This window comes from Massilia sp. 05N420, from assembly GCF_056397205.1.
The window spans coordinates 1-57,671 of the sequence record NZ_JBFTMX010000022.1 but is presented as its reverse complement, the minus strand read 5'-3'; the positions used below and the strand labels follow the sequence as shown (position 1 = coordinate 57,671).

The 57,671-nt window shown below is 65.3% G+C and carries 37 protein-coding genes (1 of these 37 running past the window's edge); 17 read left to right on the top strand and 20 right to left on the bottom strand.

Going from position 1 to position 57,671, the window contains the following annotated elements:
• Positions 1–3,847: the 5' portion of a YhdP family protein gene (locus AC1DIX_RS16025; RefSeq protein ID WP_477325649.1), read on the bottom strand. It extends 491 nt beyond the left edge of the window; 3,847 of the gene's 4,338 nt are visible here — the first part of the coding sequence; the start codon lies at positions 3,845–3,847; the stop codon falls past the left edge of the window.
• A 156-nt stretch (positions 3,848–4,003) separates the two neighbouring features.
• On the opposite strand from AC1DIX_RS16025, the gene glnE reads away from it, so the two are divergent.
• The 3 genes from glnE (at position 4,004) to map (ending at position 11,087) form a co-directional block, all read left to right on the top strand.
• Complete coding sequence (gene glnE / locus AC1DIX_RS16020) at positions 4,004–6,748, top strand: bifunctional [glutamate--ammonia ligase]-adenylyl-L-tyrosine phosphorylase/[glutamate--ammonia-ligase] adenylyltransferase (protein ID WP_477325647.1); 2,745 nt, start codon at positions 4,004–4,006, stop codon at positions 6,746–6,748.
• Between the two features lie 566 nt (positions 6,749–7,314).
• Positions 7,315–10,212 (top strand): TonB-dependent receptor plug domain-containing protein, encoded by a 2,898-nt coding sequence (locus AC1DIX_RS16015; protein WP_477325645.1) that lies wholly within the window; start codon positions 7,315–7,317, stop codon positions 10,210–10,212.
• 110 nt (positions 10,213–10,322) lie between these two features.
• Positions 10,323–11,087, top strand: coding sequence for a type I methionyl aminopeptidase (gene map, locus AC1DIX_RS16010; RefSeq protein WP_477325643.1), 765 nt, complete (start codon positions 10,323–10,325; stop codon positions 11,085–11,087).
• A 90-nt stretch (positions 11,088–11,177) separates the two neighbouring features.
• On the opposite strand, the gene AC1DIX_RS16005 is transcribed toward map, so the two are convergent.
• From AC1DIX_RS16005 to tkt, 3 genes are all read right to left on the bottom strand, one after another.
• Positions 11,178–14,054, bottom strand: coding sequence for a TonB-dependent receptor plug domain-containing protein (locus AC1DIX_RS16005; RefSeq protein ID WP_477325641.1), 2,877 nt, complete (start codon positions 14,052–14,054; stop codon positions 11,178–11,180).
• Between the two features lie 250 nt (positions 14,055–14,304).
• On the bottom strand, positions 14,305–15,315 hold the full coding sequence (gene gap / locus AC1DIX_RS16000; RefSeq protein ID WP_442122697.1) for a type I glyceraldehyde-3-phosphate dehydrogenase: 1,011 nt from the start codon (positions 15,313–15,315) through the stop codon (positions 14,305–14,307).
• A gap of 98 nt (positions 15,316–15,413) precedes the next feature.
• Positions 15,414–17,408 carry a transketolase gene (gene tkt / locus AC1DIX_RS15995; protein WP_477325639.1) on the bottom strand — a complete coding sequence of 665 codons (1,995 nt, stop codon included), beginning with the start codon at positions 17,406–17,408 and terminating at the stop codon, positions 15,414–15,416.
• A 136-nt stretch (positions 17,409–17,544) separates the two neighbouring features.
• Here tkt and AC1DIX_RS15990 point away from each other — a divergent pair, with 136 nt between their 5' ends.
• Positions 17,545–18,273 carry a 16S rRNA (uracil(1498)-N(3))-methyltransferase gene (locus tag AC1DIX_RS15990; RefSeq protein ID WP_477325637.1) on the top strand — a complete coding sequence of 243 codons (729 nt, stop codon included), beginning with the start codon at positions 17,545–17,547 and terminating at the stop codon, positions 18,271–18,273.
• A gap of 63 nt (positions 18,274–18,336) precedes the next feature.
• On the opposite strand, the gene AC1DIX_RS15985 is transcribed toward AC1DIX_RS15990, so the two are convergent.
• Together AC1DIX_RS15985 and AC1DIX_RS15980 are read right to left on the bottom strand one after the other, a co-directional pair.
• Positions 18,337–21,300: a TonB-dependent receptor gene (locus AC1DIX_RS15985; RefSeq protein WP_442122694.1), complete on the bottom strand. Its 2,964-nt coding sequence runs from the start codon at positions 21,298–21,300 to the stop codon at positions 18,337–18,339.
• Positions 21,301–21,935: 635 nt separating this feature from the next.
• Positions 21,936–24,983, bottom strand: a complete 3,048-nt coding sequence (locus AC1DIX_RS15980; RefSeq protein WP_477325635.1) for a TonB-dependent receptor — start codon at positions 24,981–24,983, stop codon at positions 21,936–21,938.
• A 636-nt stretch (positions 24,984–25,619) separates the two neighbouring features.
• Between AC1DIX_RS15980 and AC1DIX_RS15975 the strand changes: the two genes are divergently transcribed.
• From AC1DIX_RS15975 to AC1DIX_RS15965, 3 genes are read left to right on the top strand one after another with little or no spacing between them, the layout of a single operon-like run.
• The gene (locus AC1DIX_RS15975; protein WP_477325633.1) at positions 25,620–27,236 is read left to right on the top strand and encodes an NAD(P)/FAD-dependent oxidoreductase; all 1,617 of its coding nucleotides are present in this window, start codon (positions 25,620–25,622) and stop codon (positions 27,234–27,236) included.
• Between the two features lie 2 nt (positions 27,237–27,238).
• On the top strand, positions 27,239–28,093 hold the full coding sequence (locus AC1DIX_RS15970; protein ID WP_477249852.1) for an EamA family transporter: 855 nt from the start codon (positions 27,239–27,241) through the stop codon (positions 28,091–28,093).
• Between the two features lie 57 nt (positions 28,094–28,150).
• The gene (locus AC1DIX_RS15965) at positions 28,151–29,164 is read left to right on the top strand and encodes an acetamidase/formamidase family protein (protein WP_477325631.1); all 1,014 of its coding nucleotides are present in this window, start codon (positions 28,151–28,153) and stop codon (positions 29,162–29,164) included.
• A 76-nt stretch (positions 29,165–29,240) separates the two neighbouring features.
• Here AC1DIX_RS15965 and AC1DIX_RS15960 read toward each other — a convergent pair whose 3' ends face one another.
• From AC1DIX_RS15960 to glnA, 6 genes are all read right to left on the bottom strand, one after another.
• On the bottom strand, positions 29,241–32,000 hold the full coding sequence (locus AC1DIX_RS15960; protein ID WP_477325629.1) for a TonB-dependent receptor: 2,760 nt from the start codon (positions 31,998–32,000) through the stop codon (positions 29,241–29,243).
• 275 nt (positions 32,001–32,275) lie between these two features.
• Entirely contained in the window at positions 32,276–33,241 is a 966-nt protein-coding gene (corA, locus tag AC1DIX_RS15955; protein ID WP_442122687.1) for a magnesium/cobalt transporter CorA, read from the bottom strand.
• A gap of 76 nt (positions 33,242–33,317) precedes the next feature.
• Complete coding sequence (ntrC, locus tag AC1DIX_RS15950) at positions 33,318–34,829, bottom strand: nitrogen regulation protein NR(I) (RefSeq protein ID WP_477325627.1); 1,512 nt, start codon at positions 34,827–34,829, stop codon at positions 33,318–33,320.
• Between the two features lie 62 nt (positions 34,830–34,891).
• A complete protein-coding gene (gene glnL, locus AC1DIX_RS15945; protein ID WP_442122685.1) occupies positions 34,892–35,950 on the bottom strand; it encodes a nitrogen regulation protein NR(II) in 1,059 nt (352 codons plus the stop codon).
• Between the two features lie 31 nt (positions 35,951–35,981).
• Positions 35,982–36,515 carry a DUF4124 domain-containing protein gene (locus AC1DIX_RS15940; RefSeq protein WP_442122684.1) on the bottom strand — a complete coding sequence of 178 codons (534 nt, stop codon included), beginning with the start codon at positions 36,513–36,515 and terminating at the stop codon, positions 35,982–35,984.
• 133 nt (positions 36,516–36,648) lie between these two features.
• Positions 36,649–38,064: a type I glutamate--ammonia ligase gene (gene glnA / locus AC1DIX_RS15935; RefSeq protein WP_442122683.1), complete on the bottom strand. Its 1,416-nt coding sequence runs from the start codon at positions 38,062–38,064 to the stop codon at positions 36,649–36,651.
• A gap of 295 nt (positions 38,065–38,359) precedes the next feature.
• On the opposite strand from glnA, the gene AC1DIX_RS15930 reads away from it, so the two are divergent.
• On the top strand, positions 38,360–38,818 hold the full coding sequence (locus AC1DIX_RS15930; protein ID WP_477325625.1) for a rhodanese-like domain-containing protein: 459 nt from the start codon (positions 38,360–38,362) through the stop codon (positions 38,816–38,818).
• A 93-nt stretch (positions 38,819–38,911) separates the two neighbouring features.
• Positions 38,912–39,955 carry an NHL repeat-containing protein gene (locus AC1DIX_RS15925; protein ID WP_477325623.1) on the top strand — a complete coding sequence of 348 codons (1,044 nt, stop codon included), beginning with the start codon at positions 38,912–38,914 and terminating at the stop codon, positions 39,953–39,955.
• On the opposite strand, the gene AC1DIX_RS15920 is transcribed toward AC1DIX_RS15925, so the two are convergent.
• The 3 genes from AC1DIX_RS15920 to AC1DIX_RS15910 form a co-directional block, all read right to left on the bottom strand.
• Positions 39,942–41,297, bottom strand: a complete 1,356-nt coding sequence (locus tag AC1DIX_RS15920) for a TAXI family TRAP transporter solute-binding subunit (protein WP_442122680.1) — start codon at positions 41,295–41,297, stop codon at positions 39,942–39,944. The two genes, AC1DIX_RS15925 and AC1DIX_RS15920, sit on opposite strands and share 14 nt — an antisense overlap.
• Before the next feature lie 25 nt (positions 41,298–41,322).
• Positions 41,323–44,796: a transglycosylase domain-containing protein gene (locus AC1DIX_RS15915; protein ID WP_477325671.1), complete on the bottom strand. Its 3,474-nt coding sequence runs from the start codon at positions 44,794–44,796 to the stop codon at positions 41,323–41,325.
• Positions 44,797–45,332: 536 nt separating this feature from the next.
• Positions 45,333–46,136: a competence/damage-inducible protein A gene (locus AC1DIX_RS15910; RefSeq protein ID WP_477325621.1), complete on the bottom strand. Its 804-nt coding sequence runs from the start codon at positions 46,134–46,136 to the stop codon at positions 45,333–45,335.
• Between the two features lie 172 nt (positions 46,137–46,308).
• Between AC1DIX_RS15910 and AC1DIX_RS15905 the strand changes: the two genes are divergently transcribed.
• The gene (locus AC1DIX_RS15905; protein ID WP_477325619.1) at positions 46,309–47,526 is read left to right on the top strand and encodes a beta propeller repeat protein; all 1,218 of its coding nucleotides are present in this window, start codon (positions 46,309–46,311) and stop codon (positions 47,524–47,526) included.
• Here AC1DIX_RS15905 and AC1DIX_RS15900 read toward each other — a convergent pair.
• From AC1DIX_RS15900 to AC1DIX_RS15885, 4 genes are read right to left on the bottom strand one after another with little or no spacing between them, the layout of a single operon-like run.
• A complete protein-coding gene (locus AC1DIX_RS15900) occupies positions 47,510–48,334 on the bottom strand; it encodes an EI24 domain-containing protein (RefSeq protein ID WP_477325617.1) in 825 nt (274 codons plus the stop codon). The genes AC1DIX_RS15905 and AC1DIX_RS15900 overlap by 17 nt on opposite strands.
• Entirely contained in the window at positions 48,335–49,336 is a 1,002-nt protein-coding gene (locus AC1DIX_RS15895; protein ID WP_477325615.1) for a sterol desaturase family protein, read from the bottom strand. It abuts the gene before it with no gap.
• Complete coding sequence (locus AC1DIX_RS15890; protein WP_477325613.1) at positions 49,333–50,151, bottom strand: polysaccharide deacetylase family protein; 819 nt, start codon at positions 50,149–50,151, stop codon at positions 49,333–49,335. Before AC1DIX_RS15890 ends, AC1DIX_RS15895 begins: the two co-directional genes overlap by 4 nt.
• A complete protein-coding gene (locus AC1DIX_RS15885) occupies positions 50,151–51,122 on the bottom strand; it encodes a YncE family protein (protein ID WP_442122674.1) in 972 nt (323 codons plus the stop codon). Before AC1DIX_RS15885 ends, AC1DIX_RS15890 begins: the two co-directional genes overlap by 1 nt.
• A gap of 199 nt (positions 51,123–51,321) precedes the next feature.
• Between AC1DIX_RS15885 and AC1DIX_RS15880 the strand changes: the two genes are divergently transcribed.
• Together AC1DIX_RS15880 and AC1DIX_RS15875 are read left to right on the top strand one after the other, a co-directional pair.
• Positions 51,322–51,678, top strand: coding sequence for an FKBP-type peptidyl-prolyl cis-trans isomerase (locus AC1DIX_RS15880; RefSeq protein ID WP_442122673.1), 357 nt, complete (start codon positions 51,322–51,324; stop codon positions 51,676–51,678).
• A 198-nt stretch (positions 51,679–51,876) separates the two neighbouring features.
• A complete protein-coding gene (locus tag AC1DIX_RS15875; protein ID WP_442122672.1) occupies positions 51,877–52,134 on the top strand; it encodes an acyl-CoA-binding protein in 258 nt (85 codons plus the stop codon).
• 9 nt (positions 52,135–52,143) lie between these two features.
• On the opposite strand, the gene AC1DIX_RS15870 is transcribed toward AC1DIX_RS15875, so the two are convergent.
• Positions 52,144–52,419, bottom strand: a complete 276-nt coding sequence (locus tag AC1DIX_RS15870) for a polyhydroxyalkanoic acid system family protein (RefSeq protein WP_477325611.1) — start codon at positions 52,417–52,419, stop codon at positions 52,144–52,146.
• Positions 52,420–52,578: 159 nt separating this feature from the next.
• Between AC1DIX_RS15870 and AC1DIX_RS15865 the strand changes: the two genes are divergently transcribed.
• The 5 genes from AC1DIX_RS15865 to AC1DIX_RS15845 all read left to right on the top strand — a co-directional run bounded on the left by AC1DIX_RS15865 (position 52,579) and on the right by AC1DIX_RS15845 (position 57,474).
• Positions 52,579–54,105 (top strand): hypothetical protein, encoded by a 1,527-nt coding sequence (locus AC1DIX_RS15865; RefSeq protein ID WP_477325609.1) that lies wholly within the window; start codon positions 52,579–52,581, stop codon positions 54,103–54,105.
• A gap of 1 nt (position 54,106) precedes the next feature.
• Positions 54,107–54,385: a protealysin inhibitor emfourin gene (locus tag AC1DIX_RS15860; RefSeq protein ID WP_477325607.1), complete on the top strand. Its 279-nt coding sequence runs from the start codon at positions 54,107–54,109 to the stop codon at positions 54,383–54,385.
• A gap of 163 nt (positions 54,386–54,548) precedes the next feature.
• Positions 54,549–54,872 (top strand): ferredoxin FdxA, encoded by a 324-nt coding sequence (fdxA, locus tag AC1DIX_RS15855; protein WP_430894621.1) that lies wholly within the window; start codon positions 54,549–54,551, stop codon positions 54,870–54,872.
• A 36-nt stretch (positions 54,873–54,908) separates the two neighbouring features.
• The gene (locus AC1DIX_RS15850) at positions 54,909–56,006 is read left to right on the top strand and encodes an NAD(P)/FAD-dependent oxidoreductase (RefSeq protein ID WP_442122668.1); all 1,098 of its coding nucleotides are present in this window, start codon (positions 54,909–54,911) and stop codon (positions 56,004–56,006) included.
• A 232-nt stretch (positions 56,007–56,238) separates the two neighbouring features.
• Positions 56,239–57,474 carry a polyhydroxyalkanoate depolymerase gene (locus AC1DIX_RS15845; protein ID WP_442122667.1) on the top strand — a complete coding sequence of 412 codons (1,236 nt, stop codon included), beginning with the start codon at positions 56,239–56,241 and terminating at the stop codon, positions 57,472–57,474.
• Positions 57,475–57,671 lie beyond the last annotated feature (197 nt).

Genomic DNA, 57,671 nt, shown 5'->3' with positions numbered 1-57,671 from the left:
CGCCCGGGTCCTTCTTGAGGAACTGGCCGTCCTCGACGTTCATCTGCAGCTGGCCCGAGAGGCTCGGGATGTCGAGCGAATACGGCAGCCCGGCCCAGGAGATGTCGCCCGACAGCGAGCCCTTGCCGCGGCGCAGGGTGCCGGGGAAGCCGAGGCGGTCGAGCAGGCGGCCGGCATCGCTGATGTCGAGATTGAAGTTGAGCGCGGTATTGCTCTTGCCGTCGCGCGTCAGCCAGCGTCCGTTGGCCTTCAGCTGGCCGTCCGGATTGGTGATGGCCAGCCGCTCGATGCGCCATTCGCGCCCGGCCAGGGCCTGGGCATTGCTGGCCACCAGCTCCAGGCGGCCGAACTGCTTGTCGAACAACTCGAAGCGCTCGGCCACGATGTCCAGGCCCGGGATGTTGGCGCCCGGGTCCTTGCCCGCTTCCAGCAGATCCTTGACTTCCCTGGCCGAGGATTCCGGGATGTCCAGCGAGGCCAGGCGCGCCGTCACCTTGCCCGACAGTTGGCCGTTCCGGGCTTCATCCCAGGTGACCCAGCCGGTGATCTGGCGCGAATCGACGCTCGCCTGCCACACGCCCGGCTGGTGCGACACGCCCAGCACCACGTCGTGCAGCGAGCGCTCGCCGATCACCAGTTCGCCGGCGCGCGCGCCGATCAGGTCCGGCACCACGTACTGGGCCATGCCGCCGCCGGCATCAAGCGAAGCCGCGCCCTGGCCGGATGCCTCGGCAGATCCGGCGATGCTCGATGCCGCCGCCAGCCAGCGGTCGACGTTCACCGATTTCATGTCGACGTTGATCATCATGCCGCTGTCCGGCTCCGGCGCCGGCACGTTCACGCCGATGCCGCCGCGTTTGACGATCCAGGGACCGTGGGGCTGGCGCTCGCGCACGTAGCGCGCCGCCATCGTGCTGCCGAGGGCGACGCGGATCTCGTCGTGGGCCACGCCGTTTTCCCCAGTCGGCTGGCCGGTGAGGGTGAAGTGCAGCGGCAGCGCGTCGGCGGCCGGCTTGTTCAGCGGGGCCGGCAATTCGACGCCGAGGCCGGCCAGGTTCGAGTCGAGCACGATCTGGGCCTGGCGGTCCCTGACCGTCACCGAGCCGCCGAAGCGGGCGCCGCCGGACAGCTTGCCGGCCAGGCGCTGCAGGGCCGGCAGCGAGCTCGTCGCGCGCATGCCATCGGCGGTGGCGGTGCCGGCCATGCGGATCACGATGGCGCCGTCGCGCTGGGTGCCGCCGGACAGCTGCAGCGGCCCGCCCAGGAAGCTGGCGCCGATGCCGTTCAGGTTCACGCCGTGTTCGGTGAATTCGACCTTGCCGAGCGCGGCCTGGACCGGCGGCAGTTCCGGGAACAGGGTGATGTCGTTGTTCTGCAGCTGCAGCGCGCCTTGCACCTTGGTCTCGTGCAGGTCCGCCAGCGGCAGGTGCAGTTTCAGGCCCAGGCGCGCGCCGCCGGTGCCCTTGGTGTTTTCCGTGAAGTGGCCGATCCATTCCAGCACCGGGCTGCTCGCCACGTAGCGCAGGAATTCCTGCAGCTGGCCGGCGGCGGTGCCGTCGATGTCGAGCATCGACGCGTGGGCGCCCAGTTCGGGGATCACGGCGCGCACATTGCTCAGGTTCAGGCCGAGGGTGCGGGCGGTCTCGGCACGGATTTCCATGCGCGCGCGGTCGAACACGATGGAGCCGTTGATGTTCTCGGCCAGAGGCCACAGCGGGGTCTTGCCGTCGGCCGCGCGGTGGGTCGGCGCGTACTCGAGCTTGCCGTTGTCGATGCGGCCGCTGACGCGGAATTCGCCGCGCGCGCGCTCGGCCGCGGTGTCGCCGTGGAAGGGGAAGTGGGCGAGTTCGCCGCGCAGGCGCACCCTGGCGTCGCGCAGGGTGCCGCCCTGCAGCGCGCCGGTCAGCCAATCGCGCAGGCCTTCGTGGGTCACCAGCGGCAGCCAGCGGCCGATGGTGGCGATGTCGAAGCCGTCCACGGTGCCGGAAAAGTCGGCGCTGCCCGGGCCCTTGACGCCGTCGCGGTGTTCGTTCAGCGGCAGCAGGTGGCGGCCCGACAGCGAGCCCTTCAGGCTGCCCCGGGTGAAATTGAAGCCGTCGACTTCGACCAGCAATTGATCGTCCTGCGGGTAGGACCAGCGCGCGCGCAGGCCCAGATCGTCGAACGGCAGGTCGGCTTCCGCGAACCAGGCCGGCAGCGCCAGCGCCATCTTTTCGGAGGCGATGTTCAGGCTGCCGCCGCGGTCGCTGGCGTCGATGCTGCCGCTCAGGTTACGTACGCCCGGCACCGCCGCGCGCGCCGGGCGGGCCGGGTTGGCGCCCTCGGCCGGCTGGGCCGGACGCGCCGCCAGCGGCTCGATGCCGAAACCGTCGACCTGGCCGCGCAGGCGCCAGGCGGCCGGCCGCGGCAGGCTGCCATCCCATTCGGCGTCGACGTCGGTCAGGCGGCCGCGCGGCGCCAGCGCGGTCAGCAGTTCGCGCAGCTGCGGCGCCAGCGGCATCTGGGCCGCCAAGGTGGCCAGGGCGCCAAGGTCGACCTGGTCGGCACGCACCTCGAAGCGCTCCGGCTTGCCGTGCGCCGCCGGACGCCAGGTCTCGCTCAGCGTGGCCGGGGGCAGCACCACGCCGTCGCGGGTGACGACCGCGAAATTCTCGACCCCGATGCTGTGGCCGAGCGCGCCGAAGGTCGGCTTGCCTTCCTGGACGCCGGGCTTGATCTCTTCGCGCGCCGACAGCCGTCCGGAGACCCGCGCCAGCTGCAGCGGCGGCGCATCGGCCGCCAGGCGGGCACTGACCCCGGCCAGCGCGAGGTCGGCGGTAAAGCCGGCCAGGCGGGCCTGGTCGAAATTGATCCAGGCGCGCACCGAGCCGCGGCCGGCATCGACGTTGAAGGGATAGCTGATGTACTGCTTCCAGCTGGCCAGGTCGGTATTGCGCAGGTCGGCGTACAGCTCGCCCTTCCAGCGGCTGGCGTCGGAGGCCTTGGCGCCGAAGGCCGGATGAGTGAAGCGGACGCGCACGTCGAGCGGATCGGAGACCCCGGCCGGCGGCGTGGCACGCAGGGCCAAACGGTGCGCCTTCCAGCGGTTTTCCAGCACCATGGTGAGGTTCGACAACTGCAGCACGGGTGCGCCGCGCAGCTCGTCGGTCCAGGACAGGCGGCCCTCGCGCACCACGATCTCGTGCTGGCGCAGCAGCCAGTCGGCGCCGCCGCCGCCCTCCTCCTTCTTCTGCTTCGGGTCGATGCGCACGCCGGCCACCCAGAACACGCCGTCCGCAGTGCGGCGCACGTCGAGCTCGGGACGGTTGATTTCCAGGCTCTCGAAGCGCGGCTCGGCGGCCACCACCGACCACCAGGACAGGGTCGCCGATACCGAGGGCAGCGCCAGCAGCTGGCGCCCTTCGCGGTCGCGCAGGTGGACGTCGCCGAGGAAGAGGCTGGGATGCAGTCCGCGCCAGGAGGCGTAGACGCGGGCGATCGTGACCTGGTTGCCGAGCACGCGGCTGGCGGCGCGCTCGATGTCGGGCTTGTACAGGTCGATGTTCGGCAGCACCGCCCAGCGCAGCGCCAGGAACAGCAGCATGAAGGTGAAATAGGCGAGCAGGACCGCCTTCACCGTGAAGCCGAGCACATGGTGCGAAGCCAGGTTGGCATAGCGGTAGGCGGCCTGCAGGCGGTGCCAGCGCTCGGACAGCGGCAGGTGGGCGTGGGCCGCAGGCGAATCGGACGCGGGGCCGGATGCGGATTCGGAAGGCGCAGGCGCATCCGCGACACGGGCGTCTGCCGCGTGCCGGTCCTCGTCCTCTCGTCCGCCCTGCTGTTCCGGGTTGTGCATCAGGATGCTCAAATAAAGGCTTCGCCGTAAATTATTTCATCAATAAGAGAAGCGCTTGCAACAATCGCGGCGTCTACCTTACCATCACGCTGACCCAGGGCAGCATGGCGGGCAATTTTACCGCATAGCACGCCTCCCGGAACGTAGAAACTCGCCTGGATCCGCCCTATGAATTCCCCCGCAAGCGCATCACGCTTCTTTCAACGCTGGCTCGGCGCCGATGCCACACGGGCCGAACGGCTTGCGGCCCTGGCCGAATTATCGCTGTCCTCCCTCGATTTCGGCGCAGCACTGGAGCGTGAAGCCAGCGCCGGCCCGAATGGCGCGAGGCTGCCGCTGGGCCGGGCGATGCGCCGCCTGCGCAATCTTTTGATCTGCGCCATTATCGAGCGCGACCTCGACGGCAGGGCCGACCTCGACGAAGTCGTCACCGCCATGAGCCGCTTCGCCGACTTCGCCGTGCAATCCCACCTGGCCGAGCTGATGGATGAGATGACCGCCATCCACGGCATCCCGGTCGGGGCCGAATCCGGGCGTCCCCAGCAGATGATGGTGCTGGCGATGGGCAAGCACGGCGGCGGCGAGCTCAATGTCTCGTCCGACATCGACCTGATCTTCGTCTACCCGGAAGACGGCGACACCCAGGCCGGGCCGGGCCAGCGCTCGCTGTCGAACCACGAGTTCTTCATCCGCCTCGGCAAGAAGCTGATCGCCGCGCTGTCGGAAATCACGGAAGACGGTTTCACCTTCCGGGTCGACATGGCGCTGCGCCCGAACGGCAAGTCGGGGCCGCTGGCGGCCAGCCTGAACATGGTCGAGGACTACCTGATCGTCCAGGGCCGCGAGTGGGAGCGCTACGCCTGGGTCAAGGCGCGCGCCGTCAGCGGCGACCCGCTGGATATCGAGCTGCTTACCGCCATCGTCCGCCCCTTCGTGTTCCGGCGCTATCTCGACTTCGGCGTGATCGATGCGATCCGCACCATGCACGCCCAGATCCGCGCCGAGGTCAACCGCCAGGAGCGCCTGCACCCTGAACGCAGCGACAACGTCAAGCTGGGCCGCGGCGGCATCCGCGAGATCGAATTCCTGGCCCAGGTGTTCCAGCTGATCCGCGGCGGGCGCGACCCGGCGCTGCGCGAACGTTCGACCCGCAAGACCCTGCGCCTGCTGGCCGAGCGCGAGCTGCTGCCGCCGGAGACGGTCGAGCGCCTGCTGGAGGCCTATACCTTCCTGCGCAACCTCGAACACCGCCTGCAATACCTGGAAGATGCCCAGACCCATACCCTGCCGGTCTCGCCCGACGACCGGCTGACGGTGGCGCGCATGATGGGCCTGCCGGACGAAGCCACTCTGCTGGCGCGCCTGAACGAGCAGCGCGCCTATGTGGCGGCCCAGTTCGACGCCATCTTCGCCGACAAGGCCGCGGGCGCCGAGCCGGCCGACCCGGCGGCCTCCTTCGGCCCCGCCATGAGCGACCCGGAAAACGGCGAGGCGATCGCCCAGCAGCTGGCCGCCCTCGGCTTCGACCGGCCGGAAGAAGCGGCCGCCCGCCTGGTCGCGACCTGGCACGCGCCGCGCCTGCAGACCCTGCCGGAAGCCAGCCGCAACAAGCTGGCGGCGCTGGTCAACACGGCCCTGCCGCAGATCGCCGCCGTGGTGCGCGAAGCCGGCCTGGGCAGCCATGCCGCCACCCTCGGCCGCCTGCTCGACTTCTTCGAGGCGATCGCGCGCCGCGCGGCCTACCTGTCGTTGCTGATCGAGTATCCGCACACGCTGGACCGCGTGATCCGCATGATCAACGCCAGCGGCTGGGCCGCGACCTTCCTGACCCAGCACCCGATCCTGCTCGACGAGCTGCTGGACGACCGCGGCACGACCACCGACTGGACCGGGGAACTCACCGCCCTCGCCGCCAGCCTGGCCGGCCAGCTCGACGCCGCCGCGGGCGACACCGAGCGCCAGCTCGACATCCTGCGCGAAGCCCACCATGCCCAGCTGTTCCGCCTGCTGGCGCTGGACCTGGCCGGCGAGCTCTCGGTCGAGCGCCTGGCCGACCACTTGTCGGCGCTGGCCGACCTGATCGTGCTTGAAGTCGTCAAGCGCGCCTGGCTCACCCTGCCCCGCCGCCACCGCGAGGTGCCGCGCTTCGCCGTGATCGCCTACGGCAAGCTGGGCGGCAAGGAGCTCGGCTATGTGTCCGATCTCGACGTGATCTTCCTGTTCGACGACGACGACCAGGACGCGCCCGGCAACTATGCCAAGCTGGCCCAGCGCTTCATCACCTGGATGACGACGCACACCCCGGCCGGCATCCTGTTCGATATCGACACCGCCCTGCGCCCGGACGGCGCCAGCGGCATGCTGGTCTCGACCGTTTCCGCCTTCGAGCGCTACCAGCGCAGCTCGGCCTGGATCTGGGAGCACCAGGCCCTCACCCGGGCCAGGTTCTGCGCCGGCGACGCCGACATCGGCGCCCGTTTCGAAGCCATCCGCGAGGAAGTGCTGCGCCAGGACCGCGGCACGCGCGAGGCCGAGCTGCGCGACGAGGTGGTCAGGATGCGCAAGCGCATGCACGACGCCCACCCCAGCCACAGCGACCATTTCGACCTGAAGCAGGACGATGGCGGCATGATCGACATCGAATTCATCGTCCAGTACCTGGTCCTGCGCCATTCCCACGCCCATCCCCAGCTCACGGCCAACAAGGGCAATATCGCCCTGCTGCGCATGTGCGGCGAACTCGGCCTCATCGATCCCTCCCTGGCACAGGGCGCCGCCGACGCCTACCGCGTCATGCGCCGGCTCCAGCACCAGGTGCGCCTGCAGGGCCAGGAGCAGGCCCGTGTCGACCCCGCCCTCGTGGCAGCCCACGCCGATGTGGTTTTACGCCTGTGGCGCGCCTGTTTCGGCTGAGATCCCGCGAAATTCCGACTCGTTTATGCACGCAGCATAAACAATAGACGTCAATCTTGATATTTCCCCAAGACAAACAGTCAAGGTTGAACGTTGCGCAAAAGTGACAAAGCGCTAAGAAATAGCGCTCTCACGCTGCATTTCTATTGTGCCAGCTTTGCAAAGCATAAACCCGATGACACACTGCACAGGCTGGTTTCCAGCTGTTCGGAAACAATTCTCACGCGCAATTCTTTGTGAGAATTCGGCTGCTTGCGTAACGTGAAATGTTTCAAAAGAACATTAGTATTTACGCAAATTTGCAACAAAATTATTTATCCTCCGGAAACGATTGACATCTGGATCCGGCAAATGATTTTATTGTTGTTTTGGAATGTATGTACTCTGCACATCGTTTCAAATAAGCCGCGACAACGACGGCATTCTTCACGGTTTGCTCGATCAGTCCACCGTGCCCTAACCCTAGGAGTTTTGCAATGATGATGGAAAAAGTCTTATCCCGGTCGATCCGCCTGATCTGTCTGGGTGGCGTTGCCCTCAGTGTAAACGCCACGTATGCACAGGAAATGCAGACGCAGCAGGGACAGAACCAGAGCGGTGCCGCCCAGCAGCAGGCTGCCGCGACGCCCCAGGCGCAGGCGCAAGCCCCGGCGGCGATCCAGCGTGTGGAAGTGACCGGTTCGCGCATCGCTTCGCCGAACGCCGATTCGCCGTCGCCGCTGCAGGTGCTGTCGGCGGCCGACATCGCCGCCTCCGGCGCCACCAACCTGCAGCAGGTGCTGCTGGAAAACCCGACCATGGGCTCGCCGGCGATCAGCCGCACCAACTCGGCTTTCCAGACCGCCAGCGTGGGCGTGTCCACCGTCGACCTGCGTAACCTTGGCATCTCGCGTACCCTGGTGCTGGTCAACGGCCGCCGCTTCGTTTCCGGCATCCCGGGCGAATCCGMAGTCGACCTGAACTCCATCCCGACCGACTTCATCGAGCGCGTCGAACTCCTGACCGGCGGCGCCTCCGCAGCCTACGGCTCCGACGCCGTGGCCGGCGTGGTCAACATCATCACCAAGCGCAACTTCAACGGCCTGCTGCTGGACGCCCAGGCCGGCCAGAGCTCCCACCATGACGACCTGAAGCGCAAGTTCTCGCTGACCTTCGGCACCAGCAACGACGACGGCTTCCTGATGGGCCACCTGGGCTTCACGCGCCAGGGCCAGGTCTGGTCGCGCGACCGCGAAGCCTCGGCGATCGACCAGAACTCGAAAATGATCAGCACCCGCAATCCGGCCGACGCTTTCACGCCGATCCGCCCGTTCTACTCGAGCTATGCACCGCAGGGCCGCTTCTTCCATGATACCGGCAGCTATACTTACGATGCGCAGGGCAACGTCATTCCGTGGAACCAGAACGGCACCAACGGCGTCGGCGCGACCGGTTTCAACCGCTCCTTCTACCGCTCGATCGCCGTGCCGGTCGACCGCTACCTGTTCGCCACCAACGGCGAGCTGAAGATCACGGAGCGTACCCGCGCCTTCATGGAAGGCACCTATGCCTCCAGCCGCGTGTCCTCGACCATCGAGCCGTTTGCACTGGGCGCGGAAAATATCTTCCCGACCACCGGCCAGGTCCCGGCCGCCTCCATGGTCAACGGCAAGCTGGTGAAGAATCCGCTGGTGCCGCAGTACCTGTACGACCGCATCAGCGACACCGACGGCGACGGTATCCCGGACTACTACTTCACCCGCCGCCTGTCGGAAGTCGGCACCCGCAGCAGCACCGCGGACCGCGACACCTTCCGCTTCGTCACCGGCCTCAAGGGAGACTTCGATGCCTGGAAGACCTGGAACTACGAAGTGTACGGCGCCTACGGCCAGACCAAGGAAGCCCAGCAGTCGACCGGCCAGGTCAATGTCCTGAACTTCGCCAACGCACTGCAGGCGATTCCGGGCGAGAACGGCGGTCCGCCGGTCTGCGCCAGCGCCGATGCGCGCGCCCAGGGTTGCGTGCCGATCAATATCTTCGGCTTCAACAGCATCACGCCGGCCGCGCTGGCCTATGTCACCGCACCGGGCTCGCTGGTGACCCGCACCACCCAGAAGCTGGTGGGCGGCCAGATCAACAGCGAAATCTGGGACCTGCCGGCCGGCCCGCTAGGCATCGCCGCCGGTTTCGAATGGCGCAAGGAACATTCGGAAGCCGTTCCGGATGCCCTGACCCAGGCCGGCCTGAACGCCGGTAACGCGACCCCGCCGACCTCGGGCGACTTCAGCGTCAAGGAAGTCTTCGTCGAAACCCGCGTGCCGGTGCTGAAGGGCCTGCCTTTCGTCAAGGAACTGAACTTCCTGGGCGCCTTCCGCCACGGCGACTACTCGTCGGTGGGCAGCACCAACAGCTGGAACGCCGGCTTCGAATGGTCGCTGGTCGACGACGTCAAGTTCCGCGGCACCCGTTCGCTGTCGACCCGCGCGCCGAACATCAACGAGCTGTACCAGGCCCCGAGCCAGGACTTCCCGTCCGGCATCGTCGACCCCTGCCTCGGCGTGACCGCGACCTCGAACGCAACACCGTATGACGCACTGTGCCGCGCCGCACCGGGCGTCTCGGCGAACATCGCCGCCAACGGCAGTTTCACGCAGAACCAGGCCGACCTGCAGGGTATCAGCGGCTTCAACCGGGGTAACCCGAACCTGAAGGCGGAAAAAGGCCGGTCGACCACCGTCGGCGTGGTCTGGACCCCGCGTTCGATCGACGCGCTGAAGCGTTTCACCTTCACGGCTGACTACTTCAACATCAAGATCGCCGATGCGATCGTGAGCACCGATCGTGCGTTCATCCTGACGAGCTGCTACAGTGGTTCGAACCCATCGTTCTGCCAATTCATTACCCGCCGCCCGGCAGCCACCGGCAACAACAGCGCCGGCTCGCTGCAATATATCGACACCGCCGTGTCGAACAGCGGTACGCTCGGCACCGAGGGTATCGACCTGACGGCTTCCTGGAATGACCGCGTCGGCCCTGGCCGTCTGTCGACCAAGCTGGCGTACACCTATGTGAAGCAGGGCTACACCACGCCGCAACCGAATTCCGACCGCAATCAGTTCGCCGGCGAACTGGGCGCGCCGAAGAACAAGGCACTGTTCGACATCGGCTACAAGTGGAACCAGCTCAGCGTGAGCGCGACCATGACCTACCTCGGCCGCTCTTCGCTGGATGACCAGTTCCTGGCTGGCTTCAAGCTGCCGGCGAACTCGATCAAGGTCGGCTCGCGTACCTACACCGACCTGCAGGCATCGTGGGCCCTGATGAAGTCGACCGAGCTGTACTTCGGCATGAACAATGCGTTCAACCAGAAGGCGCCACCGATCATCAGTGGCCTGCCGGGCGACAGCACCGGTACCGAAACGGATGCCAGCACCTACGATCCGATCGGCCGCCGTTACTACGCAGGTATCCGCGTGAAGCTCTGATCGCTTCCCTGCGGGGATGATCCAGGAACGCCGGGTTCGCCCGGCGTTTTTTTATTCGCGGTTATCATAGAGGGATGCCGGCGCAGGGCCGGCCATCACACTCTATATACATGGTCATCAAACTCAAGAACGACAAGGACATCGCCAAGATGCGCGTTGCCGGCCGCCTGGCCGCCGAGGTGCTCGACATGATCTCCGAACACGTGGTGCCCGGCGTCTCCACCGAGGAGCTCGACCGGCGCTGCAACGAATACATCCGCAAGGTGCAGAAGGCGACCCCGGCCAACGTCGGCTACCACGGCTTCCCGAAAACCCTGTGCACCTCGGTGAACGGCGTGGTCTGCCACGGCATCCCGAGCGAGAAGGACGTGCTGAAGGACGGCGACATCATCAACATCGACGTCACCGTGATCAAGGACGGCTGGCACGGCGACACCAGCCGCATGTACTTCGCCGGCACGCCCTCCCCCGAGGCGAAGCGCCTGGTCGACGTCACCTTCGAGGCCATGATGGCCGGCATCCGCGTGGTGAAGCCGGGCGCGCGCCTGGGCGACGTCGGCCACGCGATCCAGACCCTGGCCGAAAAGGCCGGCTATTCGGTGGTGCGCGAATACTGCGGCCACGGCATCGGCCGCGTCTACCATGAAGACCCGCAGGTGCTGCATTACGGCCGCCCGAACACCGGCCTGCTGCTGAAGGAAGGCATGATCTTCACCGTCGAGCCGATGCTGAACGCCGGCGACGCCGACGTCGAGCAGCTGGACGACGGCTGGACCGTGGTGACGGCGGACAAATCGCTGTCGGCGCAGTGGGAGCACATGATCGCGGTGACGAAGAGCGGCTTCGAGATCCTGACGCCCTGGCCGAAACGCTGACGGCAGCAAACGAAAAAAAGCCCGCGGACAAAATATCCGCGGGCTTTTTGCTGCCCGTCCGGCAAGCCGGACGGGTGGCTCAAGCAGGAATCACTTGAAGATGTAGCGTGCGCTCAGGCTGAAGTAACGGCCGTACGGGTTGTGCAGGGTTTCGTTGTAGCCGGAAGCCGTGTAACCCGGATCGTACGGAGCCTTCTCGTCGAAGATGTTCTGGATGTTCAGGCTCATGGTCCAGTTCTTCAGGCCGGTGTACGTGTAACCCAGGCCGAAGGTCAGCCATTCCTTGACTTCGCAGCGCGGGTAGTAAGTCGTGTACAGCGGGATGGTGTTGCTGCCCTTGGTGCTGTACTGGCAGAACGGCTGCGCGTAGGTGGTGTCGCCTTCCCAGATACGCAGGCGGGAAACCTTGCCCACGTAGTTGGCCGACAGGTTGACCGCGTGGTCGCCGTAGCGCCAGGTGGTCGAGACGTTGCTCTTCCAGCGCGGGGTCGCGCTGCCGGTCGACAGTGCCCAGTCGCGGACGCTCGGGAACGAACCGGCCAGGTTGTGGATCGGATCGCCGGCGAAGGTCTGGATGTAGAGGGTGTCTACATAGGTCGAACGCAGGGTGGTCGACAGCGAGCCCCACTGGCCAAGGTTCTGGCGCAGGTGGGCTTCGATGTCGGCGCCGCGCAGTTCGGTCATGCCCTGGTTCTGCCACGGCAGGAACAGCATGATCAGCGGGCCGGTACCCGGGATCGGCTTGCCGTTGGCGTCGGTGATGAAGTTGACCGGGTTGGTGTCGCGCACCACGTTGGCCGGCACGCGGTCTTCGTTCTTCAGTGCGTCATACGAGCTGCCCAGCACAATCTCGTTCTCGCGCTTGATGCGGTAGAAGTCCACCGACACGTCGAACTTGGTGCTCGGCGACCAGACGAAGCCCAGGTTGTAGCTCTTCGAGGTTTCCGGCTTCAGGTCCGGGTTGAAGCCGCCGGAGCCGCCCACGCTCTTGGCGCAGTCGGCGGTGGTGCCGTTGGGCTTCGGGGTGACCTCGTCTTCGTTGCAACGCTTCGGATCCCAGGTGTTGTTCAGGAAGAACTGGGCGCCGCCCGGCACGACCTGGCTCAGCGACGGTGCGCGGAAGCCTTCCGCGTAGGTGCCGCGGATTGCGAAGGTGTCGGTGACGGTCCACTTGCCGCTGATCTTCGGCACATAGTTCGTCTTCAGGTTCGGGTATTTGTCGGCGCGGCCGGCAAAATCGAACTCGAGGTTCTTCAGGACCGGCAGGCGCGCCTCGACGAAGGCCGACTTGACGTTGCGCTCGCTGTTCAGGATGGTATTGGCCAGGCCGTAGATCTGGCCGCTTGCCACCAGCGGATCCGGGGTCAGGTTGATCTTTTCCTTGCGCAGTTCGAAGCCGGCCGCGAAGCCGATTGCGCCGCCAGCCAGCTGGCCGAACTCGGTGGTGGCCTTGCCGTCCCACTGCGTGATCTGCGACATGTTGTGGGTGACCACGTCATGACCGATGGTCGGGTCGGCCGCCACCGAAGCGATCGAAGCGCCGGCGTTCAGCTTGCTCAGGGTCGGCAGGTAGAGACGGCCGTAGTTGGTGCTTTCGTTCTCGGCACGGTTCCACAGCAGCGCGGATTCCCAGTCCCAGCCGAAGTGCGTGCCCTTGACGCCGGCCAGCAGGCGCTTGCCCTCGTTGATGGCCTGCGAACCGCCGCGCAGGTTGACGAAGCGGTAGCCGAGCGAAGCGCGCGCATCCGGGAACGGGTTGTTCGGGTGGCCGATCGGCAGGATGGTCTGGTAGGAAGCACCCGGACCGTTGGCGRTCCAGTTGGTCACGACGCCGGTGCCGATGGTGATCGGCTCGCCGGTGTAGTCGCGGCGGGCGCGCGAATAGGCGATGTCCGCGAAACCGGTGACGTCCTTGCCCAGCTTCAGCTCACCGTGGGAGATGATGTTGGCATCGCGGCCATAGCCCTRGGCTTCCAGGTAAGGCGTGTTGTCGAAGTTACAGAAGGTGCGTCCCACCAGGGTGCTGGTCGGCAGCAGGCCATTGCCGGCAACGCTGCCGGTGATCTGTTGGCTGGCCGGGCAGCCCAGGTCGAACAGCATGTTGGTCGGACCGGTGGCCTGGGTCACGCCGAAGTTCTTGGAACCCTGACGGGTTTCCTTGTACATGGTCGGGTACTGCGACACCGAGCTGGCATACGGCGACAGGAAGCGGCCGTTCAGCAGCTTGAGCTGGTCGTATTCGACATCCTTGGCATCGCGGCGGGTGGTGCGATCACGCTGGTTCACGTCGGCGGTGATCATGAAGTTGTAGCCGTCGGTGTCCAGGTTGCCCTTGCCGAAGATGCCGTTGAAGCCTTTGCGGCGGAACAGGTTGTCGTCGTTCGCGCTGTAGCGTCCGGCGACTTCCACGCCTTCGTAGTTCTGCTTCAGGATGAAGTTGATGACGCCGGCGATGGCGTCGGAGCCGTAGACGGCCGATGCGCCGTCCTGCAGCACTTCGACGCGCTCGATGGCCGAGATCGGAATCGAGTTCAGGTCGTACAGGACCGAGTTGCCGTCGTTCGGGTCGGCATACGGGGCCGGGGTGACACGGCGGCCATTCAGCAGCACCAGGGTCGAGGACGAGCCCAGGCCGCGTAGCGAGGCGGTGGCCACGCCCTTGGCGAAGCCGGAGCCGCTCTGGAAGTCCTGAGCGCCGTCGGTACCCATCGACGGCACGAACTTCATCAGTTCGGATACGGACGCGGCACCGGTGTTCTTGATGTCCTGTGCCGTCATGACGGCGATCGGCGAGGAGCCTTCCGTGTCGGTGCGCTTCAGGTTGGAACCCGTCACGACGACTTTCTGGATGTGGCTGCCAGTCGTGGTTTCGGTAACTGCACTGCCACTGCCACTTACGGTTTGGGCGAACGTGATCGACGTTCCCCCGAGCGTCATCGCCACGGCGATGACGCTACGTTTCAGCATGAGTTGCTTGTTCAAGTTAATCCCTCGGCATCTAGTTGTTATATGCATCACGTGTATGCACATCAAGAGTGTCGCTGAGGAAAATATTTTTTTGTACTGATTTGTATCAAATTATTACAAGAAAATGTTCTTCGTTGTATTTTCGAAACATCTTTTTGCTAATGCAGTATTTACAACTAGCATAAAACAACGCCCCTGGACCGAATCTCACGGTCCAGGGGCGTTTTTACTTCCGGTTAAATCTAACCGATTATTTCGCGTTCATCAGCGCGACGGTGGTATCCAGCATGCGGTTGCTGAAGCCCCACTCGTTGTCGTACCACGAGGAGACCTTCACCAGACGGCCCGAGACCTTGGTCAGGGTGGCGTCGAAGTTCGACGAGGCCGGGTTGTGGTTGAAGTCGACCGACACCAGCGGCTCGGTGTTGTAGGTCAGGATGCCTTTCAGCGCGCCTTCCGAAGCGTCCTTCATGATCTTGTTGATTTCTTCGACAGTCGTGTCGCGCTTGGCGATGAAGGACAGGTCGACGATCGACACGTTGATGGTCGGCACGCGGATCGCGTAGCCGTCCAGCTTGCCGTTCAGTTCCGGCAGCACCAGGCCGACCGCGGCGGCGGCGCCGGTCTTGGTCGGGATCATCGACTGGGTGGCCGAACGGGCGCGGCGCAGGTCTTCGTGCATCACGTCGGTCAGCACCTGGTCGTTGGTGTAGGCGTGCACGGTGGTCATCAGGCCGGTTTCCAGGCCGATGGCGTCGTGCAGCGGCTTGACCAGCGGGGCCAGGCAGTTGGTGGTGCAGGAAGCGTTCGAGATGACGGTATCGGTGCTCTTCAGCACGTCCTGGTTCACGCCGAAGACGATGGTGGCGTCGACATCCTTGCCGCCCGGGGCCGAGATGATGACTTTCTTGGCGCCGCCCTTCAGGTGGGCCGACGCCTTTTCCTTGGTGGTGAAGAAGCCGGTGCACTCCAGCACCACGTCCACGCCCAGCTCGCCCCACGGGATTTCGGCCGGGTTACGCTGCGCGAACACGCGGATCTTGTCGCCGTTGACGATCATGGTATCGCCCTCGACCACGACGGTGCCCGGGAACTTGCCGTGGGTGGTGTCGTAACGGGTCAGGTGGGCGTTGTGCTCGGCGTTGCCGAGATCGTTGATCGCCACGATCTGGATGTCCTGCTTCTTGCCGCCTTCGTAGAAAGCGCGCAGCACGTTGCGGCCGATGCGGCCATAGCCGTTGATTGCTACTTTGATCGTCATGTTTACTCCTGATTGAAAAAAATCTTATCGTCGAAGCATAGCGCGAGACGCTTGCCGCGCAGGCCGTCTCCGGGCCCGCGCGGCATCTACATCAAAACTCAAACCAGCACGGACTTGACCTTGCCGACCACGTTCTCGACGGTGAAGCCGAAGTACTTGAACAGCACCGGGGCCGGGGCCGATTCGCCGAAGGTGTCGATGCCGACCACGGCGCCTTCCAGGCCGACGTACTTGTACCAGAAGTCGGTCACGCCGGCCTCGACGGCCACGCGAGGAATTCCCTTGCCGAGGACGGCGGCCTTGTAGGCGGCGTCCTGGCGGTCGAACACGTCGGTCGACGGCATCGAGACCACGCGCACGGCGATGCCCTGGCCGGCCAGCGTAGCGGCGGCGTTCACGGCCAGCTCGACTTCCGAACCGGTGGCGATCAGCACGGCGCGCGGATTGTCGGCGTCGCGCAGGATGTAGCCGCCCTTGGCGATGTTGGCCACGGTGGTGGCGTCACGCTCCATGAACGGCAGGTTCTGGCGCGAGAAGATCAGGGTCGACGGGCCGTCCTTGCGCTTCAGGGACTCGCCCCAGGCCACCATCGATTCGGTGGTGTCGCACGGACGCCAGTTGTCCAGGTTCGGGATCAGGCGCAGCGAGGACACGTGCTCGACCGACTGGTGGGTCGGGCCGTCTTCGCCCAGGCCGATCGAGTCGTGGGTGAACACGAACAGCGAGCGGATCTTCATCAGCGCGGCCATGCGCAGCGCATTGCGGCTGTAGTCCGAGAAGGTCAGGAAGGTCGCGCCGAACGGGATGTAGCCGCCGTGCAGGGCGATGCCGTTCATCATGGCGGCCATGCCGAATTCGCGCACGCCGTAGTTGATGTGGTTGCCCGGGGTGCCCGAACGGACCGGGATCGATTCCTTCCAGTTGGTCAGGTTCGAGCCGGTCAGGTCGGCCGAGCCGCCCAGGAATTCCGGCAGCACGCCGGCCAGCGCCTGGATCGCGTTCTGGCTGGCCTTGCGGGTGGCGATGGTTTCCTTCTTCTCCAGCGTCGCGGCGATGGCGGCGGCCAGGGTTTCCTCGAACTTGCCCGGCAACTCGCCCTTCATGCGGCGCTCGAATTCGGCGGCCAGTTCCGGGAATTGCGCGCGGTAGCCGTCGAACAGCTTGTTCCACTGGCCTTCGTCCTCGGCGCCTTTCTGCTTGTGGTCCCATGCTTCATAGATCGGGGCCGGGATGTCGAACGGGATCGCATCCCAAATCAGGTGTTCGCGCACGGCCGCCACTTCCTTCTCGCCCAACGCGGCGCCGTGCACCTTGTCGCCGCCCTGCAGGTTCGGCGAACCCTTGCCGATGATGGTCTTGCAGCAGATCAGGGTCGGACGGTCCGAGGTCTTGGCCTTGGCGATGGCGGCATCGACGGCTTCGACGCTGTGGCCGTCGACGTCCGGGATCACGTTCCAGCCGTAGGCCTCGAAGCGCTTCGGGGTGTCGTCGGTGAACCAGCCTTCGACCTTGCCGTCGATCGAGATGCCGTTATCGTCGTACAGCCAGATCAGCTTGTTCAGGCGCAGGGTGCCGGCCAGCGAGGCCACTTCGTGCGAGATGCCTTCCATCAGGCAGCCGTCGCCCAGGAAGGCGTAGGTGTGGTGGTCGACCACGTCGAAGCCCGGACGGTTGAATTCCTTCGCCAGCAGCCACTCGGCCAGCGCCATGCCGACTGAGTTGGCAATGCCCTGGCCCAGCGGGCCGGTGGTGGTTTCCACGCCCGGCGTGATATGCACTTCCGGGTGGCCCGGGGTCTTCGAGTGCATCTGACGGAAGTTGCGCAGGTCGTCCATCGACAGGTCGTAGCCCGACAGGTGCAGCAGCGAATAATGCAGCATCGAACCGTGGCCGTTCGAGAGCAGGAAGCGGTCGCGGTTCATCCACCCCGGATTGCCCGGATTGTGGCGATAGTGGCCGTCCCACAGCGCAACGGCGATCTCGGCCATGCCCATCGGCATGCCCGGGTGGCCGGAATTGGCTTTCTGGACGGCGTCCATCGCCAGCGCACGGATCGCGTTGGCCATCAGGGTGGTGGTTTGAACTGGTTTCATGGATGTGGTAAGTCTGAGGATTGGAAAGCGGTGGTGCTGCAATGCATGAGCACTGCTGGTCTTAACCGGGTATTTTACCAGAGCATGCCGGCGAAGCCTTAAAATGCCGACTTCTTATATAGAGAGCTTGCCGTTCATGCCACGTTTCTACTGCCCCCAGCCGCTCATCGAAGGCGCGATCGTCGACCTGCCGGAAGCCGTCGCCCACCACCTGCGCGTCGTGCGCCAGCAGCCGGGGGACGAGGTGGTGCTGTTCAACGGCGAAGGCGGCCAGGTTCGCGCGCGCCTGCGCGAGATCGGCAAGCGGCGCGCCAGCGCGGACGTGGTCGCCTTCGAGGACGTCGATGTCGAACTCCCCTACCCCGTCACCCTGGCCCAGGGCCTGCCCGAAGGCAGCACCAAGATGGACTGGATCGTCGAGAAGGCGGTCGAACTGGGCGTGGCCGCGATCCAGCCGCTGGCGGCGGCGCGCTCGGTGGTCAAGCTGTCGGGCGAGCGCGCGGAAAAACGCCAGGCGCACTGGGAAGGCGTGATCGTGGCCGCGTCCGAGCAGAGCGGCCGCAACCGGCTGGCGCGGCTGGCGCCACTGCAGGATTTCGGGCGCTATATCGCGCAGCCGCCGGACCAGCCGCGGATTTTACTGTCGCCGCGGGCGACGCAATCGCTGGCCGGCTGGGCGCGCGCCACCGCGCCGCAGCCCCTCACCTTCCTGATCGGCCCCGAGGGCGGTTTCAGTGTCCAGGAAGAGGATGCCGCCATCGCTGCCGGCGCACTGGCGTTGTCGATGGGGCCGCGGGTGCTGCGCACCGAGACCGCCGGGCTGGCGGCGCTGGCGACCTTGAACGCTGTCTGGGCTGAAGTATAAAAAAAGCCCACGGCGAACCGTGGGCTTGCGCTGGCCGGTCGGGCTCTCACCCGACCATGACAATTACTTGAACTTGTAGTTGTACTCGGCGCTGAACTTCATCGAACGCGGTGCCGAGAAATAGATCGGCATTTCGTACGTAGCGACGCGCGCGCTGTCGCTGTTGTAGCTTTCATCAACCTTGGTGACGGTCTGGCTGTTGAACACGTTGAAGATGTCCGCACGCAGCGACAGGCCTTGCAGGAACTTCGGACGGTAGGTCAGGTTCAGGTCGACAGTCTTTTCCCAAGGCAGGCGGCCGAGGGAACCACGCGGCGACAGCACATTGTTTTCGGCAACGTCGCCGAAGCAGTAGTGCGCGGCGCTGCTGTAGTCGCCACCGCGATGCAGCGGGTCGGTGCCGAAGCACGAGCGCGGACGGCCCGATGCCAGCAGCAGGTTGCCGCCGATGGCCAGTTCAGGCGTCAGGTCGTAGAAACCGAAAGCCTTGATCTGGTGCGTACGGTCGTTCGGCAGCAGGCCATCTGCGCCGATCATCTGCTCCGGGTAATCCCAGGTCTGGGTTGCTGCGACGTCGGCCTGGGCGGTCGAGGTATCCGACAGGGTCTGGCCTTCGGTATTACCCTTGTTGCGCGACAGGGTATAGGTCAGGCGTGCCCACCAGCCATTGCGGTACGGGTGCTCGAAGGTGAAGTCGAGTGCCGCGTACGAACGCGTCGGCTTGTCGAAGCCCAGGTCGGCCTTGCTCAGGTGAACCTGGGTGTAGTTCTTGTTGCCGGCATAGTCGACCAGGAAGTTGTTGTCTTCACCCGGATTGAACGTGGCGCAGCCGAAGCCGGCATAGTTCGAGGTGTCGATGTTGTGGGCCACGGCATAGGCGTCGATCGGACGCGAATCGCAGAAGTCGTCGATGGTCGACTTCAGCTTGCGGTAGGTGAACTTCATGCCGAAGGTGTAGTCCGGGGTCAGCTGGCGTTCCAGGCCCAGCGTGATCTCGTCCTGGTAAGCCGGCTTCATGTCCTGCGCGGCGACGGTCTTCGGATCCTTGGCCTGGCCGAACTCGTTGTTGTTCGACACCGGCTGGAGGATGCGCTGGGTACCGGTCGGCAGGCCGTTCGCATCGGTGCCGGTGTAGGTGAAGTACTCGAAGGTGTAGGTCGAACCGTTGGCGCCGCGCAGGGCAACCGAGCTCGGGATCGGCACGGTGTAGCGGCCGGCGCTGCCGTAGACCTTGAACGAGCTGTCGCCGTTCACGTCCCACGCCACGTTCAGGCGCGGCAGCCACTGGTTCTTCATCTCGATGTACTTGGCGCCGTCCTGGTTGGCGTTGTAGAAGCCTTCACGGCGCACGCCGGCGGTCAGCAGCACATCCTTGGTCACCTGCCAGCGGTCTTCCAGGTACTGCGCGTCCTGGCCGGCAAAGGCGTTCGAGTAGGTCTTGTAAACGATGTTACGGACGTAGTAGCCTTGCGCAGCGATGCCGCCATAGGTGTTCAGCGGTGCCGGCAGGACGCCGCCCGACACGACCAGCGGCGTGGTCACGTTGCTGGTCTTCTGGTATTGCCAGAGGCTGCCGCCGGCATAGCCGACGCCGGCGGACTGCGTCACGATCTTGTTGTTGTCCACGCCGCCGCGGATGGTGTGGTCGCCCAGCTTGTATTCGAGGTCCAGGCGCTTCGACTGCACTTCGTCGCTCGATCCGCTCAGCGGCACCGTGCCGGTGACCTTCTGGCCGCTGGTGTAGTTAAAGCCAGGATAGCGGTTGGCCGTCGCTGCCGACACCTGCGGCAGGGTCGGATCGTAGCCGGTCGGCTCATAGATGTGTTCCGACTTCATCTTGCCGTACAGGGCGTTGATGGTCAGGTTGTCGGTGATGTTGCCGACGTAGCGCAGGCTGTTGAACTTGCCGCCATTGTTCTGGTCCGGGCCGAATTCCTGGTGGTTCGAAGCGGTGACGGTCGAACCGATCGCGCCGGTCGCGTAGTCGTAGGAACGGGAAGAGGCATCCGATTTCGGCAGGTCACCGATGGACGTGAATTCCAGGCGGTGATTGTCGTTGATGTTCCAGTCCAACTTGCCCATGTAGCGGTTGTTGGTGGTTTGCGTGTCACGCCAGCCCGCGGTGGCCAGGTTGGTCGCGCTGATGGCGCTGGCGACCGCGTGCTGGTCGCTCCGGGTCTGCTCCAGCGCGACGAAGCCGAACAGGGTGTCCTTGATCAGCGGGCCGCCAGCGTAGGCCGAGTACTGCTTCTGCTCCAGTTCGTTCTGCGAACGGCGCACGTACAGGGTGCCGTCGGTGGCCGGGAAGGCGCCGGTGTTCGCGTAGTAGCGGTCGCGGTACTTGGCGCGGGTCGACGACGGGGTGATCGCCGCGTAGGCGCCGGCTTCCCAGGTGTTGGTACCGGATTTGGTGGTGATGTTCACCACGCCGCCGATCGAACGGCCGAATTCGGCGCCGTAGCCGCCGGTCAGCACCGATGCCTGGGCGATCGCACCGAACGGCAGCTCCATCGCGCCCAGGCCGGTCAGCGGGTTGGTCACGGTCATGCCGTTGATGTAGTAGGCATTCTCGGTGGCCGCGCCACCGCCGAAGCTGGCGCCGGCGCCATAGCTCGGGTCGCTGCGAGTGGTGTTCGGGGCCAGCTGGATGATGGCGTCGACGTTGTGGCCGATCGGCAGCTTGTCCAGTTCACGTGCGGTGAAGGTGGCGCCGTTGACGGAGCTCGACACGTCGATACGGGTACGGCGTCCGCTCACCTGCACCGTTTGCACGGGGCCATTCGCGAAGAAAGCTTCGACGCCCTGGCCTGCGATGACTTCGAGCTGGGTGGTGCTGACGACGTTTCCGCCTTTCATCAGGGTAGCGGTATAGCTACCGATCGGCAGACTGGTAGCGCGGAAGTTACCGCCTGCATCCACCGCGGTCGTACGGGTCGCGTTCGTGCCGGTGTTCTTCAGGACGACGGCATCTCCACTGCCGGCCGCGATCTTGCCGAACACGGCGCCTGACGCATTCGACTGCGCCATTGCCGGCTCGACGACGCCAACGGTCAGCGCAACCCCTCCAAATGCCAAGGCCAAGGCATGAACTAATACGGATTTCTTCAACATGTGATTCCCTTATTTTCGATTCAAACAGTCTTGTAGACCGTTTCTTTTTAAATCACGGCCCCTACCCACTTTGTATTGACACCTGTATTTATAGGGATCAAAATAGGGCGCCCATTTCTTTGGTGCACAAAGATAATGTTTTGCCATAAAAACATATGCATTCTTTCAATGTCAATTTTCTTTACGTATTGACATCGCATTGCCGCAGCCAAAATTTGATGCACCAATTTGGTGCAAATCAATATCGCCAGCATGCTGCGTCGCAGTATGCCGGCCGAGCCGGTTTACCCCCGTGATTTGATTTTTTGCTATTTTCGGGTAACGATCGCCGAAGTTAGCAAGAATTAAAGAGCCGCTGTTCCGTATTGCGCCCCATGCGGCGCAACAATCTGGTGCGTATGGCGCACTTTACCGAAGCAAATTCGGCAAACCCAATGTAAAAATCATGCGGCTTGCATATACAAATTATGCAATCGACATGTCTGATTGCTGCAACAAGCAAAAAAAAATGCCCCGGCGAACCGGGGCATTTTTGCTTCAGGCTAGGCTGATTAGAACTTCTTGTCGTACGACACGGTCAGGCGAACCGAACGCGGCTGGGTGTAGCTCAGCGGGGTCTCGTAGGTGTTGCGGATACGATTGCCGCTGTTGTAGCGCTCTTCCACGTTCTGCACGGTCTGCTTGTTGAAGACGTTGAACAGGTCGACCCTTGCCTGCAGGCCCGGCAGGAAGTCAGGCTTGTAGGCCATGTTCAGGTCCAGGTTGATATCCCACGGCAGGCGGCCGATGCTGCCACGCTGATGGACCGTGTTGTGCGGCACGTCCGAACCCAGGCACCAGAAGGACTGGTTGGCGTAGTTCGGCGAGTCGCCCGGCTGTGCCGAAGTACCGATACAGCTGCGCGGACGGCCCGATGCTGCCAGGAAGTTGGCGCCGGCGATCCATTCCTTGGTCACGTCATAGAAACCGTAGGCCTTGATCTGGTGGGTACGGTCGTTCGGCAGATAGCCGTAGGCGCCGACCATCAGCTCCGGGTAGTCCCAGGTCGAGGTCGCCGACACGTCGGTCTGGGCATTGTCCGACTTCACCTGGCCTTCGGTATTACCCTTGTTGCGCGACCAGGTATAGGTCATCTTGCCGTACCAGCCGTTGCGATACGGGTGCTCGGCGAACAGGTCGAGGGCGGAGTAGGTGCGCTTCGCCTTGTCGAAGCCCATGTCGGCCGCGCTCAGCGGAACACGGGTCAGCTTCGAGGTATCGCCCGAGAAGTCCACCAGGAAGACATTGGCCTCGCCCGGGTTGAAGCTCTGGCAGGTATTGCCCCACAGCGGGTTGGTGATCGCAATGTTGTTGGCCTTCGCATAGCGCTCGAACGGACGCACGTCGCAGAAGTCGTCGATGGTCGCGCCCAGCTTGCGGTAGGTGAACTTGGCGCCGAAGTTCAGGTTCGGCGACCAGGCACGTTCGAAGCCCAGGCTGATCTCATCCTGGTAGGACGGTTTCATGTCGAGGGCGGCGAGGGTCGCGGTGACCTTGTCCTGGCCGTACTCGTTGTTGCCCGAGAGCGGCGGGGTCAGCTGCACCAGGCCGGTCGGGGCGCCGTTGGCGTCGACGCCGGTATAGGTGAAGTACTGGTCGGTAAAGGTCGAACGGCCGGCGCCGCGCACCGAGATGTGGGTCGGGATCGGCACCGAGTAGCGGCCCAGGGTACCGTAGACCTTCAGGCTGGCGTCGCCATAGACGTCCCAGGCAGCGGCGATACGCGGCTGGATCTGGTTCTTCATCTCCAGGAAGGTCACGTGCGCGTCGTTCTGGTTCTTGAACGATTCGCTGCGCAGACCCAGGGTCAGCAACACGTCCTTGGTGACCTGCCACTTGTCTTCCAGGTACAGCGCGCTCTGCTCGCTGAAGGAGTCGGTCACGGTCGAGAACAGGTCCTTGGCCACGTAGTAGCCCTGGGTGCCCAGGCCGCCGCCGGTCGCCGGCGCCGGCATGGTGCCGCCGGTCACGTCGACCGGTGCGTTCGGGGTGTCGGTACGGTAGTAGATCCAGGTACCGCCGCCGGCCTTGAACTCACCGGCCTTCAGCGACGAGATCTTCGACTGGTCGAAGCCGCCGCGCAGGGTGTGTTCGCCCAGGCGGTATTCGAGGTCCAGACGGCCGTTCTTGACGATGTCCTTCGAGCCCGGCGCCAGGATATTGCCGGCGATGACCTGCGGGTTGGTGTAGGTCAGGCCCGGCGCGCGCACCGACGGGTCGGAGGTGGTCGAGAACACGTTCGGGTTATAGCCGACGAAGGCGTTCTCGTGCTTCGACACCGAACGACCGTACAGCGCGGTCACCGTGAAGTCCTGGGTGATGTTGCCGGTGTACTTGCCCATGTTGACCACGGCGCCATTGTCGTTGACGTTGTTCAGGGTCTGTTGCGAGGTGACGTTGCCGGTGCGTTTCTTGTTCGCGAAGTCGAAGCCGCTGTCGGTCAGGTTGCGCTCGGGCGTGTCGCCGATATTGGTGTACTCGAGGCGGTGGTCGTCGGTGATGTTCCAGTCGAGCTTGCCCATCCAGCGCTTGACCTTCTTGTCGTCGTCGCGCCAGCCGTTATTGGCCATCGACGGCGAGATGCGCTCCAGGTTGACATAGCCGCGCTGGCGGTCGTTGTATTCGGCCGACACGAACATGAACAGCTTGTCCTTGATGATCGGACCGCCAACATAGGCGCCGTAGGTCTTCTGCGTCTGGGTGTTGTCGTGCTGGTAGAAACGGATGGTGCCGTCGGTTGCCGCGTTATAGGTCTGGTGCGTATTGCCGTAGTAGATGTCCTTCTCGCGGGCGCGCAGGCTCTCCGGCTCCCACATCGCCATGGCGCCGGCTTCCCAGGTATTGGTACCGCTCTTGGTGATGATGTTCAGCACGCCGCCGACCGAACGGCCGAATTCGGCGCCGAAGCCGCCGGTCAGCACCTGCGCCTCGGCGATTGCGCCGTAAGGCAGCTGGGACGCGCCCAGGCCGGTCAGCGGGTTGGTGACCGGGAAGCCGTTGATGTAGTACGAGTTTTCCGATGCGGCGCCGCCGCCCATCGAAGCGCCGCCGGAGAAGCGGGAGTCGACGCGGGTGGTGTTCGGGGCCAGCTGGATGATGGCGTTGATGTTACGGGCGATCGGCAGCGCCGCCAGCTGGCGCGCATTGAAGGTCGCGCCGCCGGTGGAACTGGTGACGTCGATGGTGCGGCGCTGGCCGGTGATCTGGACGGTCTGCACGCCGGCGGCCGGCGCGAAGACGGCTTCCGAATTCGAGCTGACGCTGGCGTCGACGTCGACCGACGACACCACGGTGTCGCCACGCACCTGGGAAACCTTGTACGTACCCGGCGGCAGTGCGGTTGCCTGGAAACGACCCTGGGCATCCGGCGTCAGGACACGGCGCAGGCCGGTCGCAGGGTTTTCGACCACGACCTTGACGTCGCTGCCGGCCGTGGTGCGGCCGTAGATGCTGCCGGTGGCGTTCGACTGCGCCATTGCCGGTTCCATCACGGCAACGGTCAGCGCGGCGCCACTGAATGCCAGCGTCAACGCATGTACTAAAACTGTTTTCTTAAGCATGTGATTTCCTATTATGGGTAGTACGTTTTGAATCACTCAACTAGCCAGATCGAAAACTTCTCTCTCTAATTCGCCCGCAAGCGAAGGCCRTATCCTTCTTTCGTTAAGGATATGTACACACATAGAAACATGGCGATTCTGCAACTGTCAATTGCCGGAAATTGCCTGATGACCGCAGCGTAATTACAAAAAAATCGTGCACCGAAAGAGGGCATGCCGATATGCACAATTGTGTGGCGCAGCAATACAAACGCTTCCGACTACACCAGGCATCCGCATGCTTGAAAAAACCTCAATAAAATCAAGTCAATACATATACATATGCGTCAATACCATGCGTCTTGAGTTTATTGCAGCGCGGTATTTGTATATACAAAATTCTTATATCAAGAAATAATGCACCGTTATGGTGCATTCAAGAATTTTGTCTGGAATTTGTCAAATGTTGGGCCGGTGCAACGTCGGGGGCATGCAGCGGACATATGGCGGACACCCGGCGGACATGCAGCAGACATGGCGCCCGGCCCCGGCAAGGCATGGAAAACGGACAATGCGGACAGGGCATTTTGCCGCCGGCCCCGGCGGGTTACAATAGAAGGTTGAACCGACCAAGCGTTTGCTAGCGACGACCCTACCATGTTGAGAATTGCCGAATTAAAACTTCCCCTCGACCATACCGAGCCCCAACTGCGCCAGGCCGTGCTGAAGCGCCTCGGCATCGCTGAAGACGAACTGATCGACTTCACCGTGTTCAAGCGCAGCTATGACGCGCGCAAGCGCAGCGCCATCGTGCTGATCTATGCGCTGGACGTGGAGGTGAAGAACGAAGCACAGGTACTGGCCCGCATGCGCGACGACCGCCAGGTCATGCCCGCCCCCGATACCGGCTACAAATTCGTGCAGGCCGGCAAACCGGCCCCCGGCATGCCGCGCCCGATCGTGGTCGGCCTGGGCCCCTGCGGCCTGTTCGTGGCCCTGATCCTGGCCCAGATGGGCCTGAACCCGATCGTCCTGGAGCGCGGCAAGATCGTGCGCGAGCGCACCGTCGACACCTTCGGCTTCTGGCGCAAGCGCAAGCTGAACACCGAGTCGAACGTGCAGTTCGGCGAAGGCGGCGCCGGCACCTTCTCGGACGGCAAGCTGTACAGCCAGATCAAGGATCCGAAGCACTATGGCCGCAAGGTCCTGTCCGAGTTCGTGAAGTCGGGCGCGCCGGAAGAGATCCTGTACGTCAGCAAACCCCACATCGGCACCTTCCGCCTGGTCAAGATGGTGGAGCAGATGCGCGCCGAGATCCTGTCGCTGGGCGGCGAGATCCGCTTCGAGACCCGCCTGGAAGACGTGCTGGTCGAAGGCGAAGGCGACAATCGCCAGGTGGTCGGCGTGCGCCTGGCCTCGGGCGAGGAAATCCCGACCCGCCACCTGGTGATGGCGATCGGCCACAGCGCGCGCGACACCTTCCAGATGCTGTACGACCGCGGCGTTTATATAGAAGCGAAGCCGTTCTCGATCGGCTTCCGCGTCGAGCACCCGCAATCGCTGATCGACGCCTGCCGCTTCGGCCCGAACGCCGGCAACAAGATCCTCGGCGCGGCCGACTACAAGATCGTGCACCACGCCTCCAACGGCCGCAGCGTGTACAGCTTCTGCATGTGCCCTGGCGGCACGGTGGTCGCCGCGTCCTCGGAAGAAGGCCGCGTGGTCACCAACGGCATGAGCCAGTACTCGCGCGCCGAGCGCAACGCCAACAGCGCGATCGTGGTCGGCATCACGCCGGAAGACTATCCGGGCCACCCGCTGGCCGGCATCGCCTTCCAGCGCGAGCTGGAGTCGCGCGCCTTCGTCCTCGGCGGCAGCAACTACGATGCCCCGGGCCAGCTGATGGGCGACTTCGTGCGCGGCGTCGCGTCCACCGAATTCGGTTCGGTGGTCCCGTCCTTCAAGCCGGCCGTGCACCTGACCGACCTCGCCACCGCCCTGCCCGACTACGCCACCCTCGCCCTGCGCGAAGCCTTCGTCGCCTTCGACAAGCAGATCAAGGGCTACTACAAGGAGGACGCGGTGCTGACCGGGGTCGAGACCCGCACCTCCTCGCCGATCCGCATCAAGCGCCGCGACGACAACCTGCAGAGCCTTAACACCCGCGGCCTGTACCCGGCCGGCGAAGGCGCCGGCTACGCGGGCGGCATCATGTCGGCCGCGGTGGACGGCATCCGGGTCGCCGAAGCGGTCGCCCTGTCGATGGCCGGCTGAGCGTGGCGTCCGAGAGCAAGGACGGCGCCGCCATCCCGGTGCTGGCGATCGCAGCAAGCATGGTCTCGACCTACGCCGGCGCGGCCTTCGCCAAGCACCTGTTCCCGCTGGTAGGAAGCGAGGGCGTGGTCGGGCTGCGCGTCGGCCTGTCGGCCCTGCTGCTGGCGGGATTCGCCCGGCCCTGGCGCGCCCTGCCCTCGCGCGCCGACCTCCCCTGGCTGCTGCTGTACGGCCTAGCGCTCGGCTCCATGAACCTGCTGATCTACCGTGCGTTCTCGCGCATCCCGATCGGCATCGCGGTCTCGATCGAGGTGATGGGACCGCTCGCCGTGGTGCTGCTGTCCTCGCGCCGCGCGCGCGACTTCGCGTGGGTGGCCTGCGCCGGCTTCGGCCTGTGGCTGCTGCTGCCGCTGCGCGGCTCCAGCGCCGCCCTCGACCCGGTCGGCATCGCCTATGCGGCCGGCGCCGCCTTCTGCTGGGCGCTGTACATCGTGTTCGGCAAGCGCGCCTCCCAGGCCCGGGGTTCCGGCATCGTCGCCTGGGGCATGCTGGCGGCCAGCGTCTTCATCGTGCCGATCGGCGCCCACTACGCGGGCAGCGCCCTGCTCTCGCCCTTCGTGCTGGCGGCCGGCCTGGCGGTGGCGGTGCTGTCCTCGGCGGCCCCGTACACGCTGGAGATGATCGCGCTGCGCCGGCTGCCGCGGCGGGTGTTCGGCATCCTGGTCAGCTCCTCGCCGGCGGTGGCCGCGCTGGCCGGCTTCGTGGTGCTGGGCGAGCGCCTCGCCCCCGGCCAGTGGATCGGGATCGCCCTGGTCATTCTCGCCTGCGGCGCGACCGCGGCCAGCGCATCGGACTGACCTTCGCTTGAGGTTCGCGTGTAGACTAGGCTTGTTGCCACTTCGACCACATTCTCCATGCGCAAAACCTTCCTTTCCAGCTGCCTGGCCCTGGCCATCTGCGCCCCATCCGTGGCCGCCGAATACACCCTGCCCGCCACGCCGCAAACGGTGGCCTGGGGCTACTACTCGGGCCAGTCGAAACCCGTCCTCACCGTCCATTCCGGCGACACGGTCCGCATGCAGGCCCTGTCGACCTGCGGCTCGCCCGAGCGCATGATCGCCAACGGGGTCAGGGCGGAAGACATCCCGCCCTACACCGCAGCGATCTATAACGAGGTCAAGGAAAAGGGCCCGGGCGGGCATATCCTGACCGGGCCGGTGGCGATCGCGGAAGCGGAGCCCGGCGACGTGCTCGAGGTGCAGATCCTGAAAGTCGACCTGGACGCCRATTTCGCCTGCAATGTGTTCGGCGTCGGTTCCGGCTTCCTGCCGACCGACTATCCTTACGGCCGCTACAAGGTGGTCCCGCTCGACCGCAAGAAGATGATCGGCCATTTCGCGCCCGGCATCGAGATCCCGCTGCGGCCCTTCTTCGGCAGCATGGGCGTGGCGCCCGCCGGCGGCAAGATCGACACCGCGCCGCCCTTCGTCCACGCAGGCAATCTGGACAACAAGGAGCTGGTGGCCGGAACCACCCTCTACATCCCGGTGGCGGCGAAGGGCGCGCTGTTCCAGGCCGGCGACGGCCACGCGGCCCAGGGCAACGGCGAGGTCGACATCACCGCGCTGGAGACCTATCTGTCGGGGACCTTCCGCTTCGTGGTGCACAAGGACCGCCGCCTGATCTGGCCGCGCGCCGAAACGCCGACCCACTACATCTCGATGGGCTTCTCGAAGGACCTGAAGGAAGCGACCACCCTGGCGCTGCGCGACATGATCGCGTTCCTGATGGAGGAAAAGAAGCTGTCGCGCGACGACGCCTACATGCTGTCCAGCGTGGCGGTCGACATGGAGATCACCCAACTGGTGGACGGCAACGTCGGCGTGCATGCCATGCTGCCGAAGAAGATCTTCAGCGCGAAACGATAAGCCGCGCAGGCATGAAAAAACCCGCCGCATCTGCATGCGGCGGGTTTCGTCGTTTACACGCTTACCAGGACAGGATTTAGAACTGGTAGGTCGCGCTCACGTAGCCGGTCTGGCCGTGCGGATCGTACCAGGTCGGATCGTAGCCGGTCTGGAAGTAGGAACCACCAGTGATGACTTCGGTCGGCTTGCGGTTGAACAGGTTCTTGACGCCCGCGGTCAGGGTCAGGTTCTTGATGCCGCCGTAGGTGCCCTGCAGGTCCCAGGTCGAGAAGGCGCCGACGTGCTGGGCGACCGGCAGGTCCGCGTCCGCGCGGGCCGCATCCCAGTAGCCCGACTGGAAGTTGTTGGTCAGCGCGAGGCCGAACTTCTTGTACTTCCAGTCCAGGGTCAGCTGATCCCTCCAGCGGAAGATGATGCCGCCGTTGGAGACTGCGCTCAGCACGTTGCCGTCCTTGTCGATGGTGGCGGCGACGCTGCGCTGCACGGTGCCGTCGGCCAGGGTCAGGTCGTACTTCGAGGTGTAGGTACCGTTCAGGCGCAGGTTGAAGTTACCGTAGGTCGGGCTCTTCAGCAGTGCCCAGCGCAGGTCGAGGTCGACGCCTTCGGTCTTCACGCTGCCGGCGTTGATGTTGGTGCCGACGATGTTGGTGATGTTGCCTGCGGAATCACGGGTCACCAGGCCGGTGTAGGCCGGGTTGCCGGCAGCCGCCTGGCCCAGCGTGAACGACGGCGACAGCGTGGTCACCAGGTTGTTCACGTTGATCTTCCACCAGTCGACGGCGATCGACAGGCCCTTGACCGGGTCGACGACGATGCCCAGCGAGGACTGTTCCGACTTCTCCGGCTGCAGCTTCGGGTTGCCGCCGTAGGTCTGGTTGAACTGGCCGAACTGGCCGGTGACCGGGTCGGTCAGGTTGGCGCTGGTGCCGATGGTCTGCTGGTTCATCAGCTCAGGCAGCGACGGCTCGCGGAAGCCCTTGCCGTAGGAGCCGCGCAGCAGCACCTGCGAGATCGGCTGCCAGCGCAGGCTGACCTTCGGGTTGGTGGCGCTGGCGTTCGGGTAGCGGTCGTGACGGACGGCCAGGTCGGCTTCCAGGTTCTTCACGATCGGGACGATGGCTTCCGCGAACACCGCCGACGAATTGCGCGATGCCGACAGCGGCAGCTGGGCGCCGCCGTAGCCCGACACGTCGCCGCTCTGGTAAGCCGCGCTCGGGTTGATCGCCAGGTTCTCGTCGGACATCGAAGCGCCGACGGCGAACTTCACCATACCGGCCGGCAGCTGGTACAGGTCGCCCGAGATGCGTGCGTTCAGGGCGTCGTTGCGCAGCACGGCGTTCATGACCGGACCGACGTAGTTGGTGCCGTAGATCTTGCGCGCCAGGTCGGCCGACTGGTACTGGACCAGCGGGTTGAAGTCGGGGTTGTTGCTCAGCAGCTTGACCAGTTCGGTCTGGCGCTGGTAGCCCTGGATCGCGCGCTCGGTGACGTCGCTCGAGTTGTGGGTGTAGGCGACGTCGTAGTCATAGCCCTTGACGTTGCCGCGGAAGCCCAGCACCAGGTGCGATGCGATCGCGGTGTCCTTGGCGATGCGGTCGCCGCCGTCGAAGGCGCGGTAGCTGACGGTCAGCGGCTGGCCGTTGACGCCGGCCGCGGTGGCCAGGGCGGTCGGGTAGTACTGGCTGTTCGGCGAGACGACGATGGCCGGGTACTGGTTGTTGGTCGCGAAGGCCGGGTCGGTCGACAGGAAGGAGGCGCTGTACGGCGAAGCCTGCGCCTGCTGCGTGGTCTCGTTGCGCGACACGAAGCCTTCCATGAAGAATTCGGCGTTGTCGTTCAGCTTGAAGCGGAAGTTGCCGCCGATGTTGGCGCGCTTGGCCGCCGGCACCAGGTTCACGTACGGCGAGCTGTCGAAGCGGCATTTGCCGAGGTTGGCGTCCCAGGCGCTGCCGTTGGCCGCGCAGTTGGCCTGCGACAGGCCGTGGCCGATGCCGGTGCCGATCGAGTTCAGCGAATTCGGGACCACGCCCATGGCGTTCGGGGTGGTGGACGGATCGAAGGTGCTGTACGCGCCGCTCGGGGTGGCGCTGGCGTCGCGCAGGCCGTTGTTGTTCCAGGCGTTGCGCGCATAGTCGCGCTGGCGGCCGAAGATGGCGTCGTCCTTGCTCACGTCGGCCGACAGGGTGATGTTGTAGCGGTCACTGTCGAAGTCGCCCCAGCCGCCCAGCAGGCTGGCCTTGTGGGTCTGGCCGCCGCCGTAGCGGCTGACGCTGGTGTAGGCAGTGGCTTCCACGCCCTGGTAGTTCTGGSGGGTGATGAAGTTGATGACGCCGCCGATCGCATCGGAGCCGTACACGCCCGAGGCGCCGTCCTTCAGGACTTCCACGTGGTCGATCGACGCCAGCGGGATCGCGTTGACGTCGACGGCAGTGCCGTCGGTGGCGTAGTTGCCGAGGCGGCGGCCGTTGACCAGCACCAGGGTCTTGCTCGAGCCCAGGCCGCGCAGGCTGGCGCTGGACATGCCGTAGGTCGACTGGCCCGCGCCTTCGGCCTGGTTGGTCGCGCCGGCCATGGCGTTCGAGGTCAGGGTGGTCAGCAGTTCGGCGGTGTTGGTGGCGCCGCTGCGCTTGATGTCGGCGGCGGTGACCATCTGCACCGGCAGCGCGCCTTCGACGTCGGCGCGCTTGATCGAGGAGCCGGTCACTTCGACGCGGGCGATAGGCTTGGCGGATTCCTGAGCCGACTCCTGCGCCAGCGCCTGGCCGAACATGCCTGCGCCAACGGCACCGGCGAACATGACGCGCACGGCGCGCGACAAGGTTTTTTCTTTGAACATGGATGTTTTCCCAAACGATGATGAGATGTCGCTGGCTTGGGAAGATCAAGGTCGCCCAAGTCGGCGGACTGAATAATGATCGCCGGCTTGAGCATCGGTCAATATTTACACTGCTCGGAAGACATTTTCGCAACAGAACATTTAGTAACAATTGTAAGGTTGCTGAACAACGTATGGTTCGTTCCATTTGCTGCATAGCAATAAAAAAGGCGCTCAAGGCGCCTTCTTTCGGATTTTTTCACATTTTCATGACGTTTTCATGACGTTTCCCATGATTACAGCCATCCAGCCTTGCGGAAACGCCGATACAAATAGACACATACCGCAATCATCACGCCGAGGGCCATCGGGTAGCCCCACTTCCATTCCAGCTCGGGCATCACCTTGAAATTCATGCCCCACACGCCGGCGAAGGCGGTGAAGACGGCAAAGATCGCGGCCCAGGCGGCCAGCTGTTTATTCACCTCGCTCTCGTCGATCGAGACCATGGCCAGGTTCACCTGGATCGCGGTGGCGATGGTGTCGCGGATGCTGTCGAGGCGGCCGGCGATGCGGATCAGGTGGTCGTGGACGTCGCGCAGGTAATCCTGGACGCCGGTCGCCAGCGCCGGCGCCCGCCCGCCCAGCAGCGAGCCGACGGCATCCACCAGCGGGATCACGGCATGGCGCAGCTCCAGGCCCTTGCGCTTGAGCTGGTACAGGCGCTCGACGTTCTGGCGCTGGGCGCCGTGGGTGAAGATGCGGTCCTCGATGGTTTCCAGTTCGGATTCGAGCATGTCGACCACCGGGAAGTAGCGGTCGACCACGGCGTCCATCAGCGCATACATCACGAAGCACGAGCCCATGCTCAGCAGGTGGGGTTCGCGCTCGGCGCGGGCGCGCACGCCGAGGAAACCCTTGACGGCGTCGCGCCGCGCCGACAGCACGTAATTCGGGCCGGCGAAGATCGCGAGTTCGCCGGTGACCAGGGCATCGCCCTCGAGGTCGACCGTGTGCACGATGGTGAACAGGCTGTCGCCGTATTCCTCGATCTTGGGCCGCTGGTGGCCGCGGGCGGCATCCTCGACCGCCAGCTCGTGCAGGCCGAACTCTTCCTTCATCTGCACCATCTCGGCGTCGGTGGCATCGCGCAGCGCGACCCACACGAAGCAGCCGGGGCGCTCCAGATAATCACTGATGTCCTCGACGGGGATGTCGGAGAGTTTTTTACCTTCCTGGTAGGCGACGCAGTTGATCAGCATGCCAACAGTTTATCACGTAGGGTGGGCGCTCCCGCGTCCACGCGGACGCTACCCCGCCGCCGTCCCCGCGTACCGCTTATTCGTCTTTGGCCCCATCAATCCCCAGCTCGGCAATCTTGCGCGTGATCGTATTGCGCCCGATCCCCAGCCGGATCGCCGCATCGTTCTTGCGTCCGTGGGTATGCTTGAGCGCCGTGCGGATCAAGGCCGTTTCGAACTGCTTGCCCAGCACGTCCATCACCTCGACCTGGCCGTCGGACAGCATGCGCGCGGCCTGCAGTTCGAGCAGGCCGATCCAGCCGTCGGCGGCGGCCGGCGCGGCTGGCGTCATCGCCGGCAGGATGCCGCTGCCGTCCGTGCTGCCGTACAGGGGGCTCGCCGCCGGCGCCGGCATCGCCACCACCGGTGCCATGGCCGCCGCGGGCAGCGCCTGGGCCTGGGTCGTCAGGTCGCGCGGCAGGTCCTTGACCTCGACGGTCTGGCCGGGCGCCATCACGGTGATCCAGTTGCACAGGTTTTCCAGCTGGCGCACATTGCCCGGCAGGTCGAGGCTGGAGAGGAAGCGCTGCGCATCCTCGCTCAGCCGCTTGGGCTCGACGCCCAACTGGCGTGCGCTCTGCACCAGGAAGTGGCGCACCAGGATGGGGATGTCTTCGCGCCGCTCGCGCAGGGACGGCAGCCGCAGCCGGATCACGTTCAGGCGGTGGTACAGGTCTTCGCGGAACAGGCCGTCGCGCACGCGCTGCTCCAGGTTCTGGTGGGTGGCGGCGATCACGCGCACGTTCGCCTTGACCGGCTGGTGCCCGCCCACGCGGTAGAAGTGGCCGTCGGACAGCACCCGCAGCAGGCGGGTCTGCAAGTCGAAGGGCATGTCGCCGATCTCGTCCAGGAACAGGGTGCCGTTCTCGGCCTGCTCGAAGCGGCCGCGSCGCATCGCCTGGGCGCCGGTGAAGGCGCCGCGCTCGTGGCCGAACAGTTCGGATTCCAGCAGATCCTTCGGGATCGCCGCCGTGTTCAGGGCGATGAAAGGCTGGGAAGCACGCGGGCTGTGCTTGTGCAGGGCGCGCGCCACCAGCTCCTTGCCGGTGCCGCTCTCGCCCGTGATCAGCACCGTCACATTCGATTGCGACAGGCGGCCGATGGCGCGGAACACTTCCTGCATCGCCGGCGCCTGGCCGAGGATCTCGGGGGTCTCGCTGGGCACGGTCTCGACGCTCGCTTCGCGCAGGCTTTCCTCGAGGGCGCGGCGGATCAGGGCCACCGCCTTGTCGATGTCGAAGGGCTTGGCCAGGTATTCGAAGGCGCCGCCCTGGAAGGAAGCGACCGCGGAATCGAGGTCGGAGAAGGCGGTGATCACGATCACCGGCAGGCCGGGATGCTTTTCCTTGACGGCGGCCAGCAGGTCGAGGCCGGATTCGCCCGGCATGCGGATGTCCGAGACCAGGACTTGGGGCGTATCTTCCTCGAACGCGGCCAGCGCCTCGCGTCCGCTGGCGAAGCTCCGGGTTGCGAGGTTCTCGCGCGCCAGGGCTTTTTCCAGCACCCAGCGGATCGATGCATCGTCGTCGACAATCCAGATTGGTTTCATTGGTTCAGTGCTTCCCGCATAAGTACATCCATCGTTGGACCGCGGCCGCACCATCCCGGCGCTTATGGCAGCGGGATCAGGATGCGGAAATCCGTCAGTCCAGGCCGGCTTTCGCACTCGATCAGCCCCAGGTGCTGTTGCACGAAGGTCTGCGCCAGCGTCAGCCCGAGACCGCTGCCGCCGTCGCGCCCGGAGACGAGCGGATAGAAGATGCGGTCGCGGATATCGGGGGCGATGCCCGGTCCATTGTCGATGATATGCAAGTCTAATGCCAGCCCGTAACGAACCTTGGCCAGGGTGACCTGGCGCGCCACCCTGGTGCGCAGCACGATCTCGGCGTCGCCCGCGGCAATCCGCTCGCGCAGGGCCTGGGCGGCGTTGTGGACGATGTTCAGCACGGCCTGGATCAGCTGCTCCTTGTCGCCGCGGAACTCGGGAATCGAGGCGTCGTAGTCGCGGCGGATCGCCAGGCCGGACGGAAATTCGGCCAGCACCAGGCTGCGCACCCGCTCGCAGACTTCGTGGATGTTGACGTCGCCGACGATGTGGGGACGGCGGTGCGGCGCCAGCAGGCGGTCGACCAGGGTCTGCAGGCGGTCGGCCTCCTTGATGATGACCTGGGTATATTCGCGCAGCGAGGCATCCGGCAGTTCGAGCTCGAGCAGCTGGGCCGCGCCGCGAATGCCGCCCAGCGGGTTCTTGATCTCGTGCGCCAGGTTGCGGACCAGTTCCTTGTTGGCCTGGCTCTGGTCGAGGATGCGCTCCTCGCGGTCGAGCTTGAGCTGCTGGACGTTCTCGCGCAGCTCGACCATCACCTCCTCTTCACCGGCGGCGCTGACGATCACGTGCACGTGCAGGGGCTCGCGTCCGCTGCGCTGCAGGGTCAGGTCCTGGCGCAGGTCGGCGTACTTGTGCGCCCGCGCCTGGCGGCACAGCGCATCCAGTTCCTCGCCGTTGGTGAAGAGTTCCGCCAGGGTCTGGCGCGACAGCGATTTCACCGACACCTCGAGCAGGTGCTCGGCGGCCGGATTCGCGTAGCGCACCTGGCCGGCGGCATCGGTCACCAGCACGCTGGATGCGAGCAGGTCGAGACCGGCGAAGCGCTCGTGGTTCGGCGTCATGTCAGCGGGTATTGGGTCAGCGGAAATTGGGTCAGCGGATATTGGCGATCTCGCGCTTGATCGCTTCGATGTTCTTTTCGGCGCGGCCGATATCCTCGCGCATCTGGGCCACGCGCTCCTGGTACTTGGCGTAGTTGCGCTCGTTGCCCTGGCGTTCGGGCTCGCCGTTGTTGAAGTCGCGCTTGAGGTCGGCCAGTTTCTTTTCTTCGGCGCGCAATTCCTCGTCGAGGATGGCGCGGCGGTCGTCGTCGCGGGCGCGCTGGGTGGCGTTGTCGACGCGCGGGAAATTCGCCGGGCTGGAGGCCGCGGCCGGCGGACGGCTGGCGCCCTGGCGCATCGTCACAGCAGGATTCGCGGCCGGGGCGCGGGTCGGCGCCGGCGTCGAGATGGCGCCGGAGACGATCGAATCGACCACCTTGCAGTTGCCGGTATTGGTATCGGTGTACAGCACGCGGCCTTCCTTGTCGACGCAGCGGTAGACGACGGATTGGGCGAAGGCCGGGACGGCCAGCGCGAGCGCCAGGTAGATGCCGGCCAGGCGCAGGCAAACGGCAGAGCTTGTCATTCGCATCAGGTCAGTCGGCACGATGTGCCTGGTTGGGAATCCACCGACTATACCGCRTCCAAAGAAAAACGCGGGGCAGCCGGCCGGCTTTCCCCGCGTTTTTGTTACCGCATGGATACAGCTTGTCGAGAGATTACGACGAGTAGTACATGTCGAATTCGGCCGGGTGCGGGGTCATGCGCAGACGCTGCACTTCCTGCATCTTCAGCTCGAGGTAGGCGTCGATCATGCTGTCGCTGAACACGCCGCCGCGGGTCAGGAACTCGCGGTCCTTGTCCAGGGCTTCCAGGGCTTCTTCCAGCGATGCGCACACGGTCGGGATCAGCTTGTCTTCTTCCGGCGGCAGGTGGTACAGGTCCTTGCTCGCGGCTTCGCCCGGGTGGATCTTGTTCTGGATGCCGTCCAGGCCGGCCATCAGCAGCGCGGCGAAGCACAGGTAGACGTTGGCCAGCGGGTCCGGGAAGCGCACTTCGATGCGGCGGCCTTTCGGGTTCGCCACGTGCGGGATGCGGATCGAGGCCGAACGGTTGCGGGCCGAGTAGGCCAGCTTGACCGGGGCTTCGTAGCCCGGCACCAGGCGCTTGTACGAGTTGGTGCCCGGGTTGGTGATCGCGTTCAGGGCCTTGGCGTGCTTGATGATGCCGCCGATGTAGTACAGGGCGGTTTCCGACAGGCCGGCATAGCCGTCGCCGGCGAACAGGTTCTTGCCGTCCTTCCAGATCGACTGGTGCACGTGCATACCCGAGCCGTTGTCGCCGTTCATCGGCTTCGGCATGAAGGTGGCGGTCTTGCCGTAGCTGTGGGCGACGTTCCAGATCACGTACTTCATGGTCTGGGTCCAGTCGGCGCGCTCGACCAGGGTCGAGAAGCGGGTGCCGATTTCGTTCTGGCCGGCGCCGGCCACTTCATGGTGGTGCACTTCGACCGGGATGCCCAGCGATTCGAGGATCAGGCACATTTCCGAGCGCATGTCCTGGAAGCTGTCGACCGGCGGGACCGGGAAGTAGCCGCCCTTGACGGTCGGACGGTGGCCGCTGTTGCCGCCTTCGAATTCCTTGTCGGTCGACCAGGACGCTTCTTCCGAGCTGATCTTGACCATCGAGCCCGACATGTCGATCTTCCAGTGGACCGAGTCGAAGATGAAGAATTCCGGTTCCGGGCCGAAGAAGGCGGTATCGCCCACGCCCGAGGACTTCAGGTAGGCTTCGGCGCGCCTGGCGATCGAGCGCGGGTCGCGGTCATAGCCCTTGCCGTCCGACGGTTCGATCACGTCGCACTGCATGAAGACGGTGGTCTCTTCCATGAACGGGTCGATGTTGGCGGTGCTCGGGTCCGGGATCAGCAGCATGTCCGATGCTTCGATGCCCTTCCAGCCGGCGATCGACGAGCCGTCGAAGGCGTGGCCGGATTCGAACTTGTCTTCGTCAAAATGCGAGATGGGAACGGTCACGTGCTGCTCTTTGCCGCGGGTATCGGCGAAACGCAAATCGACGAACTTGACTTCGTTATCCTTCAGCATCTGCATTACATCTGCGGCGGTCCTTGCCATTCGTATTCTCCTGATTGAAAAAGGGGTGTCGGTGACGCCAACGGGGCGTGCGACAGGCACATCTCCGTTAAAGCGAAAACTGTGCCAGCACTTGACTCTGAGCAAATAAGCAATCTGTCCTTGGACCGCCTGCGATTTGCCCCTTAAAATCGACTACCGRTGCGGTGCACAAACTTGATGCAGGCTCGCTGCGAGCTCATCCATACGCACCAGCTTGGTGCAAGTGCGGCAGTATGCACCAACTTGATGCAGGATGCACCATTTGTGCGAGCACGACAATCATAGGAAAACGACCATGAGCACAACCGACGAAATCCTGGCCGCCGCCAGGGAGCGCGCCCCCGGCCAGCCCTATGCGGGCGCCGTCACGCCGCAGGAAGCGTTCACCCTGATCAAGACCGATCCGCGCGTCAAGCTGGTCGACGTCCGCACGAATGCGGAGCGCGACTGGATCGGCCGCCCCGCCATCCCCGAGGCCCAGCACGGTGCGGTGCAGTGGACCCTGTACCCCGGCGGTGCGCCGAATCCGGACTTCGCCACCCAGCTGCAGCAGGCCGCGGCCAAGGACGACGTGCTGCTCTTCCTGTGCCGCTCGGGCGTGCGCTCGCGCCACGCCGCGCGCGTGGCAACCGAACTCGGCTACGAGAACGCCTTCGACATCCTGGAAGGCTTCGAAGGCGACCGCGACGGCGAAGGCCACCGCAAGACCGTGGGCGGCTGGTGCAAGGCCGGCCTGCCCTGGACCGGCGCCTGAGGCATCCATCCGCGCCTGCCTGAGGCGGCGCGTTCAGCCATGTATCCGGAGACCGTCATGCCGATAAAAATAGCACGATCGTTCGCATTTTCGATGGTAACGGCCCTGTGCGCCGCCTGCGGAGGCGGTGGCGGCAGCGGCGGCTCGAGCGGGGCCGGCAGTCCGACCTTTTCCGCCGGCGTGACCACCCTGGGCCTGGTGGCCGGCAGCGCCGGCGAGGCCGGCAACGTCGACGCCACCGGCGCCGCGGCCCGCTTCGCCCATCCGGCCGGGATCGCCGCCGACACTACCGGCAACCTGTATGTGGCCGACCGCGACAACTGCAGCATCCGCAGGATCAGTGGGGCGGGCGCCGTCAGCACCCTCGCCGGCTCGCCCCAGCGCTGCCGGAGCATCGACGGCGCCGCCGGCGTGGCGGGCTTTTCCTTCCTGACCGCGATCGCCGCTTCGCCCGACGGCAGGCTGTACGCCACCGACGGCCTGGCGGTGCGCGAGATCGACCAGGCCGGCACGGTGCGCACCATCGCCACCCTCGATACCGCCACCGTGGTGAACGCCGCCGACATCCCTTATTTCTACGGCGGCGGCATCGCCGTCGATGGCTTCGCCAACGTGGTGGTGGCGAATGCGATCGGGGTGCGCAAGATCTCGCCCACCGGCGCCGTCACCATGATCGACGGTGTGGCGCGCCTGGACAATATCGCCAGCGTGCTGGGCAGCCATGCCTTCCAGCAGCGCGGGGTGGCCGCCGCGAAGGACGGCACCGTCTACGTGGGCGACTTTGCCAGCACGGTCAGCCGCATCGACACTGCCGGCAACAAGATGGCGCTGGCCGGCCTGTCCGGCGGGCGCGGCTTTGCCGACGGCGTGGCCGGCGCGGCGCGCTTCGACCACCTGATCGCGTTGACGCTGGACGCCGCCGGCATGCTGTATGCGGCCGACGCCGGCAACGACCTGGTCCGCAGGATCGCGCCGGACCGGACGGTTTCCACGGTGGCCGGCACCATCGGCGCTACGACGCTCCAGCTCGGCAACGGACCGGGCGCCCTGCCCGCGCTGGGCGGACTAACGGGCGACGGCAAGGGGAAGCTGTATGCGATTTCCGGCAATGCGGTGGTGAAGATCACCCTGCCGTAGAGCTCTTCAGGCCGGCGCGCACGCGCTGGCGCACGAAGTTGATGTGGCTCCGCAAGCCGTACAGCGCATCGGCATAGGCCAGCGGGATCGAGATGTGGTTGACGCGCGCCTCGATGTCGTCGAGGCGCCGCAGCAGGTTGGTGCGCACCTCGTCGCAATGCGCCGGATCGGCGCTCTCCAGTGCCTGCTCGACCGCACGCAGCTGGCCATACCAGCGGTAGACGCGCGAGCGGATCCGCCACACGTACAGCGGCGGCACGATCTTCGACAGCGGGATCACCAGCGCCGCCAGCGCCACCACCACGACCCACAGGCGGTCGAACAGATTCGCCAGCCAGAACGAGAGGTAGCGCTGCAGGAAGGGCGGGCCGTCGCGGTAGTATTTCGCCGCCTCGCGCGAGACCGGGATCTCGGTGTACTTCGGCGACGGGAACTGGCCCTGCTGCTGGAACCAGCCGGCGCCGCCGTGGATCTCGGTAGCGGCTTTCACGAGTTCGTCGACCAGGGCCGGATGCAAATCGTCGCGCGCGACCAGGGTGGCGGTGGGCGCGATCAGGTGGAAGTCCTGGGCCGGGATATCCTTGCCGAGATCGACGATCCCGCGCGGCAGCACCACATGGGTCAGGAAAGGCAGGCGGCGCGTATAGGCTTCGGCCTGGCGGAAGTCGAACAGCCTGATGCCCGGGGTCTGGAGCAGCATCTGGATCAGCGGCGCCTCGGGCGCGGAGCTGAACACGAGGCCGTCGATGCGTCCCGCCAGCAGCTCGACGGTGGCCGGGGTATTCTCCAGCGACGAGATGGTCAGCTGGCCCGGCTCGACGCCGTTCACCGCCAGCACCTGGCGGAACAGCCGCGGCACGCCGGTGCCTTCCGGGCCCAGGTTGATGCGCAGGCCCTTCAGTTGCGTGAGGCTGTGGATGTCGGCTTTACGACTCTTCTTACCTTCGCGCAGGAACAGCCACACCGGTTCGGTGAACAGGCTGCCCAGCGACATCAGGTTGCGCCGCTCGGCCTGGGCTTCGCTGGTCGAGCCGCTCTGCACGAAGGCGATGTCGGCCTTGCCGTCGATGAGGCGCTGCAGGTTGTCTTCGGAGCCGAGGGAGCGCTGCAGCTCGGCCTTGATGCCGTCGCGCGCCAGCACGGCCGCGTACTTGCGCCCGAACTCCTCGTAGGCGCTGTTTTCCTGGCCGGTGGCCAGCACCACGTGGCGCGGCGGCGCCGGGTCGACCACGATATAGGCGACCACGCAGGCCGCCAGCACCAGCAGGATGGTGGGCAGAGAGGCGACCACCAGGTCGCGCAGCGATACCAGGCTGAACTTGCCGATCCTGGGCCGCTTCACGCGCCCTCCTTGCGGGCGGTCCCGCTCAATGCAGCACTTCCTCCACCGCCGCCGGCTTCTGGCGCGGCGCCGGCTCTGCCTTCGGCTGTTCCGAAGGCTCGGTGCGCGGCTTGACCGGCTTGGCCGGCACCCTGGCGCGCAGGGCGTCCACCGCCTTCGGGTGCTCGTCCGCGTCGGCCGGCTTTGCGTGGGCGCTTTCGCCCGCCGGCTTGGGAACGGCCGGCTTCGGCGCGGCCGGCTTGTGGTGCGGCGTGTCGGCGGCCTCGGATTTGGCCTGCGGCGCCGCTTCCTTCACCGGCTTGGGATGCACCGGCGTTGCCTCGGCGGCAGGCTTGGCCGGCTTGACCGCCTCGGCTTCCGCGGCAGCCGGTTTCGCAGGCTTGGCCGGCGCCTCGATCTCTTCCGCCTGGGCGCTGTCGGGCGCCGGCTTCACGGTGGCGACGTCGTCGGTGAGCGGGGTCGGCGTCGGCGCCGGCGGCTTGGCCGGGGTCACGTGCAGCCCCGGCACCGTCACCGTGTCCTGCTTCTCGATCATCGGCATCAGGCTCGGCGCCAGCGTCACCAGCAGCTGCACCGGCAGCGCGCTGGTGAAGTCGTAGTGGGCCGATTCCGGACCGTGCACATAGGCCGTCATGCTGCCGAAGAAGCGCTCGCCGATGTTGAACACGAAGGTCGCCGAACGGTTCACGTAGCGCGACTCGATCAGGCGGTGACCGGCGCCGTAGACGTCGAAGCGCTGGTCGCCGGTGCCGGTCTTGCCGCCCAGTGCGATCACGCTGCCGTCCTGCTTGTAGAAGGCCTGCTTGACGCGCTTGGCCGTGCCTTCCTGCACCACGCCGCGGATGGCGTTGGCCACCGCACGCGCGACGTCGGGGTTCAGCACCTGCTCGCCCTTGCTGTCCTGGCTGCGCTTGACCATGGTCTCGTAAGGCGTGTCCTTGGCGAAGTGCAGCGAGTCGATGCGCTCGGTCGGCTTGCGCACGCCGCCGTTGATGATGATGCCCATCAGTTCGGCCAGCGCGATCGGACGGTCCGCCGAGGCGCCCAGGGTCGTCGCATAGGACGGCACCAGGGAATCGAAGGGATAGCCCATCTTCTTCCACTGCGCGTGGATCTTCAGGAAGGCTTCGACCTCGATCAGGCCGGCGATGCGCTTGTCCTGGGCATGCTTGCGGTGGGTCTTGAACAGCCAGGAATACACTTCCTGGCGCTCCTTCACCGACGCCTTGGTGACCTCGTCCCAGCCCGCCTTCGGATGGGTGCGCAGGTAGCCGGCCAGCCACAGCTCGAGCGGGTGGACCGAGGCCACGTAGCCGCGGTCGGCCAGCGACATGTTCGCCACCGAGTACTGGTCGTACATCTTGGCGATGCGCTCTTCGTCGACGTCCCTGGAATCGGGCAGGTAGGTATGGACGAACTTGCTGAACTCGGCCAGCGAGGCGTCCGGCATGATGGTGCGGTGGACCGCCGCGATCTTCGAGGCCGCCGGGCGCACGCCCTGCATCAGCGCGGTTTCGATCTCGGGCCAGTCCATGCCGCGGTACTTGTTCCAGAAGCGCGCCAGGAAGTCCTTGCCTTCGCGGTCGGCGAAGCGCGACAGGTATTCGGCGCGGCGCGGATCGTCGGCGTCGGCCAGCAGTTGGGCCGAGGAGCCCGGCAGCTGGAACATGTAGTAGCGCACCACGTCGCGCATCAGGCGCACGAACACCAGGTTGGTCGAGTTCTGCAACGCCTGCTGGACGGTGAGGATGCGGCTGTTGTCCAGCTTGCTGAAGTTGCCGAAGATGTGGACGCCGCCGCCGGTGAAGAAGGCTTCGCCCGGATTGCCCGAATACTTGCGCTCCATCGCCGCGCCCAGCATCGGGGGGAGGGTCCGGTCGGCGCCCGGCGGCAGCGCCAGGAAGTAGTCGATCGCCCACTGGCTCAGCCTGTCCTTCGGGTCGATCCTGACCTTGGCCAGCTCTGCCTTCGACATCGGCTCGTAGCGCTGGTGCAGCTGGTCGACGATGTCGAGGTAGGTGGTCAGGGTGCGCAGCTTGGCGGTCGAGCCGAGATCCAGCTTGGCGCCTTCGTTGATGTCGAGCGGCTGGTCGTAGTTGTCGGTCTGGACGCGCAGGTAGTTGACCTTGTCGCCGCGTTCCATCAGCGTGAAGCTGTACACGACCTTGGACGGATCGCCGTTGCCGAGCATGCCCTTGCCGGTCAGGCCGGCGGCGGCCGCCGCTTCGTTGTCGGTCAGGCGGCGCAGTGCCGCGGTGACGGCCTTCTGCGCTTCCGAATTCAGGGTCGTCACCACCGACAGGTCGAGGCGGTCGAGGTTGTACAGGCGCGAGTCGCCCAGCAGGTTGGCCAGGTGGTTGCGCACCGCGTTGGCGGCCTTGCGGGTGACGAAGGTGTTGGCCGGCGGCGGCGCCACGCCCGAGCCGAGGGCCGGATGCAGGACCACGCCCAGCGCGGCGTCGCGCAGCTGCGGCGAGATCACGCCGGCCTGGGCCAGCACCCGCAGGTGGCTGTTGGTGAGCTGTTCGAGATCCTTCTCGCCGGCGCCCAGGTAGTAGGCCGGACGGCGCTGCGCGATCATCAGCGACAGCGCTTCCTTGTACACCAAGGCGAAGTCGGGCGTGACCTGGTTGCTGGACAGGACCCGGTTGACGTCGGCGAAGTCGCGGCCATACCAGACCCACATGCCGTCGCCGATGCCGTTGACTTCACCGTAGCCCAGCTTGGCCGACAGCGGCACCGTGTTCAGGTACTCGAGCACGATGCGGCGCCGGGTCGCGCTGGTGTCCTCGCCGTCCTGGTAGGCGCGCAGCATGGCCGAGGCCATCTGGCGCAGCTTGTCCGACAGCGAGGCGGTGCGGCCTTCCGGCGAATGGCGGTATTTTTCGATCTGGGTCGCCAGCGTGCTGCCGCCGGCCACCCTGCCGCCGCCGCCCAGGCCGACCGCGTGCAGGGATTTGTCGAACACCGCTTTCGAGAAGCGGTCCCACTCCACCGCCGGATTGCGCTTCGGGTAGGTGGTGTCGAGCAGCTCGCGGTTCTCGATGTACAGCAGGCTATGCACCAGCAGCGAGGGCGCGGCGTCGAACTTCTCGTACAGTCGTTCCGGGAAGCGCGCCGAGAACAGCGGCTCGCCGCTGTAGTCGAGGATGTCGAGGCCGGCGCGGGTCTTCTCGTGATAGGTCGCGAACAGGCCCATGTCGGCCAGCTCGACCATCTTCGGCGACATGCGCGCCTGCGATTCGATCACGTAGTCGCGCGTCTTCAGCTTGGCCAGGTAGTTCGGCAGGTTCGAATAGCCGAGCCGCTCGTCGTAGGGGCTGGACGCGGGGAAGCGGATCGCGTCGCTCGGTCCCTTCTCGACGCGGTAGCTGACCTTTTTCGCCAGGCCGGCGAAGAAGCGCGCCTGCATCGCCGAGGTGCGGCTTTCGTAGACGGCGAAGGCGGCGCCGCCGGCCACCGCGATCAGCAGCAGTACCAGGAAGGCGCGCTTGACCATGCGCCATCGGCGCCTGGGCGGCGCCGGCGGCGGTTCCGCGCCCTGGCCGGATTCGGCGGGGGCCGGGACCGGCGCCGGTTCGAAGCCGGGATCGAGTGCGGGTTCCAGGCGCGTATCGGCGCCGTGCAGCGGGACTTCCTGCACGGCAGCCATGACGGGCAGGCCTGCGAGTTCGGGTTGGCCCGGCAGCACGAGCCTGCGGAGGCGGCGCAGCATGCGGGTGGAGATGCGGGGCCGTCCTTGACGGCGAATACTTTCCATATTGGCTTAACCGGTTTGAATCTACTACCTGCAATTCCCGTCAACCGGCGCGCCCATGATGCTGGTCGGTGCGAGTGATCCAGGTTGTCAAGAATTTCACAAAGTCAGGCGCGACCTCACTCCAGATCGCTCTGCCCACAGACACCATTCCACCACATCAATGTGACATTCAGGAACCACTCGTACAGATTTTTGGCGTCGTCCGTGTATTTTCGCAAAAAAACAACGGCCCAGTTTGCACGAGCGTACCAGCCTTGCAACGGCCAAGCGACGGGCTAGGTTGACAGCCGATAGTCGGCCTTCATGCGATCGAGTTCCGCACGCATTTCCGTGAAGGCGAAACCGACCTGGGCCGCATCGCCTTTGACGCCGAGTTCGATATGGCGGCGCGTCTGCGCATCGCCGACGCTGGGCAGGCTGAACACGCGCACGCCTGGATAGGCGGCCTCGAGGCGCTCCATCAGCGGGGTCAGCACGGCCTCGGCCTGCTCGAACACCAGCAGCGCGCGCTCGGCGCGATCTTCGCGGTGGAACAGGTCGCGGTAATGGGTATCGAGCACCCAGGCGATCATCGGCCAGGCCATGACCGGGAAGCCCGGCACGAAATGATGAGCGGCGCCGGCGTGGGACGCCACGCTGAAGCCGGGAATGCGGTTGTAGGGATTCGGGATGAGTGTGGCCCCTTGCGGGAACTCGGCCATCTTGAGGCGCTGCAGGTTCTCGGGTGCGTCGAGGTCCGCTTCGATGCCGGCTTCGCGCGCCGTGTCGCGAATCCTCTCCTGCACCAGCAGCTTGCCTTCCGGATGCAGCACCAGCGGCACCCGGAGCGCGGCCGCCGCGCACTGGCGCGTGTGGTCGTCGGGCGTGGCGCCGATGCCGCCGCAGGAAAACACGATGTCGTCTCCCGCAAAGCTGCGTTCCAGCAGCGCGGTGATGCGCGCAGGATCGTCGCCGACGATCTCGGCCCATGCCAGCTGCAGTCCGCGTTCGGCCAGCAGTCCGATCACCTTGGGCAGGTGCTTGTCGCTGCGTTTCCCGGACAGGATTTCGTCGCCGATGATGATCAGGCCGAATGCCATCGCCCGCCGCTCCCGAGATGTCGTTGGTTCCAGTGTGCCACGAACGGCGAAACCGTCGCGCGCTGCTTCGTACCGATACATTTCCCGACAATCTCCCGACAAACCTGCGCAAGATCGGCGCGCCGTCCGGTCCTAGAATCGCCCTACCTTTTCGAGTGCGCAAGGAAGATCCATGATCCAGAAACGTCCGGGCCCGGCCATCGCCGCCGCGGCCGCCCTTCTCCTCGTCGCCGGCTGCGGCGGCGGTTCCGTCGGTGTCGGCCTGCCGCCGGATGCCGGCGGCACCACGCCCGCGGGCACCCGCATCGAAGTATTGGCCACGTCGACGCGCGGCCTCGGCAACCTTGTCTACAAGGACGGCGCGGCCTGGGTGTCGATGTCGAATTCCACCACCGGCGGCAGCGTCGTCATGAAGACGCCCCTGCCGCTGCAGGCGAGTTCGCGCTGGACCGAGGTGCCGCTCGGCGCCTGCGCGCTGCCCAGGTCGGACAGCGCAGAAACCGCGCGCACGCCGTCGTTGCGCGCGCTCGGCTCGACCCTGTGGCTGTTCCAGAGCGCCCACGAACGCCAGCAGGGCCAGGCCGGCGAACACGGCCTGTGCACGCTCGACGCTTCCGGCAGCTTCGCGGCGCGCGACCTGCCGCTCGAGAACTGCATCGGCGGCTGGTGCGCACCGCTGGCGATGAACGAGCTGAAACTGTTCAACAACCGCCTCTACGCCAACGCCGGCGCCGGCCAGAACCTGTTCGTGTCCGGCGATGCCGCCGCCAGCTGGCGCGTGGCGCTGGGCCAGTTCGATTCGATGATCTGCACCCACCAGACGTTCCAGATCGTTGGAGAACGCCTGCYGGTGGGCGGCGAATGCCCGCTCGACTTCGCCTACATCCGCGCCTATGAACTCGGCGCCGACGGCATGCCGGCCTCGACGGACGAGCTGCCGGTATCGCTGCCGAAGCTGGAGAACCGCAACGTGCAGTTCATCCAGCAGGTGGCGAACAGCCAGCGCGTGTTTGCCGGCGTCGAGGGCGGCCTGCTGCGCAGCGACGACGGCGGCCAGTCCTTCAGGTTCGTGATCCAGCAGCCACTGGAGGGGAATGCGGGCTACCCGTATATCCGTTACTTCCTGGCGCTGTCGGGCAAGCCCGACACGATGGTGGTGGGCGGTTTCGACAAGGCCAGGGCCCTGCCCTACCTGGCGTGGTCGGCCGACGGCGGCACCAGCTGGACCGACATCTCCTCGCTGCTGCCGGGCTATGCGCGCGCGGCGGGCGACACCGCGTTCGCGGAAGTGAGTTCGGTGAGCGAGGATCCGCAGGGCCGCGTGATCGTGACCGTCAACCTGAAGAACGGCAGCGAGGGCCGGGTGCTGTTACTTACCCTGGTGCGTTAAGGGTGTGCTGGCCGGCCCGCAGGTCGGCCAGCGCCTGCAGGCAGTAGTACTGGAACCACAGTCCGGTGAAGATGAAGATGATCAGGTAGAGCCAGATCGACAGCACCGCCAGCACCGGGAACAGCACCACCGAGAACAGCGCGCCGCCGATCCAGGCCACGCCGGGCAGCGCGCCCAGCAGGCCGGAAATGGTGCCGATCAGGAGCAGCTGGCGGCGCCGGCTGTGCACGATGATGCGGCGCTCTTCCAGGCTGGCATGGATCGACAGCGCGTCGTAGCTCATCACGCGCGCCGTCAGCCAGCCCCACAGCAACGCCTGTACCATCAGCGCCACCGGCGCCAGTGCGTACAGCGGCAAGGTCACGATCCACAGCAGCGCGAACACCACGATGCCGGTCAGGTTGACGGCCAGGCTGCCGAGAAAGCTGCCGCCTTCCCTGCGCTCCAGATGAGGGAACTGCACCCGGCTGACATGGCGCGCAATGGCCGGCATCGCGCCCACGCCGATGAACAGCAGCGAGGTGATGATCATCAGCGGCAACAGCGCCAGCATCGCCACCAGCGGCACCACCATGGTCTTGAGGAAGCCGAGGCCCAGGGTGGTCAGGATGCTGCCGCTGGTCTCGAACAGTCCATATTCCCTGAAGGTGTCCTGCAGCCAGTCGTAGAGCGGCTGCATGCCGGCGTACAGCAGGCTGCCCCACAGCGCCAGCGACAGCAGCAGGGGCACCACCGACAGCAGCAGCATACGGCCGGAAAACTGCGAGCGCAGCGCGCGGCCGTAGGCGATGGCGATCGGACGGACCATTTAAGGCGCGCCTCTTGGGCGGCGCCCGATGGCATCCATCAGGCGCACCAGGCCCAGCCACTGCTGGCGCCAGAAGCCGCGCCCGTAGTCGCGCGCCGGCTTGACGCTGCCGTCCGCCGCGGTGCGCTCGAACTGGTCGCGCACGCCGGTGCCGTACCAGGCCGGCGCGAAGTTGGCGGTCCTGAACAGCAGGTCCCAGACCGGCAGCAGCACGCCGAAATTGCAGCCGCCCAATTCCCGGCCCTTCGATTCGTGGCCGATGCCGACCGCGTGGTGGGTGCGGTGGAAGCGCGGCGACACCAGCAGGCGCTCGCCGAGCCAGCCGAAGTGGATGCGCACATTGGCATGCTGCAGCGATTGAAGCGCCCGCGACACCGACACCAGCAGCACGTACTGCGACGGCGCCACGCCGATCGCCAGCGCGATGACGGCCAGGTAGACGTCGCGCAACAGGTCGTCCAGCAGGTGGTTCCGGTCGTCGCTCCACAGGTTCATGTTCTGCTGGCTGTGGTGCAGGCTGTGCAGGGCCCACCACCAGCGGAATTTATGCTGGCCGCGGTGGAACCAGTAGTCGAAGAAGTCGATCACCACCAGATAGACCAGGAAGCTGGCCAGCGGGCTCATGCCGGTCACCAGCGACTCCAGGTTGAAGGGATGCACGCCGTCCATGCGCAGCGCGCCGGCCACGTGGTCCATGATGGGGTCGAGGGTGAAGAATACCGCCATCGTGAAGAAGCCGAGGCGGTGGATCAGGGTGTAGACGAAGTCGTTCCAGCGCGCGTAGCGGTCGCTCATCTTCTGCGCCGGAATGAGGGCTTCCAGCGGGCGCAGCACCAGCCACAGGGCCGCCACCTCGCAGGCGCCGGCCAGGAACCACTCGACGCCCTCGAAGGCGTCCTCGGCATACTCGCCCATGCCGGTGTAGAACAGGAAGGGTTCGACCACGGACTCGAACAGCCAGCCCTGCAGGAATGCGAACCAGTCGAGGAAATGCTGAATCATTTTTTAAATGGGTTAAGGTAATCCCGATGCTCACGCAGTGTAGCGAAACAGAAGCCTTTCTGCTCGAGCCCGGCAATCAGCGGCTCCAGGTTGGCCGGCGCCCACGGGTCTTTGCGCGACCAGATGCCCATGTGAGCCATGAAGATGTCGCCGTCCTTCAGGCCGCCGAGGGCGCGCTTGAGCAGCAGTGCGTTCGGGTAGACCTCGCTGGACGTCTCGTCGCCGGAAAAACCGGCCTTGGCCCAGCCCACGTGGCTGTAGCCGCAGCTTTTGGCTGCCGCCAGCAGGTTCGGCGAGGTATGCCCGCCGGGCGCGCGGAAGATCGGGTCGATGTGGTGGCCRGTCAGTTCGTGGAAGCGGGTGTCGACGCGGTTCAGCTCGTCGCAGTACTGCTGCGGGGTCCAGCTGGCCAGCTTGCCGGCCTGGGCGCCGAACTGCGGCTTGACCGCGATGCGCCCGCCAGGCTCGTCGCGCTTCCAGTAGACGTGGTCGAAGGTGTGGGAACCGAAGGCGTGCCCCTCCGCCACCCGCGCCTTCCAGAACGCGGCCCAGGACGGGTCGAGCGACCAGTCACCGCGCACCGTCTTTTCGTTGGCCAGGAAGAAAGTGGCCTTGATGTGGTGACGGCGCAGGGTATCGGCGATCAGCTCGGCCTGGGACTGGCTGCCGGTGTCGAAGCTGAGATAAATCGTGCCCTTGCAGGGTCCGGGCGCAGGCTCGGCCGCCGCGGAGGCGTGCAGGCCCGGGAAGATGGTGGCCGCCAGCAGCAGCGCCGCGGCGGCCGGAGTCCATCGAGACCTTGGCCGCCCGGACATCACATCCTCGGCGCCGCGTTGGCGAAGAACACGCCGTGCGGCGAGCGCCCCACCGGAATCATCTTGATCACCTTGCGGCTGGCGACGTCGACCACCGCCACCTTCTTGATCCAGCGCTGGGTGACCCACAGGGTCTTGCCGTCGGCCGACAGTTCCATGCAGTCCGGACCGCCCGGCACCGGGATCATGCCGACGTTCTCCAGCGTGACCTGGTCGATGATGCTGATCGAGTTCTGCACGCGGTTCGAGACGAACACGTGGCGCTTGTCGCCGACGGCGCGGAAGTTGTGGGCGCCGTTGCCGGTCTTGATGCGCTTGACGCTCTTGGCGGTGCGCCAGTCGATCACTTCGACGTAGTCGCTGCCCATGATCCCGACCAGCAGGTATTTGTCGTCCGGGGTCATGGTGATGCCGGCCGGCAGCTTACCGACCGCAAGGGTCCACTTGATGACGCCGGTCTTCAGGTCGATCGCGCTGACCTGGTCGCTGCCCTGGCGGGTGATGAAGGCGGTGGTGCTGGCGGCGTCGAAGGCGATGTGGCTGGGCATGCGCGGCATCGGCACGCGGCGGCTCAGGATCAGCTTGCCGTTCACGTACTGGTAGATGTCGACGCGGTCGAGGCGCAGCGCGGTCGAGACGAACCATTTCTGGTCCGGCGAGAAGCCGATCTGGTAAGGATCGAGCACGTCGGTCAGGCGCTGCTGGATCTTGCCGGTGATCGGATCGAGGAAGATCAGCTCGTTGCCGACCGAGCTGGCGACGATCACGGACTTGTTGTCCGGCGTGGCCATCAGGTGGTGCGGCTCCTTGCCGACGGCAAAGGTGCCGTTGTCGGCGCCGGTCGCCTGGTCGATCAACTGGACCGTGGCGTCACGCGAATTCAGGACGACGACGACGTTGGCCTGCGCGGCATGCACAGCGCCCAACAGACAAATACCGGAGAGGAAAAGCTTACGAAAACGACGCAGCATGGGAGGACGTGGTGCCCGGAGGGTGGAAAGTCACTATTCTACGAGGAAACGCGTTGGCTCAAGGGGTGGTTGACAGGATTAGTGCGGAATTCGGCGCGCTGTCGCAACACAGTGGAAAAGGCGTCAACGGCGCGTCGATGGCAGCTTGACACGCCATGCACTACAATCGCCATTTCACCCTGAACAAAAGGACAATCTCATGCCCATCACCACCACGAATTCCGGCCTGCAATACGAAGACACCGTCGTCGGCGACGGTCCGGAAGCCAAGGCCGGCCAGTACGTGACCGTGCACTACACCGGCTGGCTGCAGAACGACGACGGCAGCCAGGGCGCCAAGTTCGATTCCAGCAAAGACCGCAACGACCCGTTCCAGTTCCCGCTGGGCGCCGGCCACGTGATCAAGGGCTGGGACGAAGGCGTGCAGGGCATGAAGGTCGGCGGCGCGCGCCGCCTGATCATCCCGGCAGCGCTGGGCTATGGCGCCCGCGGCGCCGGCGGCGTGATTCCGCCGAATGCGACGCTGATCTTCGACGTCGAGCTGCTGGGTCTGTAATTCATCGGCCGTCTGCAATTCGGATTCGTGTGGGCACGGTGTGCCCACCCTACGTGGATCCTCGACGCATTTCGTAGGGTGGGCTCACCGAGCCCACGCGACCGAGGCCGCCCTCTAAAATACATCCAACTCAAGAGTGATTCCGCACACGATGCGCTAAGATGGCCGAAGTATTGCCATTTTACCCAAGGAGTCCCCATGAGTTTGCAAGAACAGTTCGCCCAGGCCCAGGCCGATTCGAAGAACCTGCCCGAGCGTCCGGACAACATGACCCTGCTGAAGATCTACGCCCTGTACAAGCAGGGTTCGAGCGGCGACGCCACCGGCGAACGTCCGGGCTTCACCGACATGGTCGGCCGCGCCAAGTACGATGCCTGGGCGGCGCTGAAAGGCAGCTCGCAGGAAGACGCCATGCAGCAGTACGTCGACCTGATCGAAGACCTGAAGGACGCCTGATCCGGCGTTTCAGGCAAAGGTCTTGCGCATGCTTTCCGCCACCTTCGCCTCGATGGTGGAGCGGAAAGCGCCCATCAGCATGCCCAGCTTGATACGCAAGGCCGCCTGACGCTCGCCCAGCGCGAGCGTGCCCTCCACACCGCTGCGCTCGAAACGCAGCACGTCGCCATCCCACCTGCACTGCAGGCCATATTCCCCGGCCAGCTTGTCCGCCACTTTCTGGGCCGCCGCGCGCGCCGCGTCCTGGCTGAGCTGGTGCTGTTGGGTAATGCTGATATCCGCCATCCTGGCAATCCTTCCTGAATCGAAAACCACAGAGCCCGCCATGATGCCAGCTGTGCCGCGCATTGGCTAGTTGACTCAAATCAATGTCCGATTCGGATGACGGGCGACCATTTCCCTTGCGGCCCGCCTGTCGCGGCCTGCTCCACCGGAGAAACGATCATGTCAACAGAAGCCAGCCTGCCCGAATCCGCCCAGCCCCCGATCGGCTACGTGCCGATGCCGGCCGCTCCCTATCGCCAGCACCGCAAGGCCGCCCAGCTGCTCGACCAGCCCGGCCGGCCGCGCCCGCTGGCCGGTCCGGCGCCCCGGGGCCCGGGCCTGGCCGGCGATGGCGAGGAAAACCCGCATAACGACCTGCCCCTGCCGTATGCCTTCGGCGCGCGGGTGCTGATGTGGAAGCAGGACCCGTCGGTGGCCGAGATCGGCACCCGCAAGGTCTACCTGCCGGGCGTGGTGCTGGCCGGCCCGCGCGACGCCCGCATCGCCATCGCCGGCGATCCGGACATCCCGGCGGTCGAGCCGAATGCCTTCGGCGACTTCGTCACCATGCCGGACACGCCGCAATTCGATGCCGTCCACACCTGGGCCGTGGTGCGCCAGACCCTCACCATGTACCAGCGCGCCCTGTCCACCGCAGGCAGCACCATGCCCCTGCCCTGGCAGTGGAACAGCAGCGTCGACACCTCGCCGCTGCAGGTGCATCCCTACGGCCTGCCGAACGTGATGAACGCCTATTACAGCCGGACCCAGTCCTGCCTGAAGTTCGGCGACTTCATCCCGCCCGGCGAGACCGCGCGCGTCTACACCTGCCGCTCCTTCGACATCGTCTCCCACGAGACCGGCCACGCGGTGCTGGACGGCCTCAAGCCGCAATGGCTGATGGCCGACAATCCGCCGCAGACCGGCGGCCTGCACGAATCCTTCGGCGACCTGACCGCGATCTTCCTGGCCCTCTCGCAGCTCGACCAGTGCGAGGCGGTGGTGGCCCAGACCAAGGCTCACCTGCACGACAAAACCTTCCTGTCCGACATCGCCGAGCAGTTCGGCCTGGCACTGGGCAGCACCAACGGCCTGCGCAACGCCGACAACGACCTGACCCTGAGCGAGGCCGGCACCGAAGTCCACGCAATCTCCCAGGTCTTCACCGGCGCCATCTACGACATCCTGGCCGACATCTTCGCCTTCGAGCGCAACCCCGAATTCGAGGATTGCGCCAGCGTGCTGCACCGGGTCGCCGCCTGGCTGCGCGGCGTGCTGCTGCGCGCGCTGATCGCCGCGCCCGACACCGCCGCCACCTATGCCGACGTCGCCAACGAAATGCTGCGCCTGGGCCTCGAGGACGGCAAGCCGGCCGAGTACGCCACCTTCATCCGCAACCGCTTCGCCCAGCGCGAGGTGGTCGAGGTGCCGGCCGCCATGCTCGCCGCCCCGCATCCGGCCGGGCTGCGCCTTTCGCCCTGCGTGCAGGATGCCCCCGGCGCCAGGCAGGACCGGCGCGCCTGCTGCGGCACCATGAACCTGGCCGAGTACTACGAGGTCGAACGCATCCTGGACGCCGAGGCGCAGGCCTTGGCGCGCTGGTGCGCCGAGCATGGCCGCTTCGGCCCGGCCGGCGAAGAGAGCGCCGCCGCCGAAGCCGAAGCGACGGTGGCGGCGCTCAAGGTCGCCACCATCCCCGCAAGCTGACATGAAGATCACGGCCCGCGCCAGCGGCGGCTTTGCCGGCCGCACGGAACGCTTCGAGCTCGACACCGGCTGCCATCGCGACGGCCGGGCGATCGAGTCCCTGCTCGAGCGCCTCGACTTCTTCGGCGCCACGCCGGCCTGTCCGGTGGGTGCCGACCTGGTGCGCTGGGAGATCACGGCCGACGACGGCCGCCGCTGCCGCACGGTGAGCTTGCCGGAAGGCGGCGCCGACGCGGGCGGCTGGCGGGCCCTGATCGAACACCTGCGCGCGAGCCGTTAAATATTCGGCAATTTTGCGCGTAAGAAGAACATTTGCTTATGTGTATTGTGTATAAGCCTGATTTGTCGTAAATGCGGAATTGCCCTAAAATACAGTGCTTTGCCGCGTCCGGCGAACTCCCCCGTACCCAACACGCCGCCGCTTCCACTGATTAAGGACTGTTATGACCCACGTTGTCACCGAATCGTGCATCCGTTGTCGCTATACCGATTGCGTGGATGTATGCCCGGTAGATTGTTTCCGGGAAGGCCCGAACTTCCTCGCCATTGATCCGGACGAGTGCATCGACTGCGCCGTGTGCGTGGCGGAATGCCCGGTCAACGCGATCTACGCGGAAGAGGACGTGCCGTCGGACCAGCAGCAATTCATCAAGATCAACGCCGACCTGTCGCGCTTCTGGCCGTCGATCACCAAGACCAAGCCCGCCCTGCCCGACGCGGAAGAGTGGAAAGACGTCAAGGACAAGCTGGACCAACTGGCCCGCTAATACGCGTCTGCCGAACCACATCAACAGGATATACGCATGACTATCAGTGCTGCCCAGGAAGTGGGCACCATCGCTCCCAACAGCTCTTTTGCCGGCGCCATCGAAGCCGATGCCGTGATCATCGGCGCGGGCCCTGTCGGCCTGTTCCAGGTGTTCGAACTGGGCCTGCTTGAAATCAAGGCCCACGTGATCGACTCGCTGCCGGCCGTCGGCGGCCAGTGCGTGGAACTGTACCCGGACAAGCCGATCTACGACATCCCGGCCGTGCCCGTCTGCACCGGCCAGGAACTGACCGACAACCTGCTGAAGCAGATCGAGCCTTTCGACCCGACCTTCCACCTGGGCCAGGAAGTCACGACCGTGCAGCGCCGCGAAGACCAGCGCTTCAACGTCGAGACTTCGACCGGCACCCGCTTCATCACCAAGACCATCTTCATCGCCGCCGGCGTCGGCTCCTTCCAGGCCCGCACGATCAAGGTCGACGGCATCGAGAAGTTCGAAGGCGAGCAGCTGTTCTACCGCGTCAAGGATCCGGCACCGTTCGAAGGCAAGAACCTGGTCATCTGCGGCGGCGGCGACTCCGCACTGGACTGGGCCCTGAACTTCGTCGGCAAGGCCGAATCGGTCGTGTTGGTGCACCGCCGTGAAGACTTCCGTGCCGCCCCGGCCTCGGTCGCCAAGATGAAGCAGCTGTGCGACGAGTACGAGATGCAGCTGATCATCGGCCAGGTCACCGGATTCGACGAAAAGGACGGCCAGCTGTCCGAAGTGAAAGTCACCGGCGCCGACGGCGTGACCCGCCGCGTCCCGCTGGACATGCTGATGGTGTTCTTCGGCCTGTCGCCGAAGCTGGGCCCGATCGCCGAATGGGGCCTGGACATCGAGCGCAAGCAGCTCAAGGTGGTGGACACCGAGAAGTTCGAAACCAATGTGCCGGGCATCTTCGCCGTGGGTGACATCAACACCTACCCGGGCAAGAAGAAGCTGATCCTGTCGGGCTTCCACGAAGCCGCGCTGGCCGCCTTCGGCGCCGCGCCCTACATCTTCCCGGACAAGAAGATCCATATGCAGTACACGACGACCTCGCCGAAGCTGCACAAGATCCTCGGTGTCGAGACCCCGGTATTCGACTAAAACGTTCCGTTACCGACGTACGACAAAAAATGCCCCGCCAGCGCGGGGCATTTTTCTTATGTAGGGCACCTAACCGAAGGCGGATAGGGAACTGTGATACTAATGTTGCAATGCACTATTTTTTCAATGGCGGTCATCATTTCATGTTGCCCCATGCCAAGGCAATTGGCCTATAATTGATTGAATCTGCTGCGCAACCATTCTGTAAGCAGAGCAATGTGAAGGAAATAATATGCTTTATCAACTGCACGAGATGCAACGCTCCTTCCTGAACCCGCTGATGCAGTGGGCCGATGCCTCTGCAAAGCTGTTCACGAATCCCGTCTCGCCGTTCGCCCACACCCCGTTCTCCCAGCGTATCGCCGCCGGCTATGAACTCATGTACCGCCTGGGCAAGGATTACGAAAAACCGGCCTTCGACCTGAACTCGACCACGATCGACGGCCAGACCGTCGGCATCATGGAACGCACCGCGGTCAGCAAGCCCTTCTGCAAGCTGATGCATTTCAAGAAAGACATGCCGGACGCCGATTTCGCGGCGCTCAAGCAGCCCACCGTGCTGGTGGTCGCTCCATTGTCGGGGCACCACGCCACGCTGCTGCGCGACACCGTGCGCGCCCTGCTGCCGAACCAGGACGTCTACATCACCGACTGGGTCGATGCCCGCATGGTGCCGCTGTCGGACGGACCGTTCCACCTCGACGACTATATCTACTACGTGCAGGACTTCATCCGCCACCTCGGCCCGGACGTGCACGTGATCTCGGTCTGCCAGCCGACCGTGCCGGTGCTGGCCGCGATCTCGCTGATGGCGACCAACAAGGATCCGAAGCTGCCGAAATCCATGGTCATGATGGGCGGCCCGATCGACCCGCGCAAATCGCCGACCGCGGTCAACGACCTGGCCACCGAGAAGCCCTTCTCCTGGTTCGAGAACACCGTGATCTACGCGGTGCCGGGCAACTACCCGGGCTTCGGCCGCAAGGTCTATCCTGGCTTCCTGCAGCATGCCGGCTTCATCGCCATGAACCCGGGCCGCCACGCCCAGAGCCACCGCGAGTTCTACCAGCACCTGGTGCGCGGCGACGACGATTCGGCGGAAGCCCACCGCAAGTTCTACGACGAGTACAACGCCGTGCTGGACATGCCGGCCGAGTACTACCTGGAGACCATCAAGACCGTGTTCCAGGAGTTCCGCCTGCCGAAAGGCACCTGGGAAGTCGGCGGCCAGCTGGTGCGCCCGCAGGACATCGAGAGCGTGGCCCTGTTCACCATCGAAGGTGAACTGGACGACATCTCGGGCGCCGGCCAGACCCAGGCCGCCCATGAGCTGTGCACCGGCATCCCAGCCGAAAAGCAGCTGCACTTCACGGCGCCGAAATGCGGCCACTACGGCATCTTCTCGGGCCGCCGCTGGCGCGAGATCATCTGCCCGATGATCGGCGAGTTCATTCGCAAGAACGCCTGATTTTCAGAGCGCCCATGCAAAGCCGCGGATTATTCCGCGGCTTTTTTCATTGGCGCTGTTCGCGTACATGGACGCCCCCTGTTTGCAAGGACTTCTTCAATCGCTGTAGGTAACAGGTAAGGTTACAACCGTACATTCGGACTTTGTGTTGGCTTGAGCCCTGTCCCTGATGGGTTCCGCTGGTCGACCTCCCCAAT

Bases quoted from the DNA above. Each gene is read 5' to 3' on its own strand.
- AC1DIX_RS15875 (WP_442122672.1), top strand. From the start codon at position 51,877: ATGAGTTTGCAAGAACAGTTCGCCCAGGCCCAGGCCGATTCGAAGAAC.
- AC1DIX_RS15940 (WP_442122684.1), bottom strand. From the start codon at position 36,515: ATGACAAGCTCTGCCGTTTGCCTGCGCCTGGCCGGCATCTACCTGGCG.
- AC1DIX_RS15925 (WP_477325623.1), top strand. From the start codon at position 38,912: ATGGTAACGGCCCTGTGCGCCGCCTGCGGAGGCGGTGGCGGCAGCGGC.
- AC1DIX_RS15895 (WP_477325615.1), bottom strand. From the start codon at position 49,336: ATGATTCAGCATTTCCTCGACTGGTTCGCATTCCTGCAGGGCTGGCTG.
- AC1DIX_RS15845 (WP_442122667.1), top strand. From the start codon at position 56,239: ATGCTTTATCAACTGCACGAGATGCAACGCTCCTTCCTGAACCCGCTG.
- AC1DIX_RS15850 (WP_442122668.1), top strand. From the start codon at position 54,909: ATGACTATCAGTGCTGCCCAGGAAGTGGGCACCATCGCTCCCAACAGC.
- AC1DIX_RS15910 (WP_477325621.1), bottom strand. From the start codon at position 46,136: ATGGCATTCGGCCTGATCATCATCGGCGACGAAATCCTGTCCGGGAAA.
- AC1DIX_RS15900 (WP_477325617.1), bottom strand. From the start codon at position 48,334: ATGGTCCGTCCGATCGCCATCGCCTACGGCCGCGCGCTGCGCTCGCAG.
- AC1DIX_RS15885 (WP_442122674.1), bottom strand. From the start codon at position 51,122: ATGCTGCGTCGTTTTCGTAAGCTTTTCCTCTCCGGTATTTGTCTGTTG.
- AC1DIX_RS15980 (WP_477325635.1), bottom strand. From the start codon at position 24,983: ATGCTTAAGAAAACAGTTTTAGTACATGCGTTGACGCTGGCATTCAGT.
- AC1DIX_RS15990 (WP_477325637.1), top strand. From the start codon at position 17,545: ATGCCACGTTTCTACTGCCCCCAGCCGCTCATCGAAGGCGCGATCGTC.
- AC1DIX_RS15860 (WP_477325607.1), top strand. From the start codon at position 54,107: ATGAAGATCACGGCCCGCGCCAGCGGCGGCTTTGCCGGCCGCACGGAA.
- AC1DIX_RS15915 (WP_477325671.1), bottom strand. From the start codon at position 44,796: ATGGTCAAGCGCGCCTTCCTGGTACTGCTGCTGATCGCGGTGGCCGGC.
- corA (WP_442122687.1), bottom strand. From the start codon at position 33,241: ATGCTGATCAACTGCGTCGCCTACCAGGAAGGTAAAAAACTCTCCGAC.
- fdxA (WP_430894621.1), top strand. From the start codon at position 54,549: ATGACCCACGTTGTCACCGAATCGTGCATCCGTTGTCGCTATACCGAT.
- AC1DIX_RS15865 (WP_477325609.1), top strand. From the start codon at position 52,579: ATGTCAACAGAAGCCAGCCTGCCCGAATCCGCCCAGCCCCCGATCGGC.
- tkt (WP_477325639.1), bottom strand. From the start codon at position 17,408: ATGAAACCAGTTCAAACCACCACCCTGATGGCCAACGCGATCCGTGCG.
- gap (WP_442122697.1), bottom strand. From the start codon at position 15,315: ATGACGATCAAAGTAGCAATCAACGGCTATGGCCGCATCGGCCGCAAC.
- AC1DIX_RS15870 (WP_477325611.1), bottom strand. From the start codon at position 52,419: ATGGCGGATATCAGCATTACCCAACAGCACCAGCTCAGCCAGGACGCG.
- AC1DIX_RS15930 (WP_477325625.1), top strand. From the start codon at position 38,360: ATGAGCACAACCGACGAAATCCTGGCCGCCGCCAGGGAGCGCGCCCCC.
- AC1DIX_RS15880 (WP_442122673.1), top strand. From the start codon at position 51,322: ATGCCCATCACCACCACGAATTCCGGCCTGCAATACGAAGACACCGTC.
- glnA (WP_442122683.1), bottom strand. From the start codon at position 38,064: ATGGCAAGGACCGCCGCAGATGTAATGCAGATGCTGAAGGATAACGAA.
- map (WP_477325643.1), top strand. From the start codon at position 10,323: ATGGTCATCAAACTCAAGAACGACAAGGACATCGCCAAGATGCGCGTT.
- glnL (WP_442122685.1), bottom strand. From the start codon at position 35,950: ATGACGCCGAACCACGAGCGCTTCGCCGGTCTCGACCTGCTCGCATCC.
- AC1DIX_RS15985 (WP_442122694.1), bottom strand. From the start codon at position 21,300: ATGGCGCAGTCGAATGCGTCAGGCGCCGTGTTCGGCAAGATCGCGGCC.
- glnE (WP_477325647.1), top strand. From the start codon at position 4,004: ATGAATTCCCCCGCAAGCGCATCACGCTTCTTTCAACGCTGGCTCGGC.
- AC1DIX_RS15975 (WP_477325633.1), top strand. From the start codon at position 25,620: ATGTTGAGAATTGCCGAATTAAAACTTCCCCTCGACCATACCGAGCCC.